Annotated in this window: 56 protein-coding genes and 1 riboswitch (2 of these 57 only partly in view); of the genes, 40 read left to right on the forward strand and 16 right to left on the reverse strand. The window is 74.0% G+C overall.

The genetic code is table 11. The annotated features are described in order from the left end of the window. A protein-coding gene (locus ACRAKJ_RS10440; RefSeq protein WP_438925966.1) for a Tex-like N-terminal domain-containing protein crosses the window boundary here: on the reverse strand, nt 1–1,035 show its 5' portion. It extends 1,314 nt beyond the left edge of the window; only the first 1,035 of its 2,349 coding nucleotides appear in the window; the start codon lies at nt 1,033–1,035; its stop codon lies off the left edge, out of view. Nucleotides 1,036–1,302: 267 nt separating this feature from the next. Between ACRAKJ_RS10440 and ACRAKJ_RS10445 the strand changes: the two genes are divergently transcribed. The 8 genes from ACRAKJ_RS10445 (at nt 1,303) to ACRAKJ_RS10480 (ending at nt 9,362) form a co-directional block, all read left to right on the forward strand. Beyond that, a complete protein-coding gene (locus ACRAKJ_RS10445; RefSeq protein WP_438925965.1) occupies nt 1,303–3,375 on the forward strand; it encodes a tetratricopeptide repeat protein in 2,073 nt (690 codons plus the stop codon). A gap of 62 nt (nt 3,376–3,437) precedes the next feature. Beyond that, nucleotides 3,438–4,325, forward strand: coding sequence for an alpha/beta fold hydrolase (locus tag ACRAKJ_RS10450; protein WP_438925964.1), 888 nt, complete (start codon nt 3,438–3,440; stop codon nt 4,323–4,325). A 145-nt stretch (nt 4,326–4,470) separates the two neighbouring features. Beyond that, complete coding sequence (locus ACRAKJ_RS10455) at nt 4,471–5,343, forward strand: alpha/beta fold hydrolase (protein WP_438925963.1); 873 nt, start codon at nt 4,471–4,473, stop codon at nt 5,341–5,343. Between the two features lie 75 nt (nt 5,344–5,418). Then, entirely contained in the window at nt 5,419–6,633 is a 1,215-nt protein-coding gene (locus tag ACRAKJ_RS10460; protein WP_438925962.1) for a HEAT repeat domain-containing protein, read from the forward strand. A 108-nt stretch (nt 6,634–6,741) separates the two neighbouring features. Then, entirely contained in the window at nt 6,742–7,674 is a 933-nt protein-coding gene (locus ACRAKJ_RS10465) for a hypothetical protein (protein ID WP_438925961.1), read from the forward strand. Between the two features lie 30 nt (nt 7,675–7,704). Continuing rightward, nucleotides 7,705–8,322 (forward strand): hypothetical protein, encoded by a 618-nt coding sequence (locus ACRAKJ_RS10470; protein ID WP_438925960.1) that lies wholly within the window; start codon nt 7,705–7,707, stop codon nt 8,320–8,322. Between the two features lie 46 nt (nt 8,323–8,368). Then, complete coding sequence (locus tag ACRAKJ_RS10475; protein WP_438925959.1) at nt 8,369–9,130, forward strand: enoyl-CoA hydratase-related protein; 762 nt, start codon at nt 8,369–8,371, stop codon at nt 9,128–9,130. 61 nt (nt 9,131–9,191) lie between these two features. Next, nucleotides 9,192–9,362 (forward strand): hypothetical protein, encoded by a 171-nt coding sequence (locus ACRAKJ_RS10480; protein WP_438925958.1) that lies wholly within the window; start codon nt 9,192–9,194, stop codon nt 9,360–9,362. Nucleotides 9,363–9,399: 37 nt separating this feature from the next. Here ACRAKJ_RS10480 and ACRAKJ_RS10485 read toward each other — a convergent pair whose 3' ends face one another. The 3 genes from ACRAKJ_RS10485 to ACRAKJ_RS10495 are packed head-to-tail and all read right to left on the reverse strand — an operon-like array spanning nt 9,400 to nt 10,783. Continuing rightward, complete coding sequence (locus tag ACRAKJ_RS10485) at nt 9,400–9,690, reverse strand: DUF4235 domain-containing protein (protein ID WP_438925957.1); 291 nt, start codon at nt 9,688–9,690, stop codon at nt 9,400–9,402. Further along, on the reverse strand, nt 9,687–10,382 hold the full coding sequence (locus ACRAKJ_RS10490; protein ID WP_438925956.1) for a DUF3618 domain-containing protein: 696 nt from the start codon (nt 10,380–10,382) through the stop codon (nt 9,687–9,689). Before ACRAKJ_RS10490 ends, ACRAKJ_RS10485 begins: the two co-directional genes overlap by 4 nt. After that, a complete protein-coding gene (locus ACRAKJ_RS10495) occupies nt 10,379–10,783 on the reverse strand; it encodes a phage holin family protein (protein WP_438925955.1) in 405 nt (134 codons plus the stop codon). Before ACRAKJ_RS10495 ends, ACRAKJ_RS10490 begins: the two co-directional genes overlap by 4 nt. 82 nt (nt 10,784–10,865) lie before the next feature. On the opposite strand from ACRAKJ_RS10495, the gene ACRAKJ_RS10500 reads away from it, so the two are divergent. Continuing rightward, a complete protein-coding gene (locus tag ACRAKJ_RS10500) occupies nt 10,866–11,798 on the forward strand; it encodes a YhjD/YihY/BrkB family envelope integrity protein (RefSeq protein ID WP_438925954.1) in 933 nt (310 codons plus the stop codon). 99 nt (nt 11,799–11,897) lie between these two features. Here ACRAKJ_RS10500 and trxA read toward each other — a convergent pair whose 3' ends face one another. Then, nucleotides 11,898–12,272 (reverse strand): thioredoxin, encoded by a 375-nt coding sequence (gene trxA, locus ACRAKJ_RS10505; RefSeq protein ID WP_447008922.1) that lies wholly within the window; start codon nt 12,270–12,272, stop codon nt 11,898–11,900. 145 nt (nt 12,273–12,417) lie between these two features. On the opposite strand from trxA, the gene ACRAKJ_RS10510 reads away from it, so the two are divergent. The 7 genes from ACRAKJ_RS10510 to cobM are packed head-to-tail and all read left to right on the forward strand — an operon-like array spanning nt 12,418 to nt 19,324. Continuing rightward, nucleotides 12,418–13,320: an ABC transporter substrate-binding protein gene (locus ACRAKJ_RS10510; protein ID WP_438923225.1), complete on the forward strand. Its 903-nt coding sequence runs from the start codon at nt 12,418–12,420 to the stop codon at nt 13,318–13,320. Further along, a complete protein-coding gene (locus ACRAKJ_RS10515; RefSeq protein WP_438923224.1) occupies nt 13,310–14,155 on the forward strand; it encodes an ABC transporter permease subunit in 846 nt (281 codons plus the stop codon). Before ACRAKJ_RS10510 ends, ACRAKJ_RS10515 begins: the two co-directional genes overlap by 11 nt. Continuing rightward, nucleotides 14,152–14,910 (forward strand): ATP-binding cassette domain-containing protein, encoded by a 759-nt coding sequence (locus ACRAKJ_RS10520; RefSeq protein WP_438923223.1) that lies wholly within the window; start codon nt 14,152–14,154, stop codon nt 14,908–14,910. Before ACRAKJ_RS10515 ends, ACRAKJ_RS10520 begins: the two co-directional genes overlap by 4 nt. 6 nt (nt 14,911–14,916) lie before the next feature. Next, a complete protein-coding gene (locus tag ACRAKJ_RS10525) occupies nt 14,917–16,911 on the forward strand; it encodes an aminotransferase class V-fold PLP-dependent enzyme (RefSeq protein ID WP_438923228.1) in 1,995 nt (664 codons plus the stop codon). Nucleotides 16,912–16,968: 57 nt separating this feature from the next. Further along, complete coding sequence (locus ACRAKJ_RS10530; RefSeq protein WP_438923222.1) at nt 16,969–17,361, forward strand: TIGR03618 family F420-dependent PPOX class oxidoreductase; 393 nt, start codon at nt 16,969–16,971, stop codon at nt 17,359–17,361. Next, nucleotides 17,358–18,557: a precorrin-6y C5,15-methyltransferase (decarboxylating) subunit CbiE gene (gene cbiE / locus ACRAKJ_RS10535; protein ID WP_438923221.1), complete on the forward strand. Its 1,200-nt coding sequence runs from the start codon at nt 17,358–17,360 to the stop codon at nt 18,555–18,557. Before ACRAKJ_RS10530 ends, cbiE begins: the two co-directional genes overlap by 4 nt. After that, nucleotides 18,554–19,324 carry a precorrin-4 C(11)-methyltransferase gene (cobM, locus tag ACRAKJ_RS10540; protein WP_438923220.1) on the forward strand — a complete coding sequence of 257 codons (771 nt, stop codon included), beginning with the start codon at nt 18,554–18,556 and terminating at the stop codon, nt 19,322–19,324. The genes cbiE and cobM overlap by 4 nt, the downstream gene beginning before the upstream one ends. A gap of 66 nt (nt 19,325–19,390) precedes the next feature. Here cobM and ACRAKJ_RS10545 read toward each other — a convergent pair whose 3' ends face one another. Then, nucleotides 19,391–20,446, reverse strand: coding sequence for a cobalt-precorrin-5B (C(1))-methyltransferase (locus tag ACRAKJ_RS10545; RefSeq protein ID WP_438923219.1), 1,056 nt, complete (start codon nt 20,444–20,446; stop codon nt 19,391–19,393). A gap of 20 nt (nt 20,447–20,466) precedes the next feature. Here ACRAKJ_RS10545 and ACRAKJ_RS10550 point away from each other — a divergent pair, with 20 nt between their 5' ends. Further along, nucleotides 20,467–21,192, forward strand: coding sequence for a cobalt-precorrin-6A reductase (locus tag ACRAKJ_RS10550; protein ID WP_438923218.1), 726 nt, complete (start codon nt 20,467–20,469; stop codon nt 21,190–21,192). Here the strand turns inward: ACRAKJ_RS10550 and ACRAKJ_RS10555 are convergent. The 3 genes from ACRAKJ_RS10555 to ACRAKJ_RS10565 are packed head-to-tail and all read right to left on the reverse strand — an operon-like array spanning nt 21,167 to nt 24,269. Further along, nucleotides 21,167–22,636 (reverse strand): precorrin-2 C(20)-methyltransferase, encoded by a 1,470-nt coding sequence (locus tag ACRAKJ_RS10555; RefSeq protein ID WP_438923217.1) that lies wholly within the window; start codon nt 22,634–22,636, stop codon nt 21,167–21,169. The two genes, ACRAKJ_RS10550 and ACRAKJ_RS10555, sit on opposite strands and share 26 nt — an antisense overlap. Further along, entirely contained in the window at nt 22,633–23,265 is a 633-nt protein-coding gene (locus ACRAKJ_RS10560; RefSeq protein ID WP_438923216.1) for a precorrin-8X methylmutase, read from the reverse strand. Before ACRAKJ_RS10560 ends, ACRAKJ_RS10555 begins: the two co-directional genes overlap by 4 nt. Continuing rightward, nucleotides 23,262–24,269 (reverse strand): hypothetical protein, encoded by a 1,008-nt coding sequence (locus ACRAKJ_RS10565; protein ID WP_438923215.1) that lies wholly within the window; start codon nt 24,267–24,269, stop codon nt 23,262–23,264. Before ACRAKJ_RS10565 ends, ACRAKJ_RS10560 begins: the two co-directional genes overlap by 4 nt. Nucleotides 24,270–24,277: 8 nt before the next feature. Then, a riboswitch (cobalamin riboswitch) is annotated at nt 24,278–24,412 on the forward strand. Between the two features lie 35 nt (nt 24,413–24,447). On the opposite strand from ACRAKJ_RS10565, the gene cobN reads away from it, so the two are divergent. The 6 genes from cobN to ACRAKJ_RS10595 all read left to right on the forward strand — a co-directional run bounded on the left by cobN (nt 24,448) and on the right by ACRAKJ_RS10595 (nt 33,968). After that, a complete protein-coding gene (gene cobN / locus ACRAKJ_RS10570; protein ID WP_438923214.1) occupies nt 24,448–28,020 on the forward strand; it encodes a cobaltochelatase subunit CobN in 3,573 nt (1,190 codons plus the stop codon). 330 nt (nt 28,021–28,350) lie between these two features. Next, the gene (locus tag ACRAKJ_RS10575; RefSeq protein WP_438923213.1) at nt 28,351–29,637 is read left to right on the forward strand and encodes an extracellular solute-binding protein; all 1,287 of its coding nucleotides are present in this window, start codon (nt 28,351–28,353) and stop codon (nt 29,635–29,637) included. Continuing rightward, nucleotides 29,637–30,641 carry an ABC transporter permease subunit gene (locus ACRAKJ_RS10580; protein WP_438923212.1) on the forward strand — a complete coding sequence of 335 codons (1,005 nt, stop codon included), beginning with the start codon at nt 29,637–29,639 and terminating at the stop codon, nt 30,639–30,641. Before ACRAKJ_RS10575 ends, ACRAKJ_RS10580 begins: the two co-directional genes overlap by 1 nt. Continuing rightward, a complete protein-coding gene (locus ACRAKJ_RS10585) occupies nt 30,641–31,522 on the forward strand; it encodes an ABC transporter permease subunit (protein ID WP_438923211.1) in 882 nt (293 codons plus the stop codon). The genes ACRAKJ_RS10580 and ACRAKJ_RS10585 overlap by 1 nt, the downstream gene beginning before the upstream one ends. An 11-nt stretch (nt 31,523–31,533) precedes the next feature. Next, nucleotides 31,534–32,940: a GH1 family beta-glucosidase gene (locus ACRAKJ_RS10590; RefSeq protein WP_438923227.1), complete on the forward strand. Its 1,407-nt coding sequence runs from the start codon at nt 31,534–31,536 to the stop codon at nt 32,938–32,940. Continuing rightward, complete coding sequence (locus ACRAKJ_RS10595; protein WP_438923210.1) at nt 32,937–33,968, forward strand: substrate-binding domain-containing protein; 1,032 nt, start codon at nt 32,937–32,939, stop codon at nt 33,966–33,968. Before ACRAKJ_RS10590 ends, ACRAKJ_RS10595 begins: the two co-directional genes overlap by 4 nt. A 510-nt stretch (nt 33,969–34,478) precedes the next feature. Here ACRAKJ_RS10595 and ACRAKJ_RS10600 read toward each other — a convergent pair. After that, nucleotides 34,479–34,946 carry a lipopolysaccharide assembly protein LapA domain-containing protein gene (locus ACRAKJ_RS10600; protein WP_438923209.1) on the reverse strand — a complete coding sequence of 156 codons (468 nt, stop codon included), beginning with the start codon at nt 34,944–34,946 and terminating at the stop codon, nt 34,479–34,481. A 37-nt stretch (nt 34,947–34,983) separates the two neighbouring features. Beyond that, on the reverse strand, nt 34,984–37,728 hold the full coding sequence (locus tag ACRAKJ_RS10605) for an nSTAND1 domain-containing NTPase (RefSeq protein ID WP_438923208.1): 2,745 nt from the start codon (nt 37,726–37,728) through the stop codon (nt 34,984–34,986). Between the two features lie 203 nt (nt 37,729–37,931). Between ACRAKJ_RS10605 and ACRAKJ_RS10610 the strand changes: the two genes are divergently transcribed. Then, entirely contained in the window at nt 37,932–38,450 is a 519-nt protein-coding gene (locus ACRAKJ_RS10610) for an AAA family ATPase (protein WP_438923207.1), read from the forward strand. Here ACRAKJ_RS10610 and ACRAKJ_RS10615 read toward each other — a convergent pair. Further along, nucleotides 38,431–39,618 carry an ROK family protein gene (locus ACRAKJ_RS10615; protein ID WP_438923206.1) on the reverse strand — a complete coding sequence of 396 codons (1,188 nt, stop codon included), beginning with the start codon at nt 39,616–39,618 and terminating at the stop codon, nt 38,431–38,433. The genes ACRAKJ_RS10610 and ACRAKJ_RS10615 overlap by 20 nt on opposite strands. 62 nt (nt 39,619–39,680) lie before the next feature. On the opposite strand from ACRAKJ_RS10615, the gene xylA reads away from it, so the two are divergent. Both xylA and ACRAKJ_RS10625 read left to right on the forward strand, forming a co-directional pair. Beyond that, a complete protein-coding gene (gene xylA / locus ACRAKJ_RS10620) occupies nt 39,681–40,820 on the forward strand; it encodes a xylose isomerase (protein ID WP_438923205.1) in 1,140 nt (379 codons plus the stop codon). After that, entirely contained in the window at nt 40,820–42,199 is a 1,380-nt protein-coding gene (locus tag ACRAKJ_RS10625) for an FGGY family carbohydrate kinase (RefSeq protein ID WP_438923204.1), read from the forward strand. Before xylA ends, ACRAKJ_RS10625 begins: the two co-directional genes overlap by 1 nt. 106 nt (nt 42,200–42,305) lie before the next feature. Here ACRAKJ_RS10625 and ACRAKJ_RS10630 read toward each other — a convergent pair whose 3' ends face one another. Then, nucleotides 42,306–43,046 (reverse strand): ZIP family metal transporter, encoded by a 741-nt coding sequence (locus tag ACRAKJ_RS10630; protein WP_438923203.1) that lies wholly within the window; start codon nt 43,044–43,046, stop codon nt 42,306–42,308. Between the two features lie 45 nt (nt 43,047–43,091). Between ACRAKJ_RS10630 and ACRAKJ_RS10635 the strand changes: the two genes are divergently transcribed. After that, on the forward strand, nt 43,092–44,099 hold the full coding sequence (locus ACRAKJ_RS10635; RefSeq protein ID WP_438923202.1) for an NAD-dependent epimerase/dehydratase family protein: 1,008 nt from the start codon (nt 43,092–43,094) through the stop codon (nt 44,097–44,099). A 227-nt stretch (nt 44,100–44,326) separates the two neighbouring features. On the opposite strand, the gene ACRAKJ_RS10640 is transcribed toward ACRAKJ_RS10635, so the two are convergent. Beyond that, nucleotides 44,327–44,605, reverse strand: coding sequence for a DUF6480 family protein (locus ACRAKJ_RS10640; protein ID WP_438923201.1), 279 nt, complete (start codon nt 44,603–44,605; stop codon nt 44,327–44,329). Nucleotides 44,606–44,666: 61 nt separating this feature from the next. On the opposite strand from ACRAKJ_RS10640, the gene ACRAKJ_RS10645 reads away from it, so the two are divergent. The 4 genes from ACRAKJ_RS10645 to ACRAKJ_RS10660 are packed head-to-tail and all read left to right on the forward strand — an operon-like array spanning nt 44,667 to nt 46,729. Then, nucleotides 44,667–45,239, forward strand: coding sequence for a nucleotidyltransferase family protein (locus ACRAKJ_RS10645; protein ID WP_438923200.1), 573 nt, complete (start codon nt 44,667–44,669; stop codon nt 45,237–45,239). Next, a complete protein-coding gene (locus ACRAKJ_RS10650; protein WP_438923199.1) occupies nt 45,239–45,493 on the forward strand; it encodes a BON domain-containing protein in 255 nt (84 codons plus the stop codon). The genes ACRAKJ_RS10645 and ACRAKJ_RS10650 overlap by 1 nt, the downstream gene beginning before the upstream one ends. Further along, complete coding sequence (locus tag ACRAKJ_RS10655; protein WP_438923198.1) at nt 45,490–46,218, forward strand: metallophosphoesterase; 729 nt, start codon at nt 45,490–45,492, stop codon at nt 46,216–46,218. The genes ACRAKJ_RS10650 and ACRAKJ_RS10655 overlap by 4 nt, the downstream gene beginning before the upstream one ends. 4 nt (nt 46,219–46,222) lie before the next feature. Then, nucleotides 46,223–46,729 carry a hypothetical protein gene (locus ACRAKJ_RS10660; RefSeq protein ID WP_438923197.1) on the forward strand — a complete coding sequence of 169 codons (507 nt, stop codon included), beginning with the start codon at nt 46,223–46,225 and terminating at the stop codon, nt 46,727–46,729. A gap of 274 nt (nt 46,730–47,003) precedes the next feature. Here the strand turns inward: ACRAKJ_RS10660 and ACRAKJ_RS10665 are convergent, their stop codons facing one another. Then, nucleotides 47,004–47,522, reverse strand: a complete 519-nt coding sequence (locus tag ACRAKJ_RS10665) for an SRPBCC family protein (protein ID WP_438923196.1) — start codon at nt 47,520–47,522, stop codon at nt 47,004–47,006. A gap of 150 nt (nt 47,523–47,672) precedes the next feature. On the opposite strand from ACRAKJ_RS10665, the gene ACRAKJ_RS10670 reads away from it, so the two are divergent. The 9 genes from ACRAKJ_RS10670 to ACRAKJ_RS10710 all read left to right on the forward strand — a co-directional run bounded on the left by ACRAKJ_RS10670 (nt 47,673) and on the right by ACRAKJ_RS10710 (nt 54,797). Continuing rightward, nucleotides 47,673–48,188, forward strand: coding sequence for an HAD-IIIA family hydrolase (locus ACRAKJ_RS10670; RefSeq protein WP_438923195.1), 516 nt, complete (start codon nt 47,673–47,675; stop codon nt 48,186–48,188). Continuing rightward, a complete protein-coding gene (locus ACRAKJ_RS10675; RefSeq protein WP_438923194.1) occupies nt 48,185–49,177 on the forward strand; it encodes a glycosyltransferase family 9 protein in 993 nt (330 codons plus the stop codon). Before ACRAKJ_RS10670 ends, ACRAKJ_RS10675 begins: the two co-directional genes overlap by 4 nt. Next, nucleotides 49,174–50,052, forward strand: a complete 879-nt coding sequence (locus ACRAKJ_RS10680; RefSeq protein WP_438923193.1) for a glycosyltransferase — start codon at nt 49,174–49,176, stop codon at nt 50,050–50,052. The genes ACRAKJ_RS10675 and ACRAKJ_RS10680 overlap by 4 nt, the downstream gene beginning before the upstream one ends. Further along, a complete protein-coding gene (locus tag ACRAKJ_RS10685) occupies nt 50,049–51,296 on the forward strand; it encodes a glycosyltransferase (protein ID WP_438923192.1) in 1,248 nt (415 codons plus the stop codon). The genes ACRAKJ_RS10680 and ACRAKJ_RS10685 overlap by 4 nt, the downstream gene beginning before the upstream one ends. Next, nucleotides 51,293–51,868, forward strand: a complete 576-nt coding sequence (locus ACRAKJ_RS10690) for an SIS domain-containing protein (RefSeq protein WP_438923191.1) — start codon at nt 51,293–51,295, stop codon at nt 51,866–51,868. The genes ACRAKJ_RS10685 and ACRAKJ_RS10690 overlap by 4 nt, the downstream gene beginning before the upstream one ends. Then, nucleotides 51,865–53,283 (forward strand): D-glycero-beta-D-manno-heptose 1-phosphate adenylyltransferase, encoded by a 1,419-nt coding sequence (gene rfaE2, locus ACRAKJ_RS10695; protein ID WP_438923190.1) that lies wholly within the window; start codon nt 51,865–51,867, stop codon nt 53,281–53,283. Before ACRAKJ_RS10690 ends, rfaE2 begins: the two co-directional genes overlap by 4 nt. Then, nucleotides 53,283–53,966 carry an SDR family NAD(P)-dependent oxidoreductase gene (locus tag ACRAKJ_RS10700; RefSeq protein WP_438923189.1) on the forward strand — a complete coding sequence of 228 codons (684 nt, stop codon included), beginning with the start codon at nt 53,283–53,285 and terminating at the stop codon, nt 53,964–53,966. Before rfaE2 ends, ACRAKJ_RS10700 begins: the two co-directional genes overlap by 1 nt. 106 nt (nt 53,967–54,072) lie before the next feature. After that, the gene (locus tag ACRAKJ_RS10705) at nt 54,073–54,258 is read left to right on the forward strand and encodes a hypothetical protein (RefSeq protein WP_438923188.1); all 186 of its coding nucleotides are present in this window, start codon (nt 54,073–54,075) and stop codon (nt 54,256–54,258) included. Nucleotides 54,259–54,287: 29 nt separating this feature from the next. Beyond that, nucleotides 54,288–54,797 carry a DUF6328 family protein gene (locus tag ACRAKJ_RS10710; protein WP_438923187.1) on the forward strand — a complete coding sequence of 170 codons (510 nt, stop codon included), beginning with the start codon at nt 54,288–54,290 and terminating at the stop codon, nt 54,795–54,797. Between the two features lie 470 nt (nt 54,798–55,267). On the opposite strand, the gene ACRAKJ_RS10715 is transcribed toward ACRAKJ_RS10710, so the two are convergent. Next, nucleotides 55,268–55,594, reverse strand: partial view of an alcohol dehydrogenase catalytic domain-containing protein gene (locus ACRAKJ_RS10715; RefSeq protein WP_438923186.1) — the end only. 846 nt of this gene lie beyond the right edge of the window; the window shows 327 of its 1,173 coding nt (coding positions 847–1,173); the start codon falls outside the window, past its right edge; the stop codon is at nt 55,268–55,270.

Genomic DNA, 55,594 nt, shown 5'->3' on the forward strand with positions numbered 1-55,594 from the left:
GACGACCTTGCCCGTCGCGTCGACCACGGCGACCTTCACGCCGGTGCGGAAACCCGGGTCCAGGCCCATCGTGGCGCGGGTGCCGGCGGGCGCCGCGAGCAGCAGGTCGCGCAGGTTCGAGGCGAAGACGCGCACGGCCTCGTCCTCGGCGAACGCCCGCAGCCGGGCGCGCAGGTCGATGCCCAGGTGCACGAGGATGCGGGTGCGCCAGGCCCAGCGGACCGTGTCGGACAGCCACCTGTCCGCCGGGCGACCCCGGTCGTCCACGCCGAAGCGGGACGCGATGCGCGCCTCGTAGCCGGTGGGCTCGTCCTCGTCGCCCGGGTCCAGGACCAGGTCGAGGACCTCCTCCTTCTCCCCGCGCAGCAGGGCGAGGATGCGGTGCGAGGGGAGCTTGGCGAACGGCTCGGAGAAGTCGAAGTAATCGGAGAACTTCGCGCCGTCCTCCTCCTTGCCCTCGCGGACCTTCGACGCCACCCGGCCCTGCGTCCACATCCGCTCGCGCAGCTCGCCGATCAGGTCGCCGTCCTCGCCGAACCGCTCGACCAGGATGGAGCGGGCGCCCTGGAGCGCCGCCGCGACGTCCGCGACCTCCTCGGTCACGTACTCCTTCGCCACCACCTGCGGGTCCAGCGACGGGTCGTCCAGCAGCGCGTCGGCCAGCGGTTCGAGCCCCTGCTCGCGCGCGATCTGCGCCTTCGTCCGCCGCTTGGGCTTGTAGGGGAGGTAGAGGTCCTCCAGGCGGGCCTTGGAGTCCGCGGCCAGGATCGACGCCTCCAGGGCGTCGTCCAGCTTGCCCTGCGACCGGATCGACTCCAGCACGGCCGTCCGGCGCTCCTCCAGCTCGCGGAGGTAGCCCAACCGCTCTTCCAGGGTGCGCAACTGGGCGTCGTCCAGCGCGCCGGTCGCCTCCTTCCGGTAGCGGGCGATGAACGGCACGGTGGAGCCGCCGTCGAGCAGGTCGACGGCCGCGCTGACCTGCCCGGCCCGCACGCCCAGCTCGTCGGCGATCCTCTGGTTGATGGGTGTGGTCACAGCGAGCCATTGTGCCGTGCTGGGGACACCCCGTGCCGCGGGGTCGGGGATCGCCCGAGGTGGTCGCCCGCCACAAGCGCGAAAACGCGTCCATTTCACTTGACCGGGTGATTACTGCCGATGGCCGCCCGCCGATCGGGTCAACGGAATTCGTCCTGGTCGGTCCGCCCGCCGCTCCACTACCTTCTGCGGTTCACGCGGTGTTCATCCGAGTTCACAGAGGTCCTCGTGGTCGACGGCGGCGATTTACGCAACGACGTCCAAGGCGTGGCGCACAACGTGCTCCAAGCGCGTGACGTGCACGGCGGCGTGCACTTCCACGACCCGGGGTGGGCCATGCCCGTGCCGAGGCAGTTGCCGCCCGACGTCCCGCACTTCACCGACCGCGAGAACCACCTGGCGCGCCTCCACTCGTGGCTCGACGTGCCGGACTCCGAGGCGTCCCCCGTGGAGGTGGTCGCGGGCATCGGCGGTGTCGGGAAGACGTCGCTGGTCACGCACTGGGCGCACCGGGTGCGCGACCGGTTCGTCGACGGGGACGTGTTCCTCGACCTGCGCGGTTACCACCGGGAACGCGCGGTCACCGCCGCCGACGGGTTGGACCGCGTGCTGCGCGCGCTGGGCACGCCGAACGAGCTGATACCGGCGGACGTCGACGCGCGTGCCGCTCTTTACCGGACGTTGCTGCACAACCGGAAGATGCTCATCCTGCTCGACAACGCGTCGAGTTGCGAGCAGGTGAGACCGCTGTTGCCGGGAACGGCGACCTGTAGGGTGGTGATCACCAGTCGTAACCACTTGGTCGGGCTCGCCGCGGGGAACGGAGCGCACCGGATGCCGTTGGACGTGCTGCCACCGGAGCGGGCGCTCGAACTGCTGCGCCAGGTCGTCGGGGACGAGCGCGTCGACGCGGAGCCGGCCGCGGCCGACCTGCTGGCCGCCTACTGCGGCTACCTCCCGCTCGCGCTGCGCATCGCGGCCGAACGGCTCGCGTCGAGCGCGCACACCTCGGTCGAGGACCTGGTCGAGGAGCTGGCCGAGGTGCGCGAGCGGTTGGACGTCCTCACGTCGGGCGACGACGAGAGCGCGGCGGTGCGCGTGGTCTTCTCGTGGTCGTACGACGCGCTGTCCCCCGATGCCGCGCGGGCCTTCCGGCTGCTCGGGCTGATGCCGGGGCAGGACATCGGCCTCTCCGCCGCGGCGGCCCTGCTCGACCTCACCGAGGGGCGCGCCAGGCGGTTGCTGGCCGAACTGACCTCGGTCCACATGCTCACCGAGAAGCCCGGGCGCCGCTACCAGTTCCACGACCTGCTCAGGCTCCACGCGGTGGAGCGCGTCGAGACCCGTGAACCGGAGGCCGACCGCCGGGCGGCGACCCGGCGCCTGCTGGTCTGGTACGCGCACTCCCTGCGGGCGGCCGTCCGCGTGATCATGCCCTACTACACGACCATCCCGGTCGAGCTGCCCGCGACGACCGCCGCCGTCCCGGCCTTCGCGGACCGCCGGGCCGCGCTCCAGTGGTGCGACGCGGAGCAGCCCAACCTGATGGCGGCGGTCGCGCAGGCGTCCGCGACCGGTCAGCACGACCTGGCGTGGCGGCTCCCGGTGCTGATGTTCGGCCTGCTCCTCACCCGGAAACCGCTCGTCGACTGGGTGACGACGCACGACATCGGCATCGCGTCGGCGCGTGCCGCCGGCGACGTGGCGGCCGAGGCGTGGCTGCTCACCAGCGTGGGCATCGCGCGCCGCGAGCTGCGGCAGTCGGAGCCCGTGCTCGCCGAGCTGGAACGGGCGCTGCTCTGCTGGCAGCGGGTCGGCATCCGCTGGGGCGAGGCGTGGGCGCTGCGCGACACCGGCGCGACCCTCAACGGGCTGGGGCGGCACGCCGAGGCCATCGGGATGTTCCAGCGGGCCCTGGCCATGCACCTGGAGGACGGGGACGCCTGGGGCGAGGCGACGGCGCTCAGCGGTTTGTCCCACGCGCACCTGGAGACCGGTGAGACCCGGCTCGCGCTGGAGGAGTCGTTGCGGGCGCTGGAGATCAGGCGCGAGCAGGGCGACCAGCGCAACGTCGGCAACGCGTTGAACACCGTGGGCGAGGTCTACCTGGCGCTCGGGGACGTGGACCGCGCCGTCGACCACGTCGAGAACGCCATGACCGTCCTGACCGAGGTCGACTACCGGGGCGGCCGGGCGGTGTCGCACCAGTTGCTCGGTGCCGCGCTGAGCCGACGCGGTCGGGAGGACGAGGCGGCGACCCACCGGCGGCTCGCCGTCGAGCTGTACGAGTCGATCGGCGATCCCCGCGCGGACGACGTGCGGGCGCACCTGACCCGCTGACCGGGGCCCGCGGCGGAACCACCCCGCTCGGGCGTACTGAGCGGTCGGTCATACTCGCGGGCATGACGACACTCGACCACTGGGGCGGGACGAGCCGCTACACCGACCTGGACGGGCCGGTGCACTACGTCGACTTCGGCGGCGACGGTCCGCCCGTCGTCCTCGTGCACGGCCTGGGCGGGTCGCACCTCAACTGGTGCCTGCTCGCACCCCACCTGGTCGAGCGCCACCGCGTGCTGGCCGTCGACCTCGCCGGGTTCGGCCTCACCCACCCCGAGGGCCGCTCCACCACCGTGCCGTCGAACGCCCGCCTGCTCGACCGGTTCCTGACCGACGTGGTCGGCGAACCCGCGGCGCTGGTCGGCAACTCCATGGGCGGGATGATCTCCATCCTGCACGCCGCGCGCCGCCCGGCGGGCGTGACGCACCTGGCCCTGCTGGACCCGGCCGTGCCGCTGCCGCTGGGCGCCCGCCTCGACCCGCAGGTGGCCGCCGCGTTCGCGATGTACGCGGTGCCGGGGGTCGGGCAGTGGTTCCTGGAGCGGTCGCGGCGGGGGGTGTCGCCGCGCCGCCAGGTCAAGCGGGTGCTGAAGCTCGTGTGCGCCGACCCGAAGCTGGTGCCCGAGGAGGTGGTCCTGGCGTCCATGGACCTCGTGCAGCAGCGCGAGGAGGTGCCGGGCCTGGACGAGGCGTTCCTCGCCGCCGCGCGGTCGGTGGTGTGGACCGGCGCGACGAGCCGCCGCTACTACACGGCGATGAGCCGGGTCAAGGCGCCCGTCTACCTGGCGCACGGCGACCGCGACCGCCTCGTCCCGCTCAAGTCGGCGGAGGCGGTGGCCCGGCGGAACCCCGCCTGGGGGTTCGAGGTCTTCGAGGGGGTCGGGCACGTGCCGCAGCTGGAGATCCCCGAGGTGATCGCCCGACGGCTGCTGGACCTGTTCTCGCGGTGAGCGCGGTGAGCGCGGTGGGCGCGGTGGGCGCGGGGCCGGTGGCGCGGTAGGCCGAATCGAGACTCGTCGGTACTGGCGGATTTCACGCCGGTGAAACACCATGGTCACCTGGGGTGTGCGCTCGACGCGGAGCGGGGGAGGGGCCATGTCAGCACCGCCGGAGGTCCCGTCGGGGCGGCTGGGCGAGGTCGTGCCCGCCGTCCCGGAACCCATCGCGCCGGAACCCGCCGTCCTGGAACCCGCCGTGCCGGAACCCGCTGTGCCGGAGCCCACCGTTCCCGCGCTGCTGTGGTACCTCACCGAGCCCACCAGGGCCGCCGTCGACATCGGCCAGTTCGCCGTCGCCCGCTCGCTCCTGCGCGCCGCGCCCAGCGGGGACGGGCACACCGTGCTCGTCCTCCCCGGCCTCGGCGCCAACGACGGCGCGACGGCGACACTGCGCAGGTTCCTCGCCAACCTCGGCTACGACGTGCACGGCTGGGGCCTGGGCCTCAACATCGGCCCGTCGGTCCAGGCCGTCGAGGGGATGCGGACCCTGCTGCGCGAGCTGGCCGCGCGCGGTCGCGGGAAGGTCAGCGTCGTCGGCTGGTCGCTGGGCGGCATCTTCGCCCGCGAGCTGGCCCGCGAGCACCCCGGCACGGTCCGCCAGGTCATCACGCTCGGCAGCCCGTACGCGATGACCGACCTGCGCCAGACCCGGGTCAACCCGGTCTACCGGCTGCTGTCCCGGTTCTACGTGGCGGGCGCGGGGATGCCGCCGCCGGAGCACACCCGGCCGCCGTTCCCGGTGCCGTCGACATCGGTGTACTCCAGGTCCGACGGGATCGTGGCGTGGCGGGCGTGCGTGTCGCCGGAAGGGCCGCGGGCGGAGAACGTGGCGGTCGCGTCCAGCCACCTCGGGTACGGCTACAACGCGACCGTGCTGTGGGTGGTGGCCGACCGGTTGGCCCAGCGCGCGGGCCGGTGGCGGCGGTTCACCCCGCCGCCCGGCATGGCCCGGATGTTCCCCGCGGCCTGACCGCGTCGGCGCCCGATCCGCCGTGCGGGGGAAACAGCGCTGACCCACGCCCCCGCGCGGCCTAGGCTGCCCAGCGTGTGGGACCGGTTGGAACACGCCTACGGCCCGGCCACCGACGTGCCCGGCCTGCTCGTCGAGGCCCGCGACCCCGACCGCGCCGCGGCGGCGGTGCGGGAGCTGGACCACGTCGTGCACTGCGGCGGCACGCGGGTGTACTCGGCCGCGCCCGCCGCGCTGCCGGCGCTGCTCGACCTGGCCGAGGACCCGGCGGTCACGGTGCGGCCCGCGGTGGTGGAGGTGGTCGGCGACCTGGGGCACGCGGGGCGCACGGCCGCCGCCGTCGACCCGGCGTGGCCGGGGGCGTGGGAACGCGCCGTGCCGAGGCTGACCGCGCTGCTCGCCGACCCGGACGTCGAGGTGCGCCGGGGCGTCACGTACCCGTTGGCGCAGGCCCGCGGCGTGTGGCGGGCGCTGGCCGACCGGTTCGACGGCGAACCGGACCGGGTCGCCCGGCTCGGCCTCGTCGTCGCCGCGGGGCTGCACGACGACCCGGGCGCCCGCGACTGGTTCACCGGCCTGCTGCGCGACGGGGACCGGGCGGTGCGGGTCGCCGCCGTGGTGGGCCTGCGCCGGCTGGGCGACGAGGTCGACACCGCGCCGCTGCTGGACCCCGTGCCGGAGGTGTGGGAGGAGACCTGGTGGGCCGCGCCCAACCCGGTGTGGTGGCTGCACCGGGAGGTCCCCGACCGCCGCCTGGTCACCGCCTGGCTGGCGCACCCGCACGCCGAGGTGCGGCGGGGCGCGCTGTGGGCGTCCGGCGACCTGCTCGGGGGCCGGCCGGACCCGGACCTGCTGCCGCTGGTCGCCGACCGGCTGGCCGACGACGAGCCGGACAACCGCCGGGTCGCCGCGCTGCTGCTCGCCTCGGTCCGCGCCCCGTCCGCCACCCCGCCGACCGCCGACCTCGACTCGTTCGCCGACGACCTCGCCCTGGCCGCCCGCGACGTCTACCTGCCCGCCGCCGACGCCGCCCTCGCGGCCCTCGCCCTGCTCGGCGACGAACGCGCCGTCGAACCGCTCGCCCGGCGCCTCACCGGCCCGCGCCTCGGCCTGGCCGTGCACCGCCGCCGCGCCACGTGGCGCCTCGCGCCCCCGCTGGACGAGGTGCTCACCGCCATGGCCGCGCACGCCGCCGAACTGGCCCCGGCGGTGCGGGCGAGGCTGGGCGCAACCGCCGATCAGGTGGAGGTCGAGGCGCTCCAGAGGGTTCTCCGATCGTGGCAGAGGTGATCCGGGAAACGATCACCTGAATCACCCCTTGTGTTGGCGACTCCTTCACCGGAGGGTTCCGCTCGGCCCGTTGGCTCCGAGCGGGCAGACCCCTGACGGAGGTGGAGCATGACCCCTGCACGCAAGTTCGCCGCCGCCCTGGCCGCGGCGCTCGCGCTCCCGGTGTTCCTCACGACCCCGGCGCACGCGGTGAGCGACGCCGACCTGGCCCAGTACTGGGCCCCGGTGCACCACCAGGACACCGACTCGTCCGACTACGACGCCGACTACCTGTCCACTGTGGACTACGACGGCGACTGGAACACCCTGAACAACTGGGAGGGCCAGGACGACTCGCTCGCCCGCCTCACCGGCGCCGCCTACTACTCGGTGGCGGAGACCTCGACCCACTGGTTCCTGGTCTACTCCTTCTACCACCCGCGCGACTGGGACGACGTGCCCGACCCGTTCGCGCTGCTCACCCACGAGAACGACATGGAGGGCCTGCTGGCGACCGTCCGCAAGGACGGCTCGACCTACGGGAAGCTGGAGGCCGTCGTGACGGTGGCGCACAGCGACTTCCACTCCTACGTGGCACCCGGCAGCACCTTCACCTCGGGCAGGGAGACCGTCGACGGCACCCTGCGCATGCAGGGCACCCGGTTCACCACCCGCCAGGAGGCCAAGGGCCACGGCCTCTACGCGTGGAACGGCGCGGAGTTCCCCGGCGGCGACGGCGTGGTCTACGTGCCGTCCGCGACCGGCGAGGTGCCCTCGGGCGGCAACGACCGATCGGTCGGCTACCGGCTCGTGGACACCTTCGCCGCCGGCGGCCTGTGGGCGCAGCGGTCCGGCACGGCGACGTTCGCGAGCTGGGGCACGTTCCGCGGCGACAACGGCAAGGACAACGCGGCCAACTCCGCGTGGGGCTGGGACGACCAGAACGACGGCTCGGACCTCCAGCGCGGCCTGCTCGCGACCGATCCGGCCTACCTCGTTTCGGTGTACTTCGGCAACAAGGGCGAGTTCAGCACGACGTACACCCGCAACGCCTACCGGTAGGAACGGCCCCGCGCCGCTACCATCCCGATCATGACCGCACGCGCGCCCGCACCGCCCCTGGCCCGACTGGCCACGGAGGCGCTGGCCCCGTGGGTCATCGTCATCGGCGTGCCGCTCCTGGTGGCCTGGCAGGCCACCAGGAGCGTGCCGGAGACCCTGCTGTGGGGCGCGGTGGTCGGCCTGACCGGGTCGGTCATCCCCATGGCGGTCGTCGTGCGCGGCGCGCGGCGGGGTCACTGGAACGGCCACCACGTCACCAACCGCGAGGGCCGGCTCGTCCCGCTGCTGACCTGCGTCGCGTCCCTGGCGCTCGGCATCACCGCGCTGGTGCTCGGCGGCGCGCCGCCCACCGTGCTGGGGCTGTCGGTGGCGATGTTCCTCAGCCTGCTGCTGTGCCTGCTCGTCACGTTCGCCCTGCCGGTCGGCGGCACGCGCGGCTGGAAGGTCTCCTTCCACGCGGCCGTGGCGGGGGGCGCGGTCGTCGTGCTGGCGATCACCTACGGCCCGTGGGTGCTGCTGGCCTCGCCCTTCGTGGCGCTGGTGGCGTGGTCGCGGGTGGCGCTGGGGCACCACACCGTGCCGCAGGTCGTGGTGGGCTCGGTGATGGGCGCGATCGTCGGCGGGATCGCGTTCTGGTCGCTCACGTGACGGCCTTCACCCCCGGTGACCGCCGGGCGGCCCTTACCCTGCGGTGATGACGTTCAGGCTGGAGACCGACGGGCCGATCGCGACGCTGACCATCGACCGGCCCGCCAAGCGCAACGCGCTGAGCTACGGGATGTGGTCCGCGCTGCCCGACCTGATGGCGCGGGTGCGCGACGACGACGCGGTGCGCGTGCTGGTCGTGCGCGGCGGCGAGCACTTCTCGGCCGGGGCCGACATCAGCGAGTTCGGCACGCTGCGCAGCGGCGCCGAGGGGGCCGCCCGGTACAGCGAGGCCGTGCACGCGGGCGCGCGGGCCATCACGACGCTCGGCAAGCCGACCATCGCCGCGATCACCGGGTTCTGCATCGGCGGCGGCTGCGAGGTGGCGCTGGCCTGCGACCTGCGGGTCGCGGCGGCGGACGCGCGCTTCGGCATCACGCCCGCCAAGCTGGGCATCGTCTACGCCTTCGCGTCCACGAAGCAGCTCGTCGACGTGGTGGGGCCGGCGTGGGCCAAGCAGATCCTGTTCGGCGGCGAGATCCTGGACGCGGCGACCGCGCTGCGCATCGGCCTGGTCAACGAGGTGCACGCGCCGGACGAGCTGGACGTGCGGGTCAAGGGGCTGTCCACCACGATCGCGGCCCGCGCCCAGGTCAGCGTGCGGGGCGCGAAGCAGATCGTGCACCGCATCACCGAGGGGCAGCACGAGGAGGACGACGCGGTGCGCGCGCTCTACGACGAGGCCGTGCACAGCCCCGAGTACGCCGAGGGCGTGGCCGCGTTCCTGGAGAAGCGCCCGCCCAGGTTCTGAACCCCGGGTTCCGACCCCTCCGGGGTGTTCAAGAAGCGGTCGTCGGGGTAACTCCCTGCACATGACCGAACCCGAGGACAGGCCCCTCACCCCCGACCCGCCCAAGCCGCCCAACACGCCGGAACCGCCCGACCTCGACGTGGACGCCGAGCAGTTCCTGGACGAGGACGAGCGGCGCGAGCGCGACGACGAGCGCCGCCGCGCGGAAGGAGGGGACGAGCAGCCCGAGTAGGGCGGCCCGTCCCCTCCGGGGTCCGGACGGATCGGCGTCAGTCGCCGTCGTACTTGTTCGCGTCACCGGGCCACTCGCCGGTGAGCTTGTCGTAGCCGGTCGCGCCACCCCGGTCGATCGCGGCCTTGACCAGGCCGAAGATCGCGCCCTGGATGGTCGCGGCCAGCAGCACCTCGCCCCACCCCCGGTCCTTCTGGGTCGGGGTGGGGGCTTCCTTCGTGCCGGTGGCGAGCTTCCACACCTGGCCGAACACGGCGCTGGCCGCGAGGCCGCCGAGCACGCCGAACAGCATGCCCAGCGGGCGGTAGAGGAGCTTGTTCACGTTCACCGCCCCCTCCTGACCAGCTTCCACAGCAGCAGCACGACCGCCGCCGCGCCGGCCGCGACCGCCGCCGGGTGCTTGCGGGCCTGCCGCACGCCCCGGTCGACGCGCTGCTGCACGGGCGGGGGCAGCTGCTCGACCGCCTGCGCGGCCTTGGTGCCGACCTGGTCCGCCACCGCGCTCGCCCTCGTGCCGACCTGGCTCGCCACGGCCGCCGCCTTGTCCGCGGCCACGCCCGCCTTCTCGGACACCTGCCCGGCCACCGCGGTGGCCTTCTCCGACACCTGGCCGGCCACCGCCGTCGCCTTCTCGGTCACCTGCTGCGCGACGGCGCTCGCCTTCTCGCCGACCTGGCCCGCGGCGACACCCGTCTGGGCGCCCGCCGACCCGGCCTTCTCGCCGGCCTTGGCCGCCGCGGCGCCCGCGGCCGCCCCGGCCGCCGCCGCCTTCTCGCCGACCTTGTCGGTCACGTGGCCGACCTTGGCGGTGGCCTTGCCCGCCGCCGCCGTGACGGCCTGGTTGGCGCGCGTCGCGCTCTCCTTCACCTTCTCCACCTTCTCGTGCGCCTTCTCCTTGACCCGCCCGGGCACGTCCGCCTTGTGCGCCAGCGCTTCCACGGTCTCGCCGAGCTCGCGCCGCGTCTGCTCGACGTCCGCGCGCAGCTCGTCCGGGTTCTCGGGAACGTCCTTGCCGCTCATCGGTGCGCCCTCTCGCTCACGGTGGCGATGTCCTGCTTCACGCCCGCGATGGCCTCTTCCGGCACCGGTGGGGTGCCCTTCTCGATCTGCTTGCGGCCGACCAGCGCGAGCACGCCCGCGACCAGGAGCACGACGGCCGCGACGATGAACGCCGAGGCCCACGCGGGCAGCGCGGTGGCCAGCAGCAGCACGAACGCCGCGATCACCGTGCCCAGCCCGAACCAGGCCAGCACACCGGCGCCCCCGAGCAGACCGGCTCCCGTGCCGACGCGCTTGCCCTTCTCGCGCATCTCGGCCGCGGCCAGCCGGATCTCGTCCCGCGCCAGCCTGCTCACCTGCTCGGAGAGCCTGCTCACCAGTTCGGCGGTGGACGGTTCCCGGTCGGTGGCGACGTGGTCCATGGCCGTCTCCTCTCTCAGTCGACCCCCGACTACCCAGAACACGCGTGGTGTACGCACGGGATTGGGGGGAACCCCGGCGCTCATGGCGACGCGAGCACCCGACGCACCCACCAGACTGCCCAAGAGCTCGTGGTGGGGCGTCCTCAAGCGCACGGTGAAGGAGTTCAACGACGACAACCTCACCGACTGGGCGGCGGCGCTCACCTACTACGCGGTGCTGTCGCTCTTCCCCGGCATCCTGCTGCTGGTGACGCTGCTCGGCCTGCTCGGACCGCAGGCCACGCAGTCCATCGTGGACAGCCTGGACATGCTGGGGCCCGGCGAGGCCAAGGACTTCATCGCGGGGGGCATCGAGAACCTCCAGCAGTCGAAGGCCACCGGCCCGCTGGCGATCGTCGGTCTGGTGACCGCGCTGTGGTCGGCCTCGGGGTACGTGGGCGCGTTCATGCGCGCGGCGAACTCGATCTACGACGTCGAGGAGGGCCGGCCGTTCTGGAAGGTCGTCCCGCTGCGGCTGGGCCTGACCGTCGGCGTGGTGGTGCTGCTGGCGCTGACCGCGCTGGGCGTCACGCTGACCGGCGGCGTCGCGCGGTGGCTGGGCGACCTGCTGGGCCTGGGCGAGCAGTTCGTGACGGTCTGGGACGTGGCCAAGTGGCCCGTGCTGTTCCTGCTGGCCAGCGCCGCGATCGGGCTGCTGTTCTGGGCCTCGCCGAACGTGCGGCAGCCGAGCTTCCTGTGGATCACCCCGGGCGGCCTGGTCACCGTGCTGGTGTGGGTGGCGGCCTCGCTGGGCTTCGCGTTCTACGTGGCGAACTTCAGCTCGTACAACAAGACCTACGGCTCGCTCGCCGGTGTGATCATCTTCCTGGTGTGGCTGTGGATCTCGAACATCGCGCTGCTGCTCGGGGCCGAGCTGGACGCCGAGCTGGAGCGCGGGCGGCGGATGGAGTCGGGGGAGTCGTCGGGCGAGGACCCGGTGGCCCCGCCGCGCGACACCCGCGCGATGGACGACTGACCGCGGTGGGCGACCGTCGCCGCGGCGACGGGGCGACCGGTACGACGGAGGGGGCGGGACCCGAACGGGTCCCGCCCCCTCCACGTCGTGGCAGGAGCCTCAGCCCTGCTGGCCCGCCTTCTGCTCGGCGACCTGCTTGCGCACGTCCTCCATGTCGACCTTGCGGGCCTGGTCGATCAGGTCCTCCAGCGCCGACTCGGGCAGCGCCCCCGGCTGGGCGTAGAGCACCACGCCGTCGCGCACGATCATCAGCGTCGGGATCGAGCGGATCTCGAACGCCGCGGCGAGCTGCTGCTGCGCCTCGGTGTCGACCTTGCCGAACACGATGTCGTCGTGCTTCTCGCTGGACTTCTCGTAGGTCGGGGCGAACTGGCGGCACGGGCCGCACCACCCGGCCCAGAAGTCGACCAGGACCATCTCGGAGCCGCCGACAACCTCGTCGAAGTTCTCCGCGGTCAGCTCCACGGTGGCCATAGGTCCTCCTCAAAGTGGACTCAGGGGTCGGCCCCCTTGTACCCGCTCCAACGACCGGGACACGCCGGACATTCCTTTCAACAAACTGTGGACCTCTTCAACAGAACGTTGTAGCTTTCGGTCACCCGATCGCAGGAGGTGTCCCGTGCGCAGGACCGCAGCCCTCGCCCTGTCCCTGTTCGCGCTGGTCGCGTGCGGTGCCCCCACCGAGGAGCCGCCCGCCGGACCGGCCGACGACCTGCCCGACACCGCCGCGGTGGTGCGGGCCGTCACCAAGGACGAGGCGCTCGCCGCGACCCTCCCGGAGGCCGTCCGGCAGGCCGGCAAGCTGCGCGTCGGGTCGAACGTGCAGAACCCGCCGAACAACTTCTACGCGGCCGACGGCAAGACCGCGGTCGGCTCCGAGGTCGACCTGGCCAAGGCGATCGGCGCCAAGCTCGGCCTGACCGTCGAGCACCAGGACATGGCGTTCAGCTCGCTCATCACGAGCCTCCAGGCGGGGCGCATCGACGTGACGATGGCCGCGATGAACGACACCGCCGAGCGGCAGCAGGCGATCGACTTCGTCGACTACTTCACCTCGGGCATCACGATCATGGTCCAGAAGGGCAACCCGCAGGGCGTCAAGGGCCCGGACGACCTGTGCGGCAAGGCGGTCGCGGTCAACCTCGGCTCCAGCCAGGAGACCTACGCCAAGGAGTACCCCTGCCTGTCCGGCGACCCGATCCAGGTGACCTCCACGGACAGCGACACGCAGAACCAGAACCAGCTGCGCACCGGGCGCGTCGCCGCGATCCTCAACGACCTGCCGACCGCCGTCTACGTCGCCAAGACCGCCGGTGACGGCGAGTTCTTCGAGGTCGTCGACCTGGCCCCGATCAACGGCGGCCCGTACGGCATCGGCGTGAACAAGGCCACCCCCGAGCTGACGGCCGCGATCCGGAAGGCCCTCCAGGCGCTCGTCGACGACGGCACCTACGGCAAGCTCCTCGCCGCCTGGGACGTCGAGCAGGGCGCGGTCGACGAGGTGACCGTCAATGGCCGGTGAGCCCGGAGTGACCCCGGCCCCGACCGACGACGAGCTGGTCGTCGTCCCGCTGCGCCACTGGTGGCGGTGGGTCGGCGGCGCGGTGATCCTGGTGCTGCTCGGCCTGCTGGGCTGGGCGCTGGCCGACGCGAGGATCGACTACGCGGCCGTGCCCGGGTTCTTCACCCACGACATCATGCTGCGCGGCCTGGTCAACACGGTCGTGCTGGCGCTCGCGGCGCAGGCCGGGGCGATCGTGCTCGGCGTCGTCATCGCCCTGATGCGCCGCTCGGCCAACCCCGTCGCCCGCTGGTTCGCCGCCGGGTACGTGTGGCTGTTCCGCGGCCTGCCCGTGCTGCTCCAGATCCTGCTGTGGTTCAACCTGGCCCTGGTGTTCGAGGACATCTCGTTCTTCGGCATCTGGGAGGAGAAGACGAACGTGCTGGTCACGGCGTTCGTCGCGGCTCTGCTGGGCCTCGGGCTCAACGAGAGCGCCTACATGGCCGAGATCGTGCGGGCCGGCCTGAACAGCGTCGACCACGGGCAGGTCGAGGCGGCCAAGGCCATCGGCATGACACCCGCCGTGGCGCTGCGCCGCGTCGTGCTGCCGCAGGCCATGCGGGTGATCATCCCGCCCACCGGCAACAACTTCATCAACATGCTCAAGGGCACGTCCATGGCGTCCGTCATCGGCTTCCTGGAGCTGGTCCACGCGGCCAACAACATCGCCTCGCGCAACCTCCAGATCATGGAGACGCTGCTCGCGGCGGCGGCCTGGTACATGGTGGTGGTGAGCGTGGCGAGCGTCGGGCAGCACTACCTGGAGCGCCACTACGGCAAGGGGGTCGCCCGATGAGCCTGGTACGCGCCGTGGGCGTGCGGAAGTCGTTCGGCGGGACCGAGGTGCTGCGCGGCGTCGACCTCACCGTGGAGGCCGGGCAGGTGGTGTGCCTGCTCGGGCCGTCCGGGGCGGGCAAGTCCACGTTCCTGCGGTGCGTCAACCACCTGGAGACCATCGACGCGGGCCGGATCTGGGTGGACGGCCAGGCCGTCGGGTTCGCCTCGCGCGGCGGGAAGCTGCACGAGCTGCGCGAGCGCGAGGTGGCCCGCCAGCGGCGCGGCATCGGCATGGTGTTCCAGCGGTTCAACCTGTTCCCGCACCGCACGGCGCTGGAGAACGTCGTCGAGGGGCCGGTGCGGGTGCTGCGCAGGCCCCGGCGCGACGCCGTCGACGAGGGGCGGGCGCTGCTGGCGCGCGTCGGGCTGGCCGACAAGGCCGACGCCTACCCGCACCAGCTGTCCGGCGGCCAGCAGCAGCGGGTGGCCATCGCGCGGGCGCTGGCGATGCGGCCCCGGCTGATGCTGTTCGACGAGCCGACGTCCGCGCTCGACCCCGAGCTGGTGGGCGAGGTGCTGGACGTGATGGTCGACCTGGCCCGCGACGGCATGACGATGATCGTGGTCACGCACGAGATCGGGTTCGCCCGCCAGGTGGCCGACTCCGTGGTGTTCATGGTCGACGGCGCGGTGGTCGAGACCGGCCCGCCCGGTCAGGTGCTGGACGACCCCCGGCAGCAACGCACGAAGCAGTTCCTCGCGAAGGTGCTCTAGGTGGACATGCGCATCCCGTCGTCGTACCTCGTCCAGTTCCACGAGCCGGAGGGCTACCTGGACTTCGCCCGCTTCGGGCCGCCGTCGCACGCGGTCGTGGACGCCTCCACCCGGCTGCTGGAGGCGTCCGCCGCCGCCGGTCCGTCCACCGTGGATGAACTGATGCGGCAGGAGCTGCGGGCGAAGGCGGCCGTGGCGCGGCTGTGCCGGGGCGACACCGACCACGTGGCGCTGCTGCCGAACACGAGCACCGGCCTGTTCCAGGTGGCGCTGGGCGCCACCGGGGAGGTGCTGGTGTCGGCGGGGGAGTTCCCGGCCAACACCTACCCGTGGGTGCGGTCCGGGCGGGCGGCGGTGCGGTGGCTGCCGGGCGGGCCGGTGACGCCCGAGGCGGTGCGGGAGGCGTTGACGCCGTCGGTGACGGTGGTGTCGGTGAGCGCCGTGGACTTCCGGACCGGTTACCGGGCCGACCTGGCCGCGTTGCGCGAGGTCGTCGGCGACCGGGTGCTGGTGGTCGACGGCATCCAGGGCTTCGGCGTGGTCGACGAGCCGTGGGAGGTGGCCGACGTCCTGGTCGTGGGTGGCCAGAAGTGGCTGCGGGCCGGGTGGTCCACCGGGTTCATGACGCTGTCCGACCGGGCCCTGCACCGCCTCGACCCGGTGCTGTCCGGGTGGACCGGCGCCGAGGACGCCGGGTTGTTCGACGACGCCGTCCACCCGGTGGCCCGGCACGCCGCGGGGTGGTCCATCACCAACCTCAGCCCCGTCGCCGCAGGCGCCCTGGCCACGGCCTTGGAGCTGGTCGAGCTGGCCGGTGTTCCACGAATCAACAACAGGATTGTTGAACAATCCGACAATCTCATGGAGATCGTCCGATCCGCAGGCGGCACCGTGGTGTCCGCGACCGACCGGCGGGCGGGCATCACCGCGTTCACGCTGCCCGACCGGCCGTCGTCGGTGGTGGGCGCGGCCCTGGCCGAGGCGGGGGTGACGGCGACCGTGCGGCCGGAGCACGTCCGCCTGTCGCCGCACGTCTCGACCACCCCGGCGACGGTCGCGCGGTTCGCCGACGCCCTCAAGGCCCTCACCGCCCGCGCCCACCGGGCACCCACGCCCGTCGCCACCAAGCTGGCCCCCGAGCCCACTGCCGCGTCCGCCGCCAAGCCGGCCACCGAGTCCGCCGCCGCCTCTGCCGCCGAGTCGGCCACCGAGTCCGCTGCCGCCTCTGCCGCAGCCGCCGCGTTTGCCACCACCGCATCGGCCGTTGCCGGGCCCGCTGTTGCCGCGTCCGCCGTCACCGCGTCCGTCATCGCCGCGCACTCCGCCGCCATGTCCGCGACCGCCGCATCCGCCGCCCCTGCCGCCCCTGCTGCCGCCGGGCCTGCCGCACCTGCCGTCACCTCCGCCGTCCCGGCGGCGGAGGTGCTCAAGGCGCTCGTCCCCACGGTGAACAGCCTGGCCGAGGCGTTGGGCGCGGGCACCGAGGTCGTGCTGCACGACCTCGGCGCACTGCCCAACTCGATCATCGCCATCGCGGGCGACCTGACCGGCCGCTCGGTCGGCGGTCCCATGACCGACCTGCTGCTCGGCCTCGTCCGCCGGGGCACCACCCAGGACCTCGCCGGTTACGAGACCTACGCGCCCGACGGCCGGGTGCTGCGCTCCTCCACCGTCTTCCTGCGCGACGAGCACGGCGAGGCGATCGGCTGCCTGTGCGTCAACAGCGACCCCGGCTCGCGGACCGGCGCCGGGCCCGCCGCGCGGCCGGTCGAGGCGTTCCCGGGTGACGTCGACACGCTCCAGCGCCTGCTGGTGGAACGGGCCGTCGCCGCAGTCGGCGTGCCGGTCGAGCTGATGAAGAAGTCCCACAAGTCGCAGGTCGTGCGCGTCCTCGACGAGGCGGGGCTGTTCCTGATCAGGGACTCCGTCGACTACCTGGCGGGCGTGCTCGGCGTCACCCGGTACACCATCTACAACTACCTCAACGAGACCCGGGGCTGACGTCGGCGTGCGCGGCGCGTTTTCCACCCCGGCGCGGCCGTGCCGCATGATGCACCCATGTTGTCGAGCAGCAGCGACGAGTTCCGCGCGTTCTGGGCCGAGCGCCACCTGTGCACCCTCACCACGATCCGGAAGGACGGCACGCCGCACGTCGTGCCCGTGGGCGTCACCCTGGACGTCGACACCGCCACCGCGCGCGTGATCACCTCCGGCGGGTCGCACAAGGTGCGGCAGCTCCTCGCCGCGGGCGAGGCGGGGGCACCCGTCGCGGTGTGCCAAGTGGACGGTCGCCGCTGGTCCACCCTGGAGGGGCGCGCGGTGGTCCGGCGCGACCCCGCGTCCGTCGCGGACGCCGAGCGGCGCTACGCCGCCCGCTACCGCACGCCCCGCCCCAACCCCGAGCGCGTGGTGATCGAGATCGCCGTCACCCGCGTCCTGGGCACGGTGTGAGCGCGCCCACCGCCGTCACGGTCGTCGGCATCGGCGCGGACGGCTGGGACGGCCTGCCCCACGCCTCGCGGCACGCCCTCGCCTCCTGCGACGTGCTGATGGGCAGCACCCGCCAGCTCGACCTCGTGCCCGGCGCGTTCGACCGCGTCCCGTGGCCGTCACCGCTGCTGCCCGCCCTGCCCGACCTGCTCGACCGGTACGCCGGCCGCCGAATCGGCGTGCTGGCCAGCGGCGACCCGATGTTCCACGGCATCGGCACCACGCTCGTGCGGCTGCTCGGCGCGGACCGGGTGCGGGTCGTGCCGCACCCGTCGTCGGTGTCGCTGGCCTGCGCCCGGCTCGGCTGGGCGCTCGACGACGTGGCCGTGGTCAGCCTGGTCGGCAAGCCCGCCGCGCTCGTCGTCCCGCACCTGCACCCCGGGCGGCGCGTCCTCGTGCTGGGCGCCTCGCCGGTCGAGGTCGCCGGGCTCGCCCCGCGCGCCCGCCTCACCGTCCTGGAGAACCTCGGCGGACCGGACGAGCGCGTGCACCACGACCCGGCCGCCGCCGGCCCGCTGCACGTCCTCGCCGTCGAGTGCGGCGCGGACGGCGCGTCCCTGGTCCCCGGCCGCCCCGACGACGCGTTCGAGCACGACGGGCAGCTCACCAAGCGCGAGGTGCGCGCGGTGTCCCTGGCGCTGCTCGCGCCCCGCCCCGGCGAGCTGCTGTGGGACGTCGGCGCGGGCGCGGGCAGCATCGCCGTCGAGTGGTGCCGCACGCACCCGTCGTGCCGGGCCGTCGCGGTCGAGAAGCACCCCGGGCGCGCCGAGCGCGTCACCCGCAACGCCACCGCCCTCGGCGTGCCCGGCATCCGCGTCGTGGTCGGCCCGTCGCCCGCCGCCCTGGAGGGCCTGGACGCCCCGGACGCGGTGTTCGTCGGCGGCGGCCTCACCGCGCCCGGTGTCGTCGAGCGCTGCTGGTCGGCGCTGCGGCCCGGCGGCAGGCTCGTCGCCAACGCCGTCACCCTGGAGTCGGAGGCCGTGCTCACCGCGTGGCACGCCCGGCTGGGCGGCGAGCTGACCCGGGTCGAGGTGAGCCGGGCCGCCCCGATCGGCGGCTTCACCGGCTGGCGCCCCCAGCTGCCCGTGACCACGTGGGCCGTGACCAAGCCCGTGACCAAACCCGTGACCAAGCCCGTGACCGAGGAGAACGCGTGACCGTCCACTTCATCGGCGCCGGCCCCGGCGCGGCCGACCTGCTCACCCTGCGCGCCGCCCGGCTCCTCGCCGAGTCCCCGGTGTGCCTGTACGCGGGCGCGCTCGTGCCCGTCGAGGTGCTGGGGCACTGCCCGCCCGGCGCGCGGCTGGTCGACACCGCGGACCTCGACCTCGACCAGATCCTGCGCGAGCTGTCCGACGCCCACGCCGCCGGGCACGACGTGGCCCGCCTGCACTCCGGCGACCCGTCCGTGTTCAGCGCGGTGGCCGAGCAGATGCGCAGGCTGGACGCCCTCGGCATCCCCTACGACGTCACGCCGGGCGTCCCCGCGTTCGCCGCCGCCGCCGCGTCGCTCAAGCGCGAGCTGACCGTGCCGGGCGTGGGCCAGACCGTCGTGCTCACCCGCACGGCCGCCCGCGCCACCCCCATGCCGCCGGGGGAGGACCTGGCGACGCTGGGCGCGTCCGGGGCGACCCTCGTGCTGCACCTGGCCGTGCAGCGGATCACCGAGGTCGTCGCCGACCTGCTGCCGAACTACGGCCCGGACTGCCCGGTCGCCGTGGTGGCGCGGGCGAGCCGCGAGGACGAGGAGGTGCTGCGCGGCACCCTGGCCGACATCGCCGCGCGGGTCGAGGCGGCCGGGATCAGGCGGACGGCGGTGATCGTGGTGGGCCGCGTCCTGGCCGCCGAGGGGTTCCCGGACAGCCACCTGTACTCGACCACCCGGTGCCGGACGGTGACGAGGGGTCGGGCGGGCCGCGCGTGACAGCGGGCCGGGCGTGACAGCGGGCCGGGCGTGACAGCGGGCCGGGCGGGCCGGGCCTGAGGGCGGTTAGGCGCGGCCCACCACCGTGCCCGCCCGGTCGATCACGATCACGTCCACCTCCACCGGGGCGCCGCGCAGCACCTCGTCCGCCGTCGCCTTCGCGCGCACCGCCACCAGGTCGCCCAGCGGCACCCCGGCGGCCTGGGCCAGGTGCAGGGCGCCCAGCGCCGTGTTGGCGCCCCGGACGGCGGCGGCCAGGGCCGGGTCGCCCACCAGAGAGGCCACGAAGCCCAGGTCCACCTGGGAGCGGCCCGAGTGCAGGTCCAGGTGGCCGTGCGCCAGCTTCGACAGCTTGCCGATGCCGCCCGCCACCGTCAGCCTGGGCACCGGGTGGCGGCGCAGGTACTTCAGCACCGCGCCGGCGAAGTCGCCCATGTCCAGCAGCGCGTCCTCGGGCAGGCCGTGCACCTCGGCGGCGACCCGCTCCGACGTGCTGCCGGTGCACCCGGCCACGTGCTCGCGCCCCGCCGCGCGGGCCACGTCCACGCCGCGCCGGATGCTGTCGATCCACGCCGAGCACGAGTACGGCACCACGACGCCCGTCGTGCCCAGGATCGACAGGCCGCCCAGGATGCCCAGCCGCGGGTTCCACGTCCTGCGCGCCAGCTCCTCGCCGTGCTCGACGGAGATCTCCACGACCACGTCCCCGGTGCCGCCGTGCTCCGCCGCCACCCGCGCCACGTGCTCGGTCATCAACCGCCTCGGCACGGGGTTGATCGCGGGCTCGCCGACCGCCAGCGGCAGCCCCGGCTTGGTGACCGTGCCGACGCCCGGCCCCGCGCGGAACACGACGCCGCCGCCGGGCGGGCCGGGGCGCACCGTCGACGAGATCAGCGCGCCGTGCGTCACGTCCGGGTCGTCGCCCGCGTCCTTCACCACCGACGCGGTCGCCGTGCCGCCGGACAGGGACTCGCGGGCCAGCGCGAACGTCGGCGTGCGACCCTTGGGCAGCACGACCCCCACCGGGTCGGGGAACTCGCCGGTGAGCAGCGCCGTGTAGGCCGCGGTCGTCGCGGCCGTGGCGCAGGCGCCGGTCGTCCATCCGTAGCGCAGGGTGCTCACGACGACAGGATGCAACAACGATGGGAACGGTGCTGGTGCTGGGGGGCACGGGGGAGTCCCGCGCGCTCGCCGCCGCCCTCACCGGCACGAGGGTGATCTCCTCGCTCGCCGGCCGGGTGCGCGACCCGAAGCTGCCCGAGGGCGAGGTGCGGATCGGCGGGTTCGGCGGCGTCGACGGGCTGGTCGCCCACCTGCGCGCCGAGCGCGTCGACGCCGTCGTGGACGCCACCCACCCGTTCGCCGACCGCATCACGGCCAACGCCCTCGCCGCGACGACGGCCACCGGCACGCCGTTCCTCGTGCTGCGCCGCCCCGGCTGGCCGCCGCGCCCCGGCTGGGAGTACGTGGGCAGCGTCGCCGAGGCCGCCGAGCGCGTCGCCGGCCGCACGCCGTTCATCACCACCGGGCGGCAGGAGCTGGCGCACTTCCGCGGCGGCGTGGCGCGCACCGTCGACCCGCCCGACCCGCCGGTCCCCGGCGTCACCGTCCTGCTCGACCGCGGTCCGTACGCGGTGGACGACGAGCTGGCGCTGATGCGCGCGCACGGCGTGGACGTGCTCGTCACCAAGGACAGCGGCGGGCCGATGACGGCGGCCAAGCTGGAGGCCGCCGCTCACCTGGGCCTGCCGGTCGTCGTGGTGCGCCGCCCGCCCGCGCCGGACGCGCCGCACGTGGCCACCGTCGCCGAGGCGCTCGACTGGCTCGCCCGCGGTGGCGTCCTCACCCGGGGTAGCGGCGCGGGGTGAACACCGTGCCGCGGTGGGTGAGCGTCGTCTGCGTCGACCCGACCAGCAGCAGGCACCGCATGTCCACGGTGGACGGGTCGAGGTCGGCCAGCCGCAGCACCCGCACGTCCTCCTCCGGTCCGCCGACGTCGCGGCCCACCACCACCGGGGTGTCCGGCGAGCGGTGGCGCAGCAGCAGGTCCCGCGCCGCCTCCACCTGCCACGTGCGGCTGCGCGAGGCCGGGTTGTAGATCGCCAGCACGAGGTCCGCCGCCGCCGCGGCCTCCAGCCGGCCGGCGATCACCTCCCACGGCTTGAGCCGGTCCGACAGCGACACCACGCAGTAGTCGTGCCCCAGCGGCGCGCCCACCCGGCTGGCCACCGCGTGCGCCGCGGTCAGCCCCGGCAGCACGCGCACCGGCACGTCCGCGAACTGCTCCTCCGCCGCGACCTCCAGCACCGCGCTGGCCATCGCGAACACGCCGGGGTCGCCCGAGGACACCACGGCGACCCGCCGGCCCCGCTTGGCGAGGTCCAGCGCGAACGCCGCCCGCTCGGACTCCACCTTGTTGTCCGAGGCGTGCACGCGCTGCCGCGGCGAGGCGTTCACCCGGTTCAGGTACGTCACGTAGCCGACCAGGTCGTCCGCCCCCACCAGCGCCCGGCGCGCCTCCGGCGTCAGCCACTCCGGCCCGGCCGGGCCGAGGCCCACCACGACCACCTCGCCGACGCCCGACGCCGAGACCGACGCCCGCCGCCGGTCCCCGGAGGGCAGCAGCGCCAACGAGAAGTACGGCACCGTGTCCGGGTCCACTTCGGACAGCGGCGCGGTGCGCTGGCCGCCGGTGGTGGCCCGCTCCACGTACCACGCCTCGTCGAGCCGACCGGCCTTCTCCAGCGCCGCCCGCACGTGCGGGAAGGTCCGCCCCAGCTTCATGATCGCCACCGGGTCGCCGCCCGACAGGTGCTCGACCAGCGCGTCGGTGGGCAGCGTGCCCGGCAGCACGGTCAGCACCTCGTCCCGCTCCACCAGCGGCCGGCCGATCACCGCCGCGCCCGCGCTCACCGACGTCACGCCCGGCACCACCTCGGCCGGGTACCGGTGCGCCAGGCGCTTGTGCAGGTGCATGTACGAGCCGTAGAAGAACGGGTCGCCCGCCGCCAGCACGACCACGTCGAGCCCCGCGTCGAGGTGCTTCGCGAGCCGTTCCGCGCACTCCTCGTAGAACCCGTCGATCTCGCCCTGGTAGTCGTCGGAGTCCTCGGTGGTCACCGGGTAGACGAGCTGCTCCTCGACCTGGCCCTCCCGCAGGTAGGGCTCGGCGATCCGCCGCGCCACGCTGCGCCCGTGCCGCGCGCTGTGGAACACCACCACGTCGGCCTCGCGGATGAGCCGCGCCGCCTTCACCGTCACCAGCTCCGGGTCGCCCGGACCCACGCCGACGCCGTACAGCCTGCCCGTCATTCGTCCTCGCTCGCGATCGCGTTGACCGCCGCGGCCGTCATGGCGCTGCCGCCGCGCCGCCCGCGCACGACCAGGTGCTCCAGGCCGAGGTCGTTGGCCACCAGCGCGTCCTTCGACTCGGCCGCCCCGATGAACCCGACCGGCACGCCCAGCACGGCGGCCGGTTTCGGCGCGCCCGCGGCGATCAGGTCGAGCAGGTGGAACAGCGCGGTCGGCGCGTTGCCGATGGCGACCACCGCGCCGTCCAGCCGGTCGCCCCACAGCTCCAGGGCGGCGGCGCTGCGGGTGTTGCCCAGCTCGTCGGCCAGCTCCGGCACGCGCGGGTCGTTCAGCGTGCACAGCACCTCGTTGCCCGCGGGCAGGCGCTTGCGCGTCACGCCCGCCGCGACCATCTGCGCGTCGCACAGGACCGGCGCGCCCGCCAGCAGCGCCTCGCGGGCGTCGCGCACCACGTGCGGCGAGAACGCGACGTCGTCGACCAGGTCGACCATGCCGCAGGCGTGGATCATCCGCACCACGACGCGCGCGACGTCGTCGGGGAACCGGGTCAGGTCCGCCTCGGCGCGGATGGTGGCGAACGAGCGGCGGTAGATCTCCGGCCCGTCCTTGACGTAGTCCTGCTCGGTCACCTGATCTCCTCGTACCCGTCGCCGGTCGCGACGAACTCCACCGCGCCACCGGCCGGCCGCCCGCACCTGCGCGCGCAGCCGGACCAGTGCACGCGCCCCGCGTGCGGGGTGCCGATCCAGCGCGCGACGTCCGCGCGCACGTCGGCCAACGACTTCGCGCACCCCGGCCGGCCGGTGCACGCGCTCACCCCGTGCCACGGCGAGTCGGGGGAGGTGAACAGGCCGCCCGCGTCGCTGCCGGCCGGGAGGACCAGGCCGCGCCACGGCGTCAGCCGCACCGGCGTGCCGGCCAGCAGGCGGGCGTCGAGCCGGCCCAGCGGGACGCCCGCGACCACGACGTCCCCGACCGGACCCGGTGTCGCGGGGATCACAGCGGGGTCGAGGCGGTCGGCCACCGGGACGCCCAGCGCCTCCGTGATCTTCCGCACACCGCCGTCCACTTCGGACAGCCGCCAGGCGGTCCCGCGCAGTTCCCCGAACAGCCGAGCCGCGCGCACCACGGCGCCCACCGGATCGGTCACCCGAAGCCCGGAATCACGCCCCGCCAGGAACAACGCGTCACCGACCAGGCCGATGTCACCCGAAAGCCCGCTCACCGCGTGACCCACCGTGACCAGGAACCGGCCCGGCAGGTCGGCCAGCGACGGTTCGGCCAGCAGCGCGGCGTCGAGCGCGTCCACCAGGTCCTGGTTGTCCTCCAGCGGCGCGGCGACGATGTTGCGCATCCGCTCGTGGGTCGCCGAGGGCAGCAGGCCGGCTTCCCGCAGGCGCGCCCCCAGCTCGTGCTCCGCCCCCGGCGCCAGGCCCCTGATCTGCACGTTCGCCCGCGACGTCAGCTCCAGGAACCCGTCGCCCAGCTCCAGCGCCGCCGCGCGCACCACGTCGAACCGCCGGGCGTCCAGCGTCCCGCCGGGCACCCGCACGCGCGCCAGCCCGCCGTCGGCCGCGACGTGCACGTCGACGGCCCCGGGGCAGGCGTCCGGGCGTTCCCGATCGGAGGACATGGGATGGATGCTAACCGCCGGGTTAGGGTGGCCCCGAACGGCGAAGCAACAGGAGGAAGCCGGTGCGAATCCGGCGCGGTCCCGCCACTGTGACCGGGTGAGCGCCCGGGAGTCAGGAACTCCGCCCAGCCGTCCCCCACGACCTGGGGCGAGGACCCCCGAGGGATGGAGCCCGCACGTGATCCTGCTGCTGTCGACCTCCGACACGGACCTGCTGTCCGCCCGCGCGAGCGGCGCGGACTACCGCCTGGCCAACCCCTCCCGCACCGCCGCGGCCGACCTCCCGGCGCTGGTCGAGGGGGTCGACCTGGTGGTCGTGCGCATCCTCGGCGGTCGCCGGATGTGGGAGGAAGGGCTCGACCACCTCCTCGCGGGCCCGCGCCCCGTCGTCGTGCTCGGCGGCGAGCAGAACCCCGACGCGCCGCTGATGGAGCTGTCCACGGTGCCCGGCGGCGTGTGCGCCGAGGCCCACGCGTACCTGGCGCACGGCGGCCCGGCGAACCTCGCCGAGCTGCACCGCTTCCTGTCCGACACGGTCCTGCTCACCGGCCACGGCTTCGAGCCGCCCGCGCCCGCGCCGAACTGGGGCGTCCTGGAGCGGCCGGAGCCCGCGGGGCCCGCGAACGACGGCCCGACCGTCGCGGTCCTGTACTACCGGGCCCACCACGTCGCCGGGAACACCGCGTTCGTGCACGCCCTGTGCGACGCGGTCGAGGCGAAGGGCGGCCGGCCGCTGCCGATCTTCTGCGCCTCGCTGCGCGCCGCCGAACCGGGGCTGCTCGCCGAGCTGGGCAAGGCGGACGCGCTCGTGGTCACCGTCCTCGCCGCGGGCGGCACGAAGCCCGCCGCCGCGTCCGCCGGCGGTGACGACGACGCGTGGGACGTGGGCGCGCTCGCCGCGCTGGACGTGCCGATCCTCCAGGGGCTCTGCCTCACCTCCAGCCGCGCGCAGTGGGACGACAACGACGACGGCCTCTCCCCGCTGGACACCGCCACGCAGGTGGCGATCCCCGAGTTCGACGGCCGGATCATCACCGTCCCGTTCTCCTTCAAGGAGGTCGACGAGGACGGCCTGACCGTGTACGTGGCCGACGAGGAGCGGGCCGCGCGCGTCGCGGGCATCGCCGTGCGGCACGGGAAGCTGCGGCACGTCCCCAACGCCGACAAGCGGATCGCGATCATGCTGTCGGCCTACCCCACCAAGCACTCCCGCATCGGCAACGCCGTCGGCCTCGACACCCCGGCGAGCGTCGTGCGGCTGCTCCAGGAGCTGCGCGCGGCCGGGTACGACATCGGCGACGAGCTGCCCGGCGTGGACGACCTCGACGGCGACGCGCTCATCCACGCCCTCATCGCGGCCGGCGGGCAGGACGCGGACTGGTTGACCGAGGAGCAGGTCCAGGGCAACCCGGTGCGGCTGCCCGCCGCCCGCTACCGCGAGTGGTACGCCACCCTGCCCGAGGACGCCCGCGCGGGCATGGAGGCGCACTGGGGGCAGGCGCCCGGCACGCTGTTCGTGGACCGCTCGAAGGACCCCGACGGCGAGGTCGTGCTGGCCGCCCTGCGCTCCGGCAACGTCGTGGTGATGGTCCAGCCGCCGCGCGGGTTCGGCGAGAACCCCATCGCGATCTACCACGACCCGGACCTGCCGCCCAGCCACCACTACCTGGCCGCCTACCGCTGGCTGGAGTCCGAGTTCCGGGCGGACGCCGTCGTGCACGTCGGCAAGCACGGCAACCTGGAGTGGCTGCCCGGCAAGACCGTCGGCATGTCCGCGGGCTGCGGCCCGGACGCCGCGCTCGGCGACCTGCCGCTGGTCTACCCGTTCCTGGTCAACGACCCGGGCGAGGGCACCCAGGCCAAGCGCCGCGCGCACGCCACCCTGGTCGACCACCTCGTGCCGCCGATGACCCGCGCCGACAGCTACGGCGACATCGCCAGGTTGGAGCAGCTGCTCGACGAGCACGGCACGATCGCCGCGATGGACCCGGCGAAGCTGCCCGCGATCCGCGCGCAGATCTGGACCCTCATCCAGGCCGCGAAGCTCGACCACGACCTGGGCGTCGCCGAGCGCCCGGCCGACGAGGGCTTCGACGACCTGATCCTGCACGTCGACGGCTGGCTGTGCGAGGTCAAGGACGTGCAGATCCGCGACGGCCTGCACGTGCTCGGGCAGGCCCCGACCGGCGAGGCCCGGGTCAACCTGGTGCTGGCGATCCTCCAGGCCCGGCAGATGTGGGCCGGTCGGGTCGCGGCGCTGCCCGGCCTGCGCGAGGCGCTGGGGCTGGCCGACACCACGCGCACGAGCACCGACCGGGTGGAGGCCGAGGCGCGGGCGCTGGTGCTGGGCATGGAGGAGGCGGGCTGGGACCCGGCCGCCGCCCGGACCCTCACCGACGTGGAGGACGTGGCGCGCGTGCTGGAGTTCGCCGCGCACGAGGTCGTGCCCCGGCTGGCCCGCACCACCGACGAGATGACCCACGTGCTGCACGCCCTGGCCGGCGGCTACGTGCCCGCCGGTCCGAGCGGGTCGCCGCTGCGCGGCCTGGTCAACGTCCTGCCGACGGGCCGCAACTTCTACTCCGTCGACCCCAAGGCGGTGCCGTCGCGGCTGGCGTGGGAGACCGGGCAGGCCATGGCGGACTCGCTGCTGGAGCGCTACCGCGCCGACACGGGGGAGTGGCCGCCGTCGGTCGGGCTGTCCGTGTGGGGCACGAGCGCGATGCGCACGGCGGGTGACGACATCGCCGAGGTGCTCGCCCTGATGGGTGTCCGCCCGGTGTGGGACGACCAGTCCCGCCGCGTCACCGGCCTGGAGGCGATCCCCCTGGCCGAGCTGGGCCGCCCGCGCATCGACGTGACGGTCCGCATCAGCGGGTTCTTCCGCGACGCCTTCCCGCACGTGGTCACCCTGCTGGACGACGCCGTGCGGCTGGTGGCCGACCTGGACGAGCCGGACGGGGACAACTTCGTCCGCGCCCACGCCCGGGCGGACCTGGCCGAGCACCAGGACCCGCGCCGCGCCACGATGCGCATCTTCGGCAGCAAGCCCGGCGCGTACGGGGCGGGCCTGCTGCCGCTCATCGACAGCCGGAACTGGCGCGACGACGCGGACCTGGCCGAGGTCTACGCGGTGTGGGGCGGGTACGCCTACGGCCGCGAGCTGGAGGGCGTGGAGGCGCGCAAGGACATGGAGAGCGCCTACAAGCGCATCGCCGTGGCCGCGAAGAACATCGACACCCGCGAGCACGACATCGCCGACTCCGACGACTACTTCCAGTACCACGGCGGCATGGTCGCGACGGTCCGCGCGCTCACCGGCACGGCCCCCAAGGCGTACGTCGGCGACAGCACCCGGCCCGAGGCGGTGCGGACCAGGACGCTGCACGAGGAGACCCACCGGATCTTCCGGGCGCGCGTGGTCAACCCCCGCTGGCTCGCGGCAATGCGCAAGCACGGTTACAAGGGTGCGTTCGAATTGGCCGCCACGGTCGATTACCTGTTCGGCTACGACGCCACCACGGGGGTGGTCGCGGACTGGATGTACGAACAACTGGCGGCCAGCTACGTGCTCGACCCGGAAAACCGGGAGTTCCTGGAGAAGTCGAACCCGTGGGCGCTGCACGGGATCTCGGAACGCCTGCTCGAAGCGGCCGAGCGCGGCCTGTGGGAACACCCCGAGCGGGCGACCCTCGACGCCCTGCAAGCCGTTTACCTGGAAACGGAGGGCGAACTGGAGGGCGGCGACTAGCCGGACCCGGTGAGCCGGAAAAGCGGCGCGCATTCCCCGGCGGGGAGTGCGCGCCGCTTTTCCCTTGTAGGGGTGCGTCAATTCGCGGATCGGCCGGTCGAGACACGCCGGTGCCGTCAGGTGAACGCTGTGTACCCGTATGGTCGACGCACTGTGCCCGAACGGACCACAGTGCGCACCGCTACCAGAATCGGTCCAGCCGCGCAAATGTCGCAAAGTGTGTAACAGCGCGGACACGAGAGCTTGACACGACTTCGTGGCGCGAACCACACTCCTCGAAACCTGGGAGCGCTCCCAGAACGTTCACCGCCGATCACCTGAGGAGTTCTCGTGCGCTACCGCAGAGCGGGCTTGGCCAAGGTCCTCGCCTGCACCGCAGTGCTCGCCGCAGCTGCCACGGCCTGCGGGTCGGGCGGGTCCGGCACCACCGCGGACGGCAAGACGGAGCTGACCGTCGCCACGTTCAACGAGTTCGGCTACGAGGACCTCTTCAAGGAGTACGAGGCCGCCAACCCGAACGTCAAGATCACCCACCGCAAGACCGGCCAGGGCGCGCCGCACCACCAGAACCTGTTCACCAAGCTGGGCGCGGGTTCCGGTCTCGCCGACATCGAGGCCGTGGAGGAGGGCTACCTCAGCCAGGTCATGGCCAAGTCCGGCCAGTTCGAGAACCTGAAGGAGATCGGCCCGGCCGAGGTCCGCGACGACCGCTGGCTGCAGTGGAAGGTCGACGCCGTCACCACCAAGGACGGCAAGCTCATCGGCTACGGCACCGACATCGGCCCGCTGGCCATGTGCTACCGCAAGGACATGCTGGACGCGGCCGGCCTGCCGTCCGACCCCGAGGGCGTCAAGTCCCTGTTCGCGACCTGGGACTCGTACTTCCAGGCCGGCGACACCTACGTGCAGAAGACCGGCAAGCCGTGGTTCGACTCGGCCGCCCAGATCTTCAACCCGATGCACAACCAGGCCAAGACGGGCTACTTCGACCGCGACGACAAGCTCGCGATCGAGACCAACGACGACAAGAAGATCTGGGAGCAGGTCACCGGCGCGGTGTCGCGCGGCCAGTCGGCGAAGCTCGTCGCGTGGAGCAAGGAGTGGCAGACCGGCTTCAAGGAGTCCGCGTTCGCCACGAAGACCTGCCCGTCCTGGATGCTGGGCGTCATCGAGGGCAACGCCGGTCCGGACCACAAGGGCAAGTGGGCCGTCACGGCCGCCTTCCCCGGCGGCGGCGGCAACTGGGGCGGCTCGTACCTGACCATCCCCAAGCAGGGCAAGAGCAAGGCCGAGGCCGTCAAGCTCGCCGCGTGGCTGACCGCGCCCGAGCAGCAGATCAAGGCGTTCGTCGCCAAGGGCACGTTCCCGAGCCAGACCCAGGCCCTGATCTCGCCCGAGCTGCTGAACAAGACCAGCGACTACTTCGGCGGCGAGAAGGTCGGCCTGCTGTTCTCCGAGCAGGCCAACAAGGTCGCCGGCGCCCAGTACAAGGGCCCGCAGGACGGTGAGATCCAGGACAACGTGATCGCGCCGGCCCTCCAGGCCGTGGAGCAGGGCGCCTCCGCCGAGGACGGGTGGAAGCAGGCTGTCGAGGGAGCCAAGAAGGCTGCCAAGTAATGACGACCGAACTCACGGTCACGCGCGGGCGGGGCGCCGAGCCCCGCCCGCCGCGGCGTGCCGACAACGATGACACCCCGCCCGGGAAGCTGAGCCTGCGCCACCGGCTCACCAACCTGGACGTGAAGGTCTCCCCGTACCTCTACATCGCCCCGTTCTTCGTCCTCTTCGCCGTCGTCGGCCTCTTCCCGCTCCTGTACACGGCCTACGTGTCGCTGTTCAAGTGGGAACTGGGTGCCGACGAACAGCCGTTCGTGGGGGTCGAGAACTACACGACGCTGCTCGCGGACTCGCAGTTCTGGAACGCGATGGTCAACACGCTGAGCATCTTCGCGATGTCCACCGTGCCCCAGCTGATCATCGCCGTGATGCTGGCCGTGCTGCTCAACACCGCGCTGCGCGCGCGGACCGCGTGGCGGATGGGCGTGCTGCTGCCCTACGTGGCCAGCCTCGTGGCCCTGACGATCATCTTCGGCGACCTGTTCGGCCCGCAGTACGGCCTGGTCAACGACACGCTGGAGCTGTTCGGCATCGACCGCATCGACTGGCAGTCCGAGCGCTGGTGGAGCCACGCGGCCATCGCCACGATGGTGAACTGGCGCTGGACCGGCTACAACGCCCTCATCGTGCTGGCCGCCATGCAGGCGATCCCGCGCGACGTGTACGAGGCGGCCTGGGTGGACGGCGCGAGCAAGGTGCGCCAGTTCTTCAGCATCACGCTGCCGCTGCTGCGCCCGACGCTGATCTTCGTGGTCGTCACCTCGACCATCGGCGGTCTCCAGATCTTCACCGAGCCCAAGCTGTTCGCCCCCGCGGGCAGCAGCAACGGCGGTGCGACCAACCAGTACCAGACGGTCGTGCTCTACATGTACCAGTCCGGTTTCCAGAGCTTCGACCTCGGTTACGCCTCCGCGATGGCCTGGGTCCTGTTCGTCGTCATCATCGCGATCGCGGGCATCAACTTCCTGCTCACCCGCCGGCTCGCGTCCAGTGGGGAGGCGTGATGACCACCGTCCTCGACCGCCGCGACGCGGTCAAGCCGCGACGGTTCAAGAAGGTGGTGAACCTCGCCGAGCAGCGACCGAGCTTCACCGTCTACGGCATCCTGATCGCGTTCATCCTCGGCTCGGCGTTCCCGTTCTACTGGTCGTTCCTGGTCGCCAGCCACGACGACGCGGAGTTCACCGCGACGCCGAGCCTGCTGCCCGGCGGCCAGTTCTTCTCGAACGCGAGCCGGGTGCTCGACTCGATCCCGTTCTGGAAGGCCCTGGGCAACAGCGTCCTGGTGTCCGGCACGGTGACCCTGTCGGTGGTCGTCCTCTCCACCCTGGCCGGCTTCGCGTTCGCCAAGCTGCGCTTCAAGGGCCGGGGACCGCTGATGGTCTTCGTGGTGGCCACCCTCGCGGTGCCCACGCAGCTCGGCATCATCCCGCTGTACATGGCGATGGCGGAGTTCGGCTGGTCCGGCACCCTCGGCGCGGTCATCGTCCCCAACCTGGTGACCGCGTTCGGCGTGTTCTGGATGCGCCAGTACATCGCCGACGCCGTGCCCGACGAGCTGATCGAGGCGGCCCGCATGGACGGGTGCAGCATGATCCGCACGTTCTGGCACGTGTGCCTTCCCGCCGTCCGCCCGGCGGCGGCCATGCTCGGCGTCTTCACGTTCATGACGTCGTGGAACGACTTCCTCTGGCCGCTGATCGTGCTCAACGCGGAGAACCCGACGATGCAGGTCGCCCTGGAGAAGCTCCAGAGCGGCTACTACGTCGACAACTCGCTCGTGCTCGCCGGGACCACCATGGCCACGGTCCCGGTCTTGATCGTGTTCCTCGTACTCGGTCGGCAGATCGTCGCCGGGATCATGCAGGGTGCTGTGAAGGGGTAGCTGTGGAGTCGATTTCCTTTCCCGAGGGATTCGTGTGGGGCGCCGCGACCGCGGCGTTCCAGATCGAAGGCGCGACCACCGCGGACGGTCGCACCGCGTCCATCTGGGACACGTTCTGCAAGACGCCCGGTGCGGTCGTCGGCGGCGACACCGGTGATCCCGCCGCCGACCACTACAACCGCGTGGACGAGGACGTCCAGCTGATGGTCGACCTCGGCCTCCAGGCGTACCGCTTCTCCACGGCGTGGCCGCGGGTGCGGCCCGACGCCGGCCCCGTCAACCAGGCCGGCCTGGACTTCTACTCGCGCCTGGTGGACAAGCTGCTCGAAGCGGGCATCGCGCCCTGGCTGACCCTGTACCACTGGGACCTGCCGCAGACCCTGGAGGACGCGGGCGGCTGGGCCAACCGCGACACCGCGTACCGCTTCGCGGAGTACGCCGAGTCGGTCGTCGGCGCCCTCGGCGACCGGGTGGTCAACTGGACCACGCTCAACGAGCCGTGGTGCTCGTCGCTGCTCAGCTACGCCGCCGGCGTGCACGCGCCGGGCCGCCAGGAGCCGGAGGCCGCCGTGGCCGCCGTGCACCACCTGCTGCTGGCGCACGGCCTGGCCACCGCGGCCATCCGCGAGCAGGCGCCGAACGCCAAGGTCGGCATCACGCTCAACATGTACCCGATCATCCCGGCGGACCCGGACGACGACGCCGACCTCGACGCCGCCCGCCGCCTCGACGGCCTCCAGAACCGGATCTTCCTCGACCCGCTGTTCAAGGGCGAGTACCCGGCGGACATCGTGGCGGACCTGGAGCCGTACGGCTTCTCGAAGCACATCCGCGAGAACGACCTGGAGATCATCTCCGCGCCGCTGGACCAGCTGGGCGTGAACTACTACGCCGAGCACTTCGTCAGCGGCACCCCGGCGGAGGAGCCGGCGGCACCGGTCCAGACCAACGGCCGTCGCCCGACCGGGTCACCCTGGGTCGGCGCGGAGCACGTCACGTTCCCCAGCCGGGGACTGCCGCGCACCGACATGGACTGGGAGGTCGAGCCCGACGGCCTGTTCAAGGTGCTCAAGCGGGTGCACGAGGACTACCCGAGCATCCCGCTGTACGTGACCGAGAACGGTGCCGCGTACCAGGACTCGATCGAGGACGACGGGTCGATCAACGACCACGAGCGCCGCGACTACATCGACGGCCACCTCCGGGCGGCGCACGCGGCCATCCAGGCGGGTGTGGACCTGCGCGGCTACTTCGCGTGGTCGCTGATGGACAACTTCGAGTGGGCCGAGGGGTACGCCAAGCGGTTCGGGATCGTGCATGTCGACTACGAGACCCAGGTGCGGACGCCTAAGATGAGCGCCATGTGGTACTCGCAGGTTGCCCGCGGCAACGCTCTCGCGGCGACGGTCGCTCCGTGACGGATGCCGTTGACCCACCCAAGGCGCGACGACCCAACACCCGGCTGGAGGAGGTCGCTCGCGCCGCCGGGGTGTCCAAGTCGACCGTCTCCCGGGTGATCAACGGCGAGCCGTACGTGAGCTCGAAGGCGCGCGAGGCCGTCCACCTGGCCATCGGCAAGCTCGGGTACAGCCCGAACCAGGCGGCCCGGACCCTCGCGGGCAGCCGCGCGAACTGCATCGCCGTGGTCGTCTCGGAACAGGGCAGCAGGGTGCTCGCCGACCCGTTCTTCGCGGGCGTGCTCCGCGGTGTGCACGCGGAACTGGCCGGCAAGCGCGTCCAGCTCGTCCTGATGATGAGCAAGGAAGGCGACGAGCAGGACCTGGTGAACTACCTCTGCGGTGGCCACGTGGACGGCGTGCTGGTGCTCAGCCTGCACGGCCAGGACCCGCTGCCCCGCACGCTCGCCGACGCGGGCCTGCCGACCGTCGTCGGCGGCAGGCCCCTCGGCGCGGGCGGGGTGCCCTACGTCGACTCGGACAACTTCAACGGGGCCATGGAAGCGGCCCGCTACCTGGTCTCCCTGGGGCGCAAGCGCATCGCCACGATCGCGGGCACCCGGGACATGGCGGTGGGCATGGACCGCCTGTCGGGCTGGAAGCGCGGCCTGAGCCAGGCCCGGATGGAGACCGACCTGGTCGCCTACGGGGACTTCACCCCGGAGAGCGGCGCGGTCGCCATGGCCGATCTGCTCAAGCGGGACCCGTCGCTCGACGCGGTGTTCGTCGGGGCCGACATCATGGCGCTGGGCGCGCTCCAGACCCTGCACGCCCACGGGAAGAGGGTTCCCGAGGACGTGGCCGTGGTCGGGTTCGACGACCTGATGATCGCCGCCACCGCCGTGCCCGCGCTGACCACGATCCGCCAGGACGTGGAGCAGCTGGGCCGGACGATGACGTGGCGGCTCATGGCGGAGCTGGCGGGGGAGGAGAACCTGCCGCCCTTCCTGCTCCTGCCCACCTCGATCGTGCAGCGCGCCAGCGCGTGAGGACCCCGCGGGACCGGTCGGCGACGTCGTTCGCCGGCCGGTCCCGCGCGCGTTCGGCGGCATCCGCCCGGTGATCGACCGGTCATCGTCCCACCGGGCGGAACATCACTCGGATGGCCCAGCTGTTACCACTTGCTGACCACCGTTCGGCCTGGCTAACGTCCTCCCCACTGCTCTGGGAGCGCTCCCAGAGACCGGTAGCCAGGGGGAGGCGGTTCCTCTCGCCCACCGCCTCCCCCAACCCCCGCGCGAAGGAGCGCAGCACGATGGCAGCCCGACACGCACCACCGACGGCCGAGGCCGCCGCGGACCCCCGGGGTCACCGCCCCGCGGGGCGGGCGCGGACCCCCGGCGGTGGCCGGGCGGCGCCGTCGTGACCACGGGCGACGAGGGCCGCGACGGGACCACCGCCACGGGTGGCCCGGTGGGATTCGGGTTCCAGGCGAGCTGGCAGGGCAGCGGCGTCACCCCCACCGGGTCCACCCCGAGCGGCAGGACCCGTTCCTCCGGTTAGCGGAGCCCTCGTTTGGCCTGGCGGCGCAGCTGCATGATCCGGGCTGCGCCGACCAGGCCCACCAGCACCGCCCCGGCGAGCGCGCCGAACAGCAGGGCCACGCCCAGCGGCAGCGTCCCCGACGCCCCCAGGAAGTGGATCGTGGACTGGGCGGGGTTCTGGAGGATGAACACCAGCAGGAAGACCAGCACGACGAGCGACGCCAGCACCGCCACCCACGTGCCGCTGATCCTGGTCGGCCGGATCTTCCCCGGCGTGGTCGTGCCGGACGGGGGCGTGGTCGTGCCGGGCGGGGTCGTGTCCCGGGTGGTCGTGCCCCCGGTGGTCGTGCCCGGTGCCCCGGGCGGGCCGGCCGGCGGTCGGACGACGGCGTCGCGGGTGTCCCTCGGCGCGGGCACCGCGGGGTCGACCGGGATCGGGGTCGTGGGCAGTGCCTCTGCGCGGTCGTCGCGTGGGGTGGTCACGCCCGGATTATCGGCCCGCCACCCCCCGCCCGCACGGTCACTCACACGGTCGGCGGTAGTCCAGCGCGCCGCTGACCGCCTCGACGTACTGCGACCACTCCTCGCGCGAGACGTGCGCCTCCACCCGCCCGCAGATGGCGGCGACGGCGACGGTGAAGTCGAACTCCCACGACCGGGTCGTCCCGTCGTCGTTCGACGTGACCACCTTCGAGGGGGTGTCGCCGAACGACACGCCGTTGACGCCGGCGGTCCGCCCGCTGATCGACGCCAGCTCCCGCGGCACCGCCGAGTCGGCCACGTCCCACAGCGTCACCCGGTCGTACTCGCCGACCGTCACCAGCGCCGGCGGCCCCTCGGTGCGGAAGGCCAGCGCGCGGACCGCGTCCGGGTGCACCTTCTGCGACAGCCGGCTCCGGGGGTCGCCCGGACTGGTGATGTCCCAGACCCGGAGCACCCCGTTCGCCAGGCCGGCGGCCAGCGTCCCGCGGTCCCGGGACATCGCCACGGCGGTGACGTCCTGGGCGGTGCGCAGCTCGACGACCCGCTGCGGCTGCGCGGGGTCGGCCAGGTCGTAGAGCCGGATGACGCCCGCGTCGTCGTAGGTGATCGCGACGCCGCCGTCCTGGCTGAAGCCCAGGCCGTTCAGCGGTCGGTCGTGCTTCGTCAGGCGCGACTTCTGCCGCGCCCGCTGCCCCGGCGGGGCCGACGGCACCCACTCCCACAGCGCCACCTCGGCCAGCGGGGACGCGGTGATCAGCCGGTCCGCCCCCACCGGGTCGAACGCGATGCGCGCCACCGGGGAGCCGAAGGTGTGCAGGACCTCCGGGTTGATCGCGTCGGTGATGTCCCAGACCTGCGCCACCTGGTCCTCCAGGGTGGTGGCGTACGCCCGCGCGCCGCTGTCCACGACCACCGAGGTGACCACGGCCGTCGGCCCCATCCGGGCGGCCAGCCTGCGGTACTTCCCCTCGGCCGGGACGGGCACCCGGGCGTTCGGCCGCGGCGTGCCGTCGGGGTCGAGGCCCTGGCCGGACGGGAACGCCGAGCGGGTGACCACGTCGGGCGCGCTCGCCGCGTTGGCGCCCAGCACGCCGTTGCGCAGCGCCGCGGTCGGGTTGAGGTGGTACGCGGTGAGGGCGAGCTGGTCGGCCAGGCCCGGCTTGCTGCTGCGCAGCGCCTGCGACTGGTTGGAGACCGACCAGGCGGCCGAGGAGCGCCACCCCTCGTTGGCCTCGTCCTGCGCCCGGATCGCGAAGAACACCGCCGTGCCCGAGCACAGCAGCAGCACGGCCAGCAGCGCCACGAGCTGCCGCAGCCTGCGCGTGCGGCGCTGCGCGAGCAGCCGCTCCCGGTCGCGGGCGGCCAGGCCGGCGGCGAGGAAGGCCCGTTCCTGGGTGCTGGTGCACACGCCGTCGCGCTGCGTCCACTCGACCGCCGTGTCCAGCCGCGTGCCCCGGTACAGCGCGTCCGGGTCGCGGTCCAGGGAGGCCCAGGTGGCGGCGGCCTCGGTGAGCTGCCGCATGGTGCGCAGGCCGTCGCGGTCCTCGGCGAGCCAGCCGCGCAGCCTCGGCCACGAGCGGATCAGCGCCTCGTGCGCGATCTCCACGCCGTCCCGGTCGAGGGTCAGCAGCCGGGCGTGCGCGAGGCGGTCGAGGACCAGGTCCACGTCCGGGCCGGGGTCCAGCTCGGCGCGCGGCAGCCGCCGCTTGGTGTCCTCGGTGCCGTCGCCCAGGGCGGTGAGCCGCAGGAAGACCTGCCGGGCGAGCGCGCGCCGGGGCTTGTCCAGCGAGGTGAACGTGCGCTCGGCGGTCTGCGCGAGGGCGTGCTGCACGCCGCCCGCCGCCTCGTAGCCCGCCAGGGTCAACGTCGTGCCGCGCCGCCGCCGCCACGTCTCCAGCAGGGCGTGCGACATCAGCGGCAGCACGCCCGCCTGCCCGGTGGCGTCCGCGACGAGCCGCGACACCAGGGCGGTCTCCACCGTGCACGACGCCTTCACGGCGGGCTGCATGATCACCTGGCGCAGCTCCTCCGGGCCCATCGGCCCGAGCAGCAGCTGCCCGTCGGTCACCGCCTCCACCAGCTCCGGGTGCTGCGCGCAGTGCCCGTAGAAGTCGGCGCGCACGCCCAGCACCACCGTGCAGTCGGCGGTGAGCAGGGCGTCGATGAACGCGGTGCGCTGCGCGGCGTCCTGGCAGAGCGTGAACACCTCCTCGAACTGGTCCACGATCAGCAGGTCGACGTCGAGGTCCAGCCCGTCCGCCCGCACGCCGGACTGGCCGGGCGTGACGACCGCCGCGCGACCGGTGAAGCGGGGCACGAGGCCGGCGCGCAGCAGCGACGACTTGCCCGCGCCGGACGCGCCGAACACCGCCACGAAGCGGCGCCGCGTGAGGCGCTTCTCCAGGTCGTCGAGCACGAGGTCGCGGCCGAAGAACCACTCGGCGTCCTCGGTGCCGTAGGCGGCGAGCCCCGCGTAGGGCGGGTGGCCCTCGTCGGGGCCGGGCTCGGCGGTGGGCAGCACGTCGGCGGCGACCCGCCGCCAGCGCTCCTCCCACGCGGCGGCGTCGCCGTCGCAGGCCCGCACGTAGGCCAGCGTCACGGCGAGGGTGGGCAGCTTGCGCCCGCCCGCCGCGTCGGACAGCGTCGTCGCGGAGTAGTGGGCGCGTGCGCCCAGCTGCCGGTAGCTCAGGCCACCGGCGCGGTCGCGCAGCGCGCGCAGGTCCGCGGCGAACGCGAGCAGCGGGCTGTCACCGGCGTCCAGCGGTCGCTCTCCACGCGGCACGGGTCACCCCCTGACCAGTATCCCCGATCCTCGGCGGCGTCCGGGGCGCGGTCCAGGCTCCCAGAACCGCCGGGGCGGTGGGTCCGCTTCGGAGCGTGCATCCGGGTGAACGCACCGCCCCCCGGTGCTGCTCCGTGTCGGCCCGTGTTCACGGTGTGACGGAAGTGGGTGGCCACCCCGATCCCGGCGGTTACCCTCGGGTCGTGACCACCCCCGCCGCGCCCCGCCTGGTCGTGCTCAACGGGCCGCCGGGGTGCGGCAAGTCCACCCTCGCCCGCCGCTGGACCGCCGACCGGCCGGGCGCCCTGGCGCTGGACGTGGACGTGGTCCGGGACCTGATCAGCGGCGACCCCGCCGAGGCCGGCCCGCCGGCCCGGGACATCGCGGTCGCCGCCGCCCGCACCCACCTGCGCTCCGGGCGCGACGTGGTGGTGCCGCAGTTCCTGGGGCGGGTGGAGTTCCTGGAGCGGCTGGAGGCGCTGGCGGGCGAGGTGGGCGCGTCGTTCCACGAGGTCGTGCTGTTCGTCGCGAAGGACGACGCCCTGCGCCGGTTCGCCGCGCGCGGCACCGTCCGCGAGGACCCGGAGGTGCTCGCGCGGTACCACGACCGGCTGGTGGAGGTGGTCGCCGCCCGCCGGCCCGTCGTGGTCGAGCCGGTGGAGGGCGACGTGGAGGGGACCTACCGGGCGCTGCTCGCGGCGCTCACGCCAGCACGGCCGTGACGTAGGGGTCCGGGTCGGCCAGGATCGCCCGCACCGCGCTGCCCGCCGCGCCCCGCACCGCCGCCTCCGCGCCCAGCGACGACGCGACCACCCGCACCGGGGACCACTCGGCGCTGACCACCCGCCGGTCCAGCTCGGCGCGCAGCGGCTCGCGCAGCCACGGCTCCAGCCGCGCGTAGGTGCCGCCGAGCACGACGGTCGGCAGGTCGAGCAGGTTCACCGTGCCCGCGAGCGCCACGCCCAGCCACTTCGCCGCGGTCCGCACGGCCGAGGTCGCCGCCCGGTCGCCCGCGGCGAGCGCCGCCAGCAGCTCCTCCACGCCCGCGACGCCCGCCGCGCGCAGGACCGGGTCCTGCCCGGCCAGGCGCTCCAGGCAGCCGCGCGAGCCGCACCCGCACTCGGGGCCGCGCGGGTCGACCGACAGGTGCCCCAGCTCGCCGCCGAACCCGGACACGCCCTCGAACAGCCCGCCGCCGACCACGATGCCCGCGCCGATGCCGATCTCGCCGGAGATGTGCACGAAGTCGTTCGCCACGTCGCCGTGCCACAGCTCGGCGAGCGCGGCCAGGTTCGCCTCGTTGGCCACGAGCACCGGCACGTCCAGGGCGACCCGCCTGGTCAGCTCGCCGCGCACGTCCACCTCGCGCCAGCCCAGGTTCGGCGCGACGCGCAGCGTGCCGCCCGCCACCTCGACCAGGCCGGGCACGGCCACGCCGACGCCGCCGACCGGCACGTCCTCCGCCAGCGCGGTGCGCACCGCGCTGGCGACCTTGGCCAGCACCCGGGCGGGGGAGGAGTCGCGGTTGTCGCTGGCCCGCAGCCAGCGGGCGCGCACCCGGCCGGTGAGGTCGACCAGGCAGGTGGCGAGGTAGTCGACGCCGATCTCGACGCCCAGGCCGTGCGGCCCGGTGGGGGACAGGTGCAGGGCGGTGCCGCGCCGGCCGGGTCCGGTCCTGGCCTGCGCCTCGCCCTCGGCCACCAGGTCCGCGCCGATCATCCGGTCGACGAGGCTCGACACGGTGGCCTTGGTCAGGCCGGTGCGCGCGGCCACGGCGGCGCGGGAGGAGCCGGGCGCGTCCGCGATGGCGTCGAGCACCAGGGCGGAGTTGTGCCGGCGCACGGTGTGCTGGCTCGCCGGCTGCGGTCTGGGCACTGGCGGTCTGGACACCACTGGATACTAGCCGGGAAGTGGGTTAAGTTTAGGCATCAAACTTATTTGGAGGTGTCCTCGTGTCGGACAAGTTCAGCTTCGGTCTCTGGACGGTCGGCTGGCAGGGGCGTGACCCCTTCGGCCTCGCGAGCCGCCCCGTGCTCGACGCGCCGGTGGCCGTGCGCAAGCTCGCGGAGCTGGGCGCGTGGGGCATCACGTTCCACGACAACGACCTGGTCCCGTTCGGCGCCGACGCGGCCGAGCGCGACAAGCGCGTCTCCGCGTTCCGGGCGGCCCTGGACGAGACCGGCCTGGTCGTGCCGATGGTGACCACCGACCTGTTCACCCACCCGGTGTTCAAGGACGGCGGCTTCACCAGCAACGACCGCAACGTCCGCCGGTTCGCGCTGCGCAAGGTGCTGCGCAACCTGGAGCTCGCCCACGAGCTCGGCGCGGAGACCATCGTGCTGTGGGGTGGCCGCGAGGGCTCCGAGGTCGACGCGGGCAAGGACGTGCGCGCCGCCCTCGACCGCTACCGCGAGGCGCTCGACACCATCGCCGCCTACTCCGAGGAGCAGGGCTACGGGCTCAAGTTCGCCCTGGAGCCCAAGCCCAACGAGCCCCGCGGCGACATCCTGCTGCCCACCATCGGCCACGCCATCGCGTTCATCAACGAGCTCGAGCACCACGAGCTGTTCGGCGTGAACCCCGAGGTCGGCCACGAGCAGATGGCGGGCCTGAACTTCGTCCACGGCATCGCGCAGGCGCTGTGGCAGGGCAAGCTGTTCCACATCGACCTCAACGGACAGAAGGGCCCGCGCTACGACCAGGACTTCGTGTTCGGGCACGGCGACCTGCTGTCCGCGTTCTTCCTCGTCGACCTGCTGGAGACCGGCGGCTACGAGGGCCCGCGGCACTTCGACTACAAGCCGCTGCGCACCGAGGACCTCGACGGCGTGTGGGACTCGGCCGCCGCCAACATGCGCACCTACAAGATCCTGCGCGAGCGGGCCGCGGCGTTCCGCGCCGACCCCGAGGTGCAGGAGGCGCTCAAGTACAGCGGCGTCTACGAGCTGGCCGAGCCGACCCTCGCCGAGGGCGAGTCGGTCGCCGACTTCATCAAGGCCGACGACGTCGACCCGGAGGCCGCCGCCCAGCGCGGGTTCGGCTTCGTGAAGCTCAGCCAGCTCGCGCTCGAACACCTGCTGGGCGCGCGCTGATGGCGCTCGTCGCGGGCGTCGACTCGTCCACCCAGTCGTGCAAGGTGGTGGTGCGGGACGCCGACACCGGCGCCCTCGTGCGCGAGGGGCGGGCGGCGCACCCGGCGGGCACCGAAGTGCACCCGCACGCGTGGTGGGACGCGCTCCAGGCGGCCATCGCGCAGGCGGGCGGCCTCGACGACGTCGAGGCGGTGTCGGTCGCCGCGCAGCAGCACGGCATGGTCGTGCTCGACGCGGCCGGCGAGGTCGTCCGCCCGGCGCTGCTGTGGAACGACACCCGGTCCGCGGGCGCGGCGGTCGACCTGACCGCCGAGCTGGGCGGCCCGGCCGAGTGGGCGAAGGCCGTCGGCAGCGTGCCGGTGGCCTCGCTGACCGTCACCAAGCTGCGCTGGCTCGCGTCGAACGAGCCGGCGGCCGCCGCCCGCGTGGCGGCGGTCTGCCTGCCGCACGACTGGCTGACGTGGAAGCTCTCGGGGCAGTCCTCGCTGGACGCGCTGACCACGGACCGCAGCGACGCCAGCGGCACCGGCTACTGGTCACCGTCCACTGAGGACTACCGTCTGGACCTGCTGGAACTGGGTCTCGGGCGCGTGGTCTCGGTGCCGCGCGTGCTGGGCCCGGCCGAGCTGACCGCCGGCCGGTTCGGCGCGGGCGCGGGCGACAACGCGGCGGCGGCCCTCGGCGTGCAGGCCCGGCCCGGTGACGTGGTGGTGTCCATCGGCACGTCCGGCACCGCGTTCGCGCGGTCGTCCACGCCGATCGTCGACGGCACCGGCACGGTCAACGGGTTCGCCGACGCCGAGGGCGGCCACCTGCCGCTGGTGTGCACGCTCAACGCCTCGCGGGTGCTCGACGCGACGGCCCGGGTGCTCGGCGTGGGCCTGGACGAGCTGTCCGCGCTCGCGCTGTCCGCGCCCGCCGGGGCGGACGGCCTCGCGTTCGTCCCCTACCTGGAGGGGGAGCGGACGCCGAACAAGCCCGACTCCACCGGCGCGCTGCACGGCCTGCGGCTCGACACCATGACCCCGGCCCACCTGGCCAGGGCCGCGGTCGAGGGCCTCGTGTGCAGCCTCGCCGACGCCGTCGACGCCCTCGTGGCGCTGGGCACCCCCGTCGAACGGGTGCTGCTCATCGGCGGCGGGGCGCGGTCGGTCGCCGTGCAGCGGGTGGCGGCGGCCGTGTTCGGGTGCCCGGTCGTCGTGCCGTCGCCGAGCGAGTACGTCGCCGACGGCGCGGCCCGCCAGGCGGCGTGGGCGGCGAGCGGCGCGGCCGGGGCCCCGGTGTGGACGGACCTCGCGGCCACCGCCGTGGAGGCCGACCCGACCCCGCACGTGCGCGAGCGCTACGCGTCCGCGCGGGAGCTCACCGTGGACCGCTGAGGTCCTCCGGTTCCTCGTCGGGGGCACTTCCGCACCTGTCCCGCAGGTGCGGAAGCGCCCCCGACGAGCGCCGTCGCGCCCGACCGCCCCTGGCCCGGTGACCCGCTCAGGCGTGGGACAGGGCGAACGCGCTCAGGAACCCCGCCACGGTCACCAGGCCGATCAGCAGGTGGGCGTCCTCGAACGCCTCCGGGATCATCGTGTCCGCCACCATCGACAGGATGGCGCCGCCGGCGAACGCGGTGATCCCGGCCAACCACGCCGCCGGCGCGTCCGCCGGCAGGCCGTGCCCCAGCATCGACGCCAGGCCGCTGACCAGGGCGATCCCGGTCCACAGGCCGAAGACGTACCGGCGTGACCGGCCCGCCCGGCGCATACCCGCCGCCGAGGACAGGCCCTCCGGCACGTTGGAGACGAACACCGCGGCCACGGTCACCGCGCTCACCCCGCCGCCCGCCAGCAGGCTCACCCCGATCACCACCGACTCGGGGATGCCGTCGAGCAGCGCGCCCACCGCGATGGCCGTGCCCGAGCCCGACCGCTCCGACTCCGACGGCTGCTGGTCGCCCGACCGCTTGCGGTGCCGCGCGCCGCGCCGGGCCAGCAGCACGTTCGCCCCGGTGTAGGTCACCGCGCCCAGCGCGGCCCCCGCCGCCGTCGGCAGCAGACCGCCCTGTCGGTGCGCCTCGTCGATCAGCTCGAACGACACGGCCGACATCAGCACGCCGCTGCCGAACCCCATCACCGCCGCCACCACGCCCCGCGGCACCCGCACCAGGTACCCCACGAGCGCGCCGAGCAGCAGCGCCGACCCCGCCAGCAGACCCCACCCCGCCGCCTCGAACACCCGGCCTCCCGTGTCGCGCCCCGCCCGTGCGGGTACTCGCCGCCCATGAGGATCGTCGTGACCGGCGCCACCGGCAATCTGGGCACCGCCCTGCTCCGCGCGCTCGCGGGCGAAACGGACATCTCGGTGCACGGCGTCTCCCGCCGCCCGCCCCGTGACGAGGACGCCTACCGCGGGGTCGCGTGGACCCCGCTCGACCTCAGCCGCGAGGGCGCGGAGGTGCCGCTGACCGAGGTGCTGCGCGGCGCGGACGCCGTCGTGCACCTCGCCTGGCGCATCCAGCCCGGCCACGACGAGCGCGCCCTGTACCGGGCGAACGTCGCGGGCAGCGACCGGGTGTTCACCGCCGCCGCCGGGGCGGGCGTGCCGCACCTCGTGCACATGTCGTCGGTCGGCGCCTACTCACCGGCCGCCAAGGACCGCGCGGTCGACGAGAGCTGGCCGACGGACGGCGTGCCCACCTCCTACTACAGCCGCCACAAGGCCGCCGTGGAGCACCTCCTCGACCAGGTCGAGCTGGAGCACCCGGCGCTCACCGTGAGCCGGGTCCGCCCCGGCCTGGTCCTCCAGCCCGAGGCCGCCGCCGAGATCAAGCGCTACTTCCTCGGCCTCCTCGTGCCGCACGCCCTGTTCCGCCTCAGGACGCCCGTCCTGCCGCTGCCGCGCGGGATGGTGCTCCAGTTCGCGCACGCCGACGACGTGGCCGACGCCGTGACCAGGGTCCTGCTGGGTCGCCACCCCGGCGCGTTCAACGTCGTCTGCGACCCGGTGATCACCCCGGAGGTGCTGGCCGGCGTCCTGGGCGCGCGGCACGTGCCGATCCCGCCGGCCGCCCTGCGCACCGCCGCCAAGGTGACCTGGAACCTCCGCCTGCAACCCACCTCCCACGGCTGGGTCGACCTGGCCCTCAACGCCCCCGTCCTGGACGCCACCCGCGCCCGCGAGGTCCTCGGCTGGCAACCCCGCCACGACGCCCGCGACGCCCTCCGCCAACTCCTGACCGGCCTGGCCCGCAAAGACGGCCTCCCCGCCAGCCCACCCCTCCGCCCCTGACCCCCGCGAGAGTCCAACCCCCAGACCCCGAGAGTCCAACCCTCAAGACCCGAGAGTCCAACCTCCAGGCCCCCTGAGTTCTGCACTCAGGCCCACGAGCCGCGTGCCCGGACGGTCCTGAACGTAGAACTCAGGGGGCCTGGGCGTTGGACTCTCGGGTCTTGAGCGTTGGACTCTCGGGTCTTGAGCGTTGGACTCTCGGGGCCTGGGCGTTGGACTCTCGGGGGTTAGAAGGTTTTTGACCAGCCCATGATCTCGGCCACGATGAAGGCCAGGACCAGGGCGGTCAGGACGACCACCAGCACCAGGGTGATGACCGGCCCGCGCCGCGACGGCATCGGCTGCGGGTGGGACAGGCCGGACGTCTGGCCGGCGTCGGGCGGCGTCTCGCCCGGGGGCACACCGCCGCCGGGCTCCAGGCCGGGCGTGCGATCGGGCTCGGGGTGGGGCGGCGGCGCGCCGCCCGGGGTGCGCGAGGTGTCGGGGTCGTGCGGTGTGCCGGTCATACCGCCCGGACTACCCCGCGCCACCCGTGTGAACCACCACCACGAGGGGTAGTCCACCCGCATGAGCGGTGTCCAAGACGAGTTGCTGCGGACGTTGACCAAGGTGGCCAAGGCCCTGCGCGCACAGGGCATCCCGTTCGCCCTGACGGGCGGGTGCGCCGTGTACGCGAGGGGAGGGCCCGCGACGGAGCACGACGTGGACATCCTGGTGCGCGAGGAGGACGCCAAGCCGGCCGTGAGCGCGCTGGTGGCGGAGGGGATGCGCGCGGCCACGCCGCCCGAGGACTGGTTGCTCAAGGTGTACGACGGTGACTCGTTGGTGGACCTGCTGTTCCGCCCGAACGAGATCCCGGTCACCGACGAGACCCTGTCCCGGGCGGAGGACCTGGCCGTGGGCTCCGTGTCGCTGCCGGTGATGCCCGCGACCGAGGTGATGATCAGCAAGCTGCTCGTGCTCGACGGGCACCGGTGCGACTTCAGCGAGCTGCTGCCGTTCGCCCGGGCCCTGCGCGAGCAGATCGACTGGCAGAAGGTCCAGTCGGCGACGAAGCACTCGCCGTACGCCGAGGCGTTCCTGGTGCTCGTCGAACGCCTCGACCTGCTGCACACGACGACGTTGACCGGGAGCGCGTGATGACCGCAGAGCCCGAGCAGTACCTGTCCGCCCGGTTGCGCCGGGCGCTGGCCGAGGACCCGCGCACGACGGAGCAGGGCGTGCGGGTCACCGTGCGCGGCGACAACGTGATGCTGTCCGGGACGGTGGCCAGCGCGGACCGCCGCCAGGCCCTGGAGGCGGTGATCCACGACGTCGCCCCGGGGTTGACCGTGCTCGACGACGTGAAGGTCGTGTCGGTCGACGCGCCGGCCGGCCGGGAGGAGCTGCGATGATCCGCATCGCCGCCGTGGGTGACGTGCACCTGGGCGAGGACGCGCGCGGGCGGATGAGGCCCGCGCTGGAGCAGCTGGGCGACTGCGCCGACGTGCTGCTGCTGGCCGGTGACCTGACCCGGCACGGCACCGTCGAGGAGGCGCGGGTGGTGGCCGACGAGTTCGGCGGCCTGCCCGTGCCCGTGGTCGCGGTGCTCGGCAACCACGACTACCACGGCGACAAGCCCGTCGAGATCACGCAGGTGCTGCGCGACGCGGGCCTGCACGTGCTGGAGGGCGAGACGGCGACGTTCCAGGTGGACGGCCACTCGCTCGGCGTCGCCGGGGTCAAGGGCTTCGGCGGCGGGTTCGCCGGCAAGTGCGGCAGCGCGTTCGGCGAACCCGAGATGAAGGCGTTCATCAACCACACGAGCGGCATCGCCGACTCGCTGCGGTCCGCGCTGGGCAGCCTCGACACGGACGTCAAGGTCGCGCTGACGCACTTCGCGCCGGTGCCCGACACGCTGCGCGGCGAGCCGCCGGAGATCTACCCGTTCCTCGGCTCGTACCTGCTGGGCGAGGCGATCGACGCCACCGGCACGGACCTCGCCGTGCACGGGCACGCGCACTTCGGCACCGAGCACGGGATGACGCCGGGCGGCGTGCGCGTGCGGAACGTGGCACAACCCATCCTCCGGCAGGCATACACCGTGTACTGCGTGGAACCCGCCGTGGTGGAGGTGTAGACCCATGGAGGAAACCAGGACCGAAGGCCCGTCCGTGGTGTGGGCGGGTCCCGCCGACGCCCCGGCCGTGGTGGTGCTCGACCCGTCCGGCGTGGGCATCCACGGCGACCTGCCCGCCACGTGGCGGCCGTTGACCGAGTACCTCCAGGTGATGTGGTGCAGGCTGCCCGCGTCCGCCGAGGGCGAGGTGGACGAGGTGCTGCGCGAGTTCGAGGGCCGCGACGTGCCGGTGCACCTCGTGGCGGGCGCGGCGGCCGGCGCGGACGTGGGGGAGCTGGTGAAGCGGCACGAGGGCTTCATCAGCTCGGTGCAGACCTTCGCCGCCCCAGTGCCGCTCGGGCACCCGGAGGTCGTGCTGGAGGTGCTGCGCGAGCTGCTCGACCACGGCATCGAGCCGGTCGGGACCCCGGCTACCGGCGACGCGCAGGCGCCGCCCTCGCTGCTCGGTGACGCAGCGTCGGCACTGCGTCAGTCGGTCCGGTCGCTGTTCACCCGGTTGTCTGACAACTGATCGCGTGACATCGGATAGCTGATCGTGTGACGTCGTAGGGCCCGCGGACCACTCACGGTTCGCGGGCCCTACGACGTTCACGGTTCGCGGGCCCTCGGCGTGTACGCCCCGAAGCGGGAACGTGCAGAGCGGGAACGTGCAGACGCGACGAAGCCCCGCGGACGTGGTGTCCGCGGGGCCTCGAACGTCGGTCAGCGCACTTCGAGCGGTGGCCTCGGCGACGGGATCGGGGGAGAAGACCCGCCCCTCCGCTGCGGCGGGACCGCTCTGCCGCTCATCGCAGCGGGTCGCCGGGGCGGCCGCCGTCGGGGAGGTCGTGGCGCGTCTCCCCGGCCTGCGGCGGGCGCGCGACGTCACCTCGCCACGCACCGGTCTCGGAGCCGCGGCCCTCGATGAACTCCTTGAAGCGGCCCAGGTCGCCGGTCACGCGGTGCTCCACCACGCCCAGCGCGGAGCCGGCCTTCTCGACCAGCGTCTGGGGGTCGTACTCCATCTGCACGTGGACCCGGGTGTGCCGGTCGTCGATGCGGTGGAAGGTCACCACGCCGCCCTGCGGCGGGCCGTCCACGGTGTGCCACGCGACCCGCTCGTCCGGGTGCTGCTCGGTGATCTCCGCGTCGAACTCACGGGTGACACCACCGATCTTGGTCACCCAGTGGGTGCGGGTGGGCGTCACCTGGGTGATGCTCTCGACACCCTCCATGAACCGCGGGAACGACTCGAACTGCGTCCACTGGTTGTAGGCGGTCGTGACCGGGACCTCGACGTCCACGGACTTCTCGATCGTCGTCACTGTGCTTGCACCCTCTCGTAGGTGAAACGAGTTCGAGCACTGGTTACCCCCGCGCGGGCTTCTCACACATGGCCGCTCCCGTAGGGGTGACTGTGAGTAGCGCTTCACCGTCACGCGTTTGGTTCGCTCCTCGCCGGCTAACTCTCCTCTGTGGACCAGTACCCCGACGCGGTTCTGTTCGACCGCGACGGCACGCTCATCAAGGACGTGCCCTACAACGGCGACCCCGCGAAGGTCGAGCCGATGCCCGGTGCCCGCGAGGTGCTGTGCCTGCTCAGGGCGCACGGCGTGCGCACGGGCGTGGTGAGCAACCAGTCCGGTGTCGGGCGCGGCCTCATCACCGAGGAGCAGGTGGCCGCCGTCAACGCGCGCGTCGAGGTGCTGCTGGGCCGGTTCGGCACGTGGCAGCTGTGCCCGCACGCCCCGGAGGACGGGTGCTCGTGCCGCAAACCGTTGCCGGGCATGCTGATCAGGGCGTGCGAGGCGCTGGGGGCGCGCCCGGAGCGCACCTACTTCATCGGCGACATCGAGGCGGACGTGAAGGCCGCGCTGGCGGCCGGCGTCACGCCGATCATGGTGCCCACCCCCGTGACCCTGGCCGACGAGGTCGACCGCGCGCCGCACACGGCGCCCGACCTGCGCAGCGCCCTGGCGATGGTCCTATGAGGACGATCGTGGCCAGGCTCGACAGCGACGGCGACGTGCTGCTCGCGGGGCCGGCCGTCCGGGCCGCCGCGCACGCGGGCGAGGTCGTGCTGCTGTGCGGGCACGCGGGCGCGCAGGCCGCCGAGCTGCTGCCGGGCGTCGACCGGGTCGTGCGCTGGGACTGCCCGTGGATCGCCGCGCCCGCGCCCGAGGTGCGCACACCGGACGTGGAGGGTGTGGTGGCGCTGCTCAAGGGCGTCCGCGCCGACGTGGCGCTGGTCCTCACCTCGTTCCACCAGAGCCCGCTGCCGCTCGCGCTGCTGCTCAAGCTCGCCGGCGTGCCGAAGGTCGTCGCCCGGTCGATCGACTACCCCGGCTCCCTGGTGGATGTCAGGCTGCGCGACGACCCGGACGTCCCGGAGGCCGAACGCGCGCTGGAGGTCGCCCGCGCCGCCGGCTTCGAGCTGCCGCCGGGCGACGACGGCCGGCTCGCCGTGAAGCCCCCGCCGGAGACCGACCAGGTCGGCCCGTACGTGGTGGTGCACCCCGGCGCGTCCGTGCCCGCCCGCGCCTGGTCGCCGGACCGGTGCGCCGGGGCGGTCGCCGCCCTCGCCGCCGCCGGGCACCGGGTGCTGGTCACGGGCGGGCCCAAGGAGACCGAGCTGACCAGGCACGTCGCCGGCGACCACGGCGTCGACCTCGGCGGTCGCACGACGTTCGCGCAGCTCGCCGGGGTGCTGGCCGGGGCGGACGCCGTCGTGGTCGGCAACACCGGCCCGGCGCACCTGGCCGCCGCCGTCGGCACGCCGGTGGTGTCGCTGTTCGCGCCGGTCGTGCCCGCCGTCCGCTGGGCGCCGCACGGCCGGCGCGTCCTGCTGGGCGACCAGCACGCCCCGTGCCGGGGCTCACGCGCTCGCGAGTGCCCGGTCGCCGGGCACCCGTGCCTGAACACGGTGACGCCCGACCGGGTCGTCGCCGCCGTCTCCGAACTGGTGGGGGTGCGGACGTGAAGATCCTGCTGTGGCACGTGCACGGGTCCTGGACGAACGCGTTCGTCCGGGGCGGGCACGAGTACCTGATAGCCGCCCCGCCGCGGGGCATCGGCCTCGCGGGCCGGGACTGGCCCGCCGCGCGGGAGGTCGACGTCGCCGACGCGGAGGCCGACGTGGCCGTGCTGCAACGGCCCGAGGAGATCGGCTGGGTGCCCACCGGCGTCCCCGTCGTGTACCTGGAGCACAACACGCCCAAGCACCCCAACCAGCCGCACCCGCTGAAGGACTGGCCGGGCACGATCGTGCAGGTCACGCACTTCAACGACCTCATGTGGGACTGCGGCGACACCCGCACGGTGGTGATCGAGCACGGCGTCGTCGACCCCGGCCACCGCTACACCGGCGACCTGGCCCGCGCGGCCGTCGTGGTGAACGAGCCGGTGCGGCGCGGGCGCGTGGTGGGCACCGACCTGCTGCCGCGCTTCGCCGAGGCCGCGCCGCTCGACGTGTACGGCATGGGCACCGAGCAGCTCGGCGGGATGGGCCGCGGCGACCACGACCTGGACTCGCTGCACCGCGAGCTGGCCCGCCGCCGCGCCTACGTGCACCCCGTGCGGTGGACCTCGCTGGGCCTGTCGCTGATCGAGGCCATGCACCTGGGGATGCCCGTGGTGGCGCTGGCCTGCACGGAGGTGGTGCGTGCCGTGCCGCCCGAAGCGGGCGTGGTGTCCACCGACGTGGAGGAGCTGGTGCGCGGCCTGCGGGAGCTGGTCGCGGACCCCGCGCTGGCCGTGCAGCGGGGCAAGCAGGCCAGGGAGTTCGCCCTGGCCCACTACGGACTGGACGCCTTCCTGGGGGCCTGGGACCGGTTGCTGACAGGAGTGAGCGGATGAGGATCGCGATGGTGTCGGAGCACGCCAACCCCCTGGCCGCCCTGGGCGGTGTCGACGCGGGCGGGCAGAACGTGCACGTCGCCGCGCTGTCGGCCGAGTTGGTGGCGCTCGGGCACGACGTGGAGGTCTACACCCGCCGCGACGACCGGGGGCAGCCCGAGCGGGTGCGCACCGAGCAGGGCTACGAGGTGGTGCACGTGCCGGCGGGACCGGCGCGCGCCGTGCCGAAGGACGAGCTGCTGCCGCACATGGGCGAGTTCGCCCGGTTCCTGGAGCGGTGCTGGACCGAGCGGCGCCCCGACGTCGTGCACGCCCACTTCTGGATGTCCGGCCTGGCGTCGGTGCCGGCCGCGCGCCGGGCGGACGTGCCGGTCGTGCAGACCTACCACGCCCTGGGCACGGTCAAGCGCCGCCACCAGGGCTCCGACGACACCAGCCCGGCGCAGCGCATCGGCATCGAGCGGATGATCGGCCGCGAGGCCGACCTCATCGCCGCGACCTGCGAGGACGAGGTGGCCGAGCTGGTCCGCATGGGCGTGCAGCGGTCGAAGGTGGCGGTCATCCCGTGCGGCGTGGACCCGGTGCGCTTCCACCCGGAGGGGCCCGCCGCCGCGCGCGGCCGGCTGCACCGGGTCGTGTCGGTCGGCCGGCTCGTGCCGCGCAAGGGCTTCGCCGACCTGATCACCGCGCTGCGCTCGCTGCCCGACGCCGAGCTGGTCGTGGCGGGCGGCCCGGCGGACGTCGCCTCCGACCCCGAGGCGCGCCGGCTGCTCGACCACGCCGACCGGATGGGCGTGCGCGACCGGCTGCGGCTGGTCGGCCGGGTGTCGCGGGACGACATGCCCGCGCTGCTGCGCTCGGCCGACGTGGTGGCGTGCGTGCCCTGGTACGAGCCGTTCGGCATCGTGCCGCTGGAGGCCATGGCCTGCGGCGTGCCGGTCGTGGCCAGCGCGGTGGGCGGCCTGACCGACACCGTCGTGCACAACGTGACGGGCGTGCTGGTGCCGCCGAGGGAGCCGCTCGCGCTGGCCCGCGCGCTGCGCTCGCTGCTGGCCGACCGGGCGCGCCGCGAGGCGTTCGGCATCGCGGGCTCGGACCGCGTCGCCGCCCGGTACGCCTGGCACCGGATCGCCGAGGACACCGAACGCGTCTACGAGCGGGCGACCGCGAACCGGACCACCGCGGGTCGGACCACGGGTCGGACCACCGCGGGCCGCGCCGTCGCCGTGGGAGGAACCCGATGAGCGTGGAAACGCACCTGGACGGGCTGGCGAGATCGCTGGCCGCGCTGCGCGCCCAGGCGCCGAGGCTGACCCGCTGGGGCGGCCTCCTGGCGCGCCGGCTCGGCGACGGCGGGCGGCTGCTCGCCGCGGGCAACGGCGGCTCGGCGGCCGAGGCGCAGCACCTGACCGCCGAGCTGGTCGGCCGCTTCCGGGACGACCGGAAGCCGTTCTCCGCCATCGCGCTGTGCGCGGAGTCCTCCAGCGTCACCGCGATCGGCAACGACTACGGCTACGACCAGGTGTTCGCCCGCCAGGTCACCGCGCACGCCCGGCCCGACGACGTGGTGGTGCTGCTGTCCACGAGCGGGCGCAGCCGGAACCTGCTGGAGGCCGTGTCGGCGGCCCGCGAGGCGGGCGCCCACGTGTGGGCGATGACGGGCCCCGCGCCGAACCCGCTGGCCGACGCCGTGGACGAGGTGCTGGCGCTGCCCGGCGAGCCCGCGAACGTGCAGGAGGCGCAGCTGGTCGCCGTGCACGCGCTGTGCGCGGCGTTCGAGGCGGCGCTGCCCGCCGGTCTGCGGAGCGCGTCGTGAGGCTGGTCGTCGTCGGGGACTGCCTGCTCGACGTGGACGTCGTCGGCACGGCGGAGCGGCTGTGCCCGGACGCGCCCGCGCCCGTGCTGGACGTGTCCGCCGAGCACGTGCGCCCCGGCGGGGCGGGCCTGGCGGCGGCCCTGGCGGTCGGTGACGGGCTCGACGTGGTGCTGGTCGCCGCGGTCGCCGACGACGCCGACGGGCACCGGTTGCGCGACGCGCTGGCCGGCGTGCCCTCGGTGCTCGGCCCGACGACCGCGGCCACCCCGGTGAAGACGAGGCTGCGCTGCGACGGGCACTCGATCGCCCGCGTCGACCGGGGCGGCGGCCCCGGCGAGCACCGGGTCACCGACGAGATGCTGGACGCGGTGCGGTCCGCCGACCTCGTGCTGGTCTCCGACTACGGGCGCGGTCTGGTCCGCGACGAGCGGCTGCGCGCCGCGCTGGCCGACGTCCCCGCGGTGTGGGACCCGCACCCGCGCGGTCCGGCCCCGGTGCCCGGCGCTCGGCTCGTCACGCCGAACGAGGCCGAGGCCAGGGCGTTCAGCGGGTGCGCCGACGCCGAGGACGCCGCGGCGGCGCTGCGCGAGCGGTGGCGGGCCAGGGCGGTCGTGGTCACGCGCGGCGCGGACGGGGCCCTGCTGCACGGCGGCGGCACGCCGGTCGCGGTGCCCGCGCCCCGGGTCGCGGTGACCGACCCGTGCGGCGCGGGGGACCGGTTCGCGGTGACCGCCGCGGCGGGGCTGCTGGCGGGCGTGCCGCTGGACGAGGCGGTGGCGCGCGCGGTCACCGCGTCGGCGGACTTCCTGGCGCGCGGCGGCGCGGCCGGGTTCGCCGAGCGCGCCGCGCGGGCGACCGGGACCTCGACGGGACCCGCCGGCATCCCCGCGGCGCGCGTCGGCGGCTCGCGACCCCCCGGGGTGCTCGCCTCAGGGGCGCCTGCCTCAGGGGTGCCTGCCGATGGGGCGCCGGCCGACGGGGTGTCGGTCGCCGAGGCGGTGCGCGCCCGGGGCGGGGTCGTGGTCGCCACCGGCGGCTGCTTCGACCTGCTGCACGCGGGCCACGTGCGCACGCTGCGCGCCGCCCGGTCGCTGGGCGACTGCCTGGTCGTGTGCCTCAACTCCGACTCGTCGGTGCGCCGCCTCAAGGGCCCCGACCGGCCGGTCACCCGCGAGCAGGACCGGGTCGAGGTGCTGCGCGCGCTGGACTGCGTGGACGACGTGCTGGTGTTCGAGGACGACACGCCGGAGCGGCTGCTGGCCGACCTCCGGCCGGACGTCTGGGTCAAGGGCGGCGACTACACCGAGGACTCGCTGCCGGAAGCCGACCTCGTGCGCGGGTGGGGCGGCCGCACGGTCGTCGTGCCCTACCACCGGGGTCGGTCCACCACCGAGATGCTGTCGAGGAGGGGCTGATGCTGGGTCAGGTGCTGGTGACGGGCGGCGCGTCCGGGTTGGGCGCGGCCGTCGTGCACGCGGTCCACGAGCTGGGCGGCACGCCGCTCGTGCTGGACAAGGCCGCGCCGTCGTCGCCCGAGGTCGCCGACTTCGAGTCGGTCGACCTGTCGGACACCCGGGCGGCGGAACGGGCCGTGAAGGCCATCGCCGAGCGCAACGGCGGCCTGCGGGCCGTGGTGACGGCGGCCGGGACCGACGCGTGCGGCAGGCTCGACGAGGTGTCCGCGACCGACTGGGAGCGGGTGGTGATGGTCAACCTGCTCGGCACCGCGGCCGTGGTGCGGGCGGCGCTGCCGCTGCTCGGCGACGGCGGCCGGGTGGTGACCATCGCGTCCACGCTCGGCATCAAGGCCGTCAGCGACGCCACCGCCTACTGCGCGTCGAAGTTCGGCGTCGTCGGCTTCACCCGCGCGCTCGCCGCCGAGACCGCCGGCCGCGTCGGCGTGACGCTGGTGATCCCCGGTGGGATGCGCACGAGGTTCTTCGACGACCGCGAGGAGCAGTACCGGCCGCCGGACGACAGCAAGCTCAACCCGCCCGAGCGGGTGGCCGACGCCATCGTGTTCGCCCTGCGCCAGCCCGAGGGCTGCGAGGTGCGCGAACTCGTCGTCGCCCACGCGGAGGAGGGTTCGTGGCCGTAGCCCCGGGCCGGGCACCGGCCGGGCGATCGACCTGCCGCGGCGGTTCCGGTCCCGCTACGGGTCGGAGCCGCCGCACCGGCTGTTCGCGTTCGACTCGGCGGGCATCGTGACCGCGCGGGCCCTCGCGATCGGCGGTCCCGGCCCGGCGGGCGTCCTGGAGCCCGCGCGGCTGCGGCCGACGACGCCGGGTGGACCGCTGCCGGGCGGACCGCCGCCGGGCGAACCGCTGCCCGCCACGCCGGACCACTTCCGACCGGTGTTCCCCGTTCACCGCCACGCCATGCGGGGTTAACCGTGTCGGACGACGGGTATGTGGTGGCCGTGAGCCAGGCAGAAGAGTCCCACCAGCGAAGACTTGCCCGCAACCTGAACGAGCTGTTGCAGGAGCTGCGGGTGGCGCAGGCAGGCGTGCAGATCCTGTTCGGTTTCCTGCTGTCCATCGCGTTCACCGACCGCTACGCGTCCGCGGACACCTACATCCGGGTGACGCACCTGATCACGATCCTGTTCGCGGCCCTGTCGGTGGCGCTGCTCACGGCCCCCGCCGCCTGGCACCGCATCCTCTTCCGCCGAGGCAGGCGCGAGGACGTCATCGAGGTCGCGAACCGGTTCGCCATCTGGGGCATGGCCAACCTCGCGGTCGCCATGACCGGCACCGTGCTGCTGCTCGGCGAGGTCATCATCGGCAGCCCGTGGGCGATCCTGCTCGGCGTCGTCGCGGCGCTCCTCTTCGGCAGCCTGTGGTTCTTCCTCCCGATCCGGGAGCGCAACCGCGACTCGGCCGGGGCGGAGGACGACGAGCCCGAGGACGACGAGGACCGCGGGGAGTGACAGCGGGGAAGTGGTGACGACGGGGAGCGGGTGACGGCGGGGGCGGCCCGATTCGTCGGTGTCGGTGTGCGGGCTGCCCACCGGCTTCGACTGGGACGAGCCCCGCTGGCGCAGGTAGACGCCGCGGGCCTGGCAGCCGGCCCCGGACACGCGCCGGCCCACCGCCAACTCGCGCAGGAACAGCACGTCGTCGCCGACGCGCACGCGGGCCGCGTCGCCCCGCACCTCCACCTCGCGCACCTCCCCGCCGGGGAGGTCCAGCGCGGCGCGGTCGACCCCCTCGCGCGCCCGTTCGGTCAGCAGCCCGCAGGCGCGCGAGGTGTCGCCGGAGGCGACCGCGGACGTGAACTCGCCCACGGCCCGCCCCACCGGGTCCTCGCTGCCCGAACCGCACCCGGCCACCGCGAGCCCGGCCACCGCGAGCACCGCCGCCGGCGCGCGCACCGCGCGGATCACGGCCGACCCCCGCGTCACGGCCTCAGGAGCACCTTGATCGCGTTGTCCTGCTTCTTCTGGAAGATCTCGTACGCGTGCGGCGCCTCGTCCAGCGCCATGTGGTGCGTGGCGAAGGTGTCCACGCCCAGCGGGTCGTCGTCGGTCAGCAGCGGCAGGATCTCCGGCACCCAGCGCCACACGTTCGCCTGGCCCATGCGCAGCTGCACCTGCTTGTCGAACAGCGTCAGCATCGGCATCGGGTCGGCCATGCCGCCGTACACGCCGGACAACGAGATCGTGCCGCCGCGCCGCACGATGTCGATGGCCAGCCGCAGCGCGTGCAGCCGGTCGACGCCCGCGGT

It is taken from the genome of Saccharothrix sp. DSM 118769 (genome assembly GCF_052936295.1).

Excerpts from the sequence above, each read along its gene's own strand:
- ACRAKJ_RS10520 (WP_438923223.1), top strand. The coding sequence starts at position 14,152 with ATGAGCCTGGTACGCGCCGTGGGCGTGCGGAAGTCGTTCGGCGGGACC.
- ACRAKJ_RS10565 (WP_438923215.1), bottom strand. The coding sequence starts at position 24,269 with ATGTCCTCCGATCGGGAACGCCCGGACGCCTGCCCCGGGGCCGTCGAC.
- ACRAKJ_RS10465 (WP_438925961.1), top strand. The coding sequence starts at position 6,742 with ATGACCCCTGCACGCAAGTTCGCCGCCGCCCTGGCCGCGGCGCTCGCG.
- ACRAKJ_RS10555 (WP_438923217.1), bottom strand. The coding sequence starts at position 22,636 with ATGACGGGCAGGCTGTACGGCGTCGGCGTGGGTCCGGGCGACCCGGAG.
- ACRAKJ_RS10645 (WP_438923200.1), top strand. The coding sequence starts at position 44,667 with ATGAGCGGTGTCCAAGACGAGTTGCTGCGGACGTTGACCAAGGTGGCC.
- ACRAKJ_RS10690 (WP_438923191.1), top strand. The coding sequence starts at position 51,293 with ATGAGCGTGGAAACGCACCTGGACGGGCTGGCGAGATCGCTGGCCGCG.
- ACRAKJ_RS10635 (WP_438923202.1), top strand. The coding sequence starts at position 43,092 with ATGAGGATCGTCGTGACCGGCGCCACCGGCAATCTGGGCACCGCCCTG.
- ACRAKJ_RS10530 (WP_438923222.1), top strand. The coding sequence starts at position 16,969 with ATGTTGTCGAGCAGCAGCGACGAGTTCCGCGCGTTCTGGGCCGAGCGC.
- ACRAKJ_RS10655 (WP_438923198.1), top strand. The coding sequence starts at position 45,490 with ATGATCCGCATCGCCGCCGTGGGTGACGTGCACCTGGGCGAGGACGCG.
- ACRAKJ_RS10490 (WP_438925956.1), bottom strand. The coding sequence starts at position 10,382 with ATGAGCGGCAAGGACGTTCCCGAGAACCCGGACGAGCTGCGCGCGGAC.
- ACRAKJ_RS10580 (WP_438923212.1), top strand. The coding sequence starts at position 29,637 with ATGACGACCGAACTCACGGTCACGCGCGGGCGGGGCGCCGAGCCCCGC.
- ACRAKJ_RS10585 (WP_438923211.1), top strand. The coding sequence starts at position 30,641 with ATGACCACCGTCCTCGACCGCCGCGACGCGGTCAAGCCGCGACGGTTC.
- ACRAKJ_RS10450 (WP_438925964.1), top strand. The coding sequence starts at position 3,438 with ATGACGACACTCGACCACTGGGGCGGGACGAGCCGCTACACCGACCTG.
- ACRAKJ_RS10625 (WP_438923204.1), top strand. The coding sequence starts at position 40,820 with ATGGCGCTCGTCGCGGGCGTCGACTCGTCCACCCAGTCGTGCAAGGTG.
- ACRAKJ_RS10685 (WP_438923192.1), top strand. The coding sequence starts at position 50,049 with ATGAGGATCGCGATGGTGTCGGAGCACGCCAACCCCCTGGCCGCCCTG.
- ACRAKJ_RS10650 (WP_438923199.1), top strand. The coding sequence starts at position 45,239 with ATGACCGCAGAGCCCGAGCAGTACCTGTCCGCCCGGTTGCGCCGGGCG.
- trxA (WP_447008922.1), bottom strand. The coding sequence starts at position 12,272 with ATGGCCACCGTGGAGCTGACCGCGGAGAACTTCGACGAGGTTGTCGGC.
- ACRAKJ_RS10550 (WP_438923218.1), top strand. The coding sequence starts at position 20,467 with ATGGGAACGGTGCTGGTGCTGGGGGGCACGGGGGAGTCCCGCGCGCTC.
- ACRAKJ_RS10455 (WP_438925963.1), top strand. The coding sequence starts at position 4,471 with ATGTCAGCACCGCCGGAGGTCCCGTCGGGGCGGCTGGGCGAGGTCGTG.
- ACRAKJ_RS10640 (WP_438923201.1), bottom strand. The coding sequence starts at position 44,605 with ATGACCGGCACACCGCACGACCCCGACACCTCGCGCACCCCGGGCGGC.
- ACRAKJ_RS10500 (WP_438925954.1), top strand. The coding sequence starts at position 10,866 with ATGGCGACGCGAGCACCCGACGCACCCACCAGACTGCCCAAGAGCTCG.
- ACRAKJ_RS10660 (WP_438923197.1), top strand. The coding sequence starts at position 46,223 with ATGGAGGAAACCAGGACCGAAGGCCCGTCCGTGGTGTGGGCGGGTCCC.
- ACRAKJ_RS10675 (WP_438923194.1), top strand. The coding sequence starts at position 48,185 with ATGAGGACGATCGTGGCCAGGCTCGACAGCGACGGCGACGTGCTGCTC.
- ACRAKJ_RS10480 (WP_438925958.1), top strand. The coding sequence starts at position 9,192 with ATGACCGAACCCGAGGACAGGCCCCTCACCCCCGACCCGCCCAAGCCG.
- ACRAKJ_RS10475 (WP_438925959.1), top strand. The coding sequence starts at position 8,369 with ATGACGTTCAGGCTGGAGACCGACGGGCCGATCGCGACGCTGACCATC.
- ACRAKJ_RS10470 (WP_438925960.1), top strand. The coding sequence starts at position 7,705 with ATGACCGCACGCGCGCCCGCACCGCCCCTGGCCCGACTGGCCACGGAG.
- ACRAKJ_RS10495 (WP_438925955.1), bottom strand. The coding sequence starts at position 10,783 with ATGGACCACGTCGCCACCGACCGGGAACCGTCCACCGCCGAACTGGTG.
- ACRAKJ_RS10515 (WP_438923224.1), top strand. The coding sequence starts at position 13,310 with ATGGCCGGTGAGCCCGGAGTGACCCCGGCCCCGACCGACGACGAGCTG.
- ACRAKJ_RS10700 (WP_438923189.1), top strand. The coding sequence starts at position 53,283 with ATGCTGGGTCAGGTGCTGGTGACGGGCGGCGCGTCCGGGTTGGGCGCG.
- ACRAKJ_RS10525 (WP_438923228.1), top strand. The coding sequence starts at position 14,917 with ATGCGCATCCCGTCGTCGTACCTCGTCCAGTTCCACGAGCCGGAGGGC.